Raw genomic sequence first — 57,671 nt, 5'->3', positions numbered from 1 at the left:
CTCAACGCCCTAAAACTGAACGTCCAGTTAAGCCAGCACCTAAAGCTGCGCCAGTGATTAATTATGTTCAGGCTCAATTGACTGATTTAACGAAAAAACAACGCGTCAATGTTAAATTAGGTATGACTCCCGTAGCCGGCGTCATTACTGATATTAACAAGGAAGATATTCATGTTCAGCTTGATAGTGGCCTAACGATCAAAGTTAGAGCAGAACATATCCTGCTGTAATCATTTATTAAAACGGAGTAACTTGTTGATGCGAAACCTCACTTTGGCTACCTCTATCGCCACAGTTTTTGTCGGATTTTCGGCTTGGGCCGTACCACCTACTATTCAAATCAGCGAGTTACCCACTCTCAAGCAGGAAGCGCAACATAAGGTTGCTAGCAAACGGGTAACGGATTTATATACTCGCTCGCATTATCACCGATTTAACCTTGATGATGCCTTTTCTACGCAAATTTTCGATCGTTATCTGCAGCAATTGGATTATCGTCGCAATGTATTAACGCAAGCTGATGTCGATAGTTTTAAGCCTTACGCGACTCAATTTGATGACATGCTCAGTTCTGGTGAACTTGAACCAGCCTATAAAATGTTTGATATTGTTCAAAAGCGTCGTTACGAAGGCTTTGTTTACGCTTTATCGTTATTGGATAAACCGATCGATTTCTCCGTCCCCGGTGATGTCTATGAGTACGACCGTGACGAAGCGGCATGGCCAAAAGATCAAACAGAAATTAATGAGTTATGGCGCCAACGAGTTAAATACGATGCGTTAAATCTAAAACTCACAGGTAAAGAATGGCCTGAAATTGCAGAAGTTTTGCAAAAGCGTTACAACAATGCCATTAAACGTTTGACTCAGACTAACAGTGAAGACGTATTCCAAGGCGTAATGAACGCTTTTTCACGTAGCATTGAGCCGCATACTAGTTATCTTTCGCCTCGCAATGCTGAACGTTTCCAAATGGAAATGAATTTAAGCCTAGAGGGTATTGGTGCACAGCTGCAACTGGAAGATGATTACACGGTTATTAAAAGCTTAATTGCTGGCGGCCCAGCGGCTGGCAGTGAAAAACTGTCACCGGAAGACAAGATTGTCGGCGTTGGTCAAGAAGGTGCAGAGATAGTTGATGTTATCGGCTGGCGTTTAGATGACGTTGTCGAACTGATCAAGGGTCCAAAGGGCAGTAAAGTTGTGCTGCAAATTTTACCTAAGAAAGGTGGCTCGAATGCTAAGCCATTCAATGTCACCTTAGTTCGCGATAAAATTCGTCTGGAAGACCGAGCGGCAACCTCTAAAGTGATTGAACCTAAAGACGGTGAGTACGCTAATCGCAAAGTCGGCGTGATCCATATTCCTGGTTTCTACATGAATTTGTCACAGGACGTTGAAAAAGAACTGGTGAAGTTAAATGAAGCCAAAGTTGAAGGTATCGTAATTGATTTACGCGGTAATGGCGGTGGTGCATTAACCGAAGCCGTATTGCTGACGGGTCTCTTTATCGATATGGGTCCAGTGGTACAAATTCGCGATGCAGATGGCCGAGTATCCGCGCACCGCGATAACGATGGTAAAACCAGTTATGCTGGACCATTGACGGTAATGGTTGACCGTTATAGTGCTTCTGCCTCTGAGATTTTTGCCGCCGCGCTGCAAGATTATGATCGCGCGCTGATAGTTGGTGAATCAAGCTTTGGTAAAGGCACCGTGCAGCAACATAAGAGCCTAGGCCGTATCTATGATATGTATGAAAAACCATTGGGTCATGTGCAATATACGATTCAAAAGTTCTATCGTATTAATGGTGGCAGCACTCAACTTAAGGGTGTTACGCCTAATGTAGCTTTCCCGAGTGCGTTAGAGCCTGGTGAATACGGTGAAGCGGAAGAGAAGAATGCCTTACCTTGGGATAAGGTGCCCATGGCGCAATATGGTACTCTTAATGATGTTACACCCGAGCTCGTAGCGAGTCTTGAGACTAAGCACTTAAACCGTATTAAAAATAGTGTAGAATTTGCTTATATCAATCAAGATATTGCCGACTTTAAAAAGCATCATAAAGAGAAAACGGTTTCTCTGGTTGAAAGTGAACGTATTGCTTCTCGTGAAGCAGACGAGAAAAAAGCCCTCGATAGAACTAATGAGCGCCGCGTTGCCAATGGTCTAGCTCCGGTTAAATCAATGGAAGACATTAAAGACGACGCCGAATTACCAGACGCATTTTTAGATGAAACAGCCTATATCACTCTAGATATGGCTGATGTGCAAAAACTGGCTAAAACCAGTGCTACTAAATAGGCGCTAGTCAAATCGATTTATCCAATATTAAAACGCGCTTATGGCGCGTTTTTTCTTATTTAGATCAGCGTTAAAGGGATCAAAATGACAGCTCAAGCAAAATACTTAAAAGATTATCAGGCCCCTCTTTTTACGATAGAAACCATTGATTTAGCCTTTAATTTGGCGGGTAACGAAACTCAAGTACAGGCGATAAGCCGAGTAAAGCGTACTGCTAAACATGAACAAGCGTTAGTGTTAGATGGCGATGATTTAAACATCGTATCGTTAACTGTCGATGGTGAGGTTGTGCCTTATCATGTGAGTGCGGGCCAGTTAGTCTTAGAGACGACGCTTGATGAGTTTGAGCTTAACATCATTACTAAGCTCGATCCTGAGGCTAATTCGAGCCTGGAAGGGTTGTATATGTCTGATGGCGCCTATTGCACACAATGCGAGGCCGAAGGCTTTAGACGTATCACTTATTTTCTCGACCGTCCCGATGTATTAGCTAAATATACAGTGCGTATTGAAGCTGATAATGCTGCGTTTCCATTTTTACTGAGTAACGGTAATTTAATCGATCAAGGTGAATTAGAAGGAGGACGCCATTATGTTTGCTGGCAAGATCCGTTTCCAAAACCAGCCTATTTGTTTGCCTTGGTCGCTGGCGATTTTGACTTATTACAAGATGAGTTTGTTACCCGCAGCCGCCGTAAAGTAATTTTGCAAGTGTTTGTCGATAGAGGGAATTTACATAAAGCCCACCATGCAATGGCGTCACTGAAAAAGTCAATGGCATGGGATGAAAGCCGTTTTGATCTCGAATACGATTTAGATATTTATATGATAGTCGCGGTCGATTTTTTCAATATGGGCGCGATGGAAAACAAAGGCTTAAATATCTTTAACACAAAATATGTGCTGGCAGATACCTTAACCGCTACTGATGATGATTATCACGGTATTGAGTCTGTCGTTGGCCATGAGTATTTTCATAATTGGACCGGTAACCGCGTAACGTGCCGTGATTGGTTCCAGTTAAGTCTAAAAGAAGGGCTAACGGTATTTCGTGACCAAGAATTTAGTTCCGATGTGGGTTCACGCGCAGTGAATCGAATTCATGCAATTAAAGTCATAAAAAATCAGCAGTTTGCCGAAGATTCAGGCCCTATGTCTCATTCGATTCGTCCAGAATCGGTGATAGAGATGAATAATTTTTATACTGTGACTGTGTATAACAAAGGTGCTGAAGTGATCCGTATGATGCACACTTTGCTTGGCGAAGAAAAGTTTCAGGCGGGGATGAAGCTGTATTTTAAACGCCACGATGGCCAAGCCGTTACCTGCGATGATTTCGTGGCAGCAATGGAAGATGCCAGCGGCGTAGATTTAACCCAATTCCGTTTATGGTATAGCCAAGCAGGTACACCAATTGTGACTGCAATGGATAATTTCGATGCACAAACAGGCACATATCAATTAACCCTGAAACAAAGTCTCGCAAATAGCCCATCACCCTTACATATTCCGTTCAGTATTGAACTTTTAGATGCCAATGGACAGTCTTTAGTGACTGAAGTGCTTAACTTTACTCAAGCTGAGCAAGTGTTTAGTTTTGAGGGATTAACCCACAAACCGGTAGCTTCATTACTACAAGACTTCTCAGCGCCTGTTAAATTACATTATGACTTTGATGTTGAACAACTGGTTCATTTAATGCGTTTTGCCAGCAGTGAAGTCGCGCGCTGGGAAGCCTCTGTCACTTTAGTGAGCCAAGCTATTTGGCAAAATGTGGCGAGCTTACAACAGCAACAAGCCATGACACTCGACCTTCGAGTGCGCGATAGCTTTAAAGGCGTATTATTAGATACCAAACTCGACCTTGCGTTAATCGCTGAAATATTAGCGATACCGACAGCATCTGCTCTGATTGAGCAAACAGAGTGTGTTGATTTAGATGCCTTAGCCTTAGCCCGTGAATTTGTGTTAACAGAGTTAGCCTCATATTGTGAAGATGAGTTAGTTACCTTATATCGTTCATTGATTGGAGAGGATACAAATCAGGCAAGAGCGTTAAAAAATCAATGTCTTATTTGGCTAGCAAAGGTATCGAATGAGGCTAATAATTTAGTGATAGCTCAGTTTGAGAACGCGAGTAATATGACAGACTCACTCGGCGCACTGACGGCGGCGAATATGGGCGATTTACCTTGCCGTGATGAGCTAATGTCGACATTTGAATTGCGTTGGCAAGATACACCTTTAGTCATGGATAAATGGTTTATGCTGCAGGCTAACCGTGATTCAGATGAGGTCATTGAATGTCTTCGTCAATTACAGCAACACAAGAGTTTTAGTATGAACAATCCTAACCGAGTGCGGGCATTAATTGGGAGTTTTGCGGCGGGCAATATTTATCAGTTCCACCGTAAAGATGGTAAAGGTTATACGTTTTTAACCGAATGTTTAATTACCCTTAATCACTTAAATCCACAGATTGCCGCTCGATTGGTGACGCCATTAATTCAGTTCCATAAGTTTGATTTAGGTCGTCAAACCTTGATTAAAACGTGTTTAGAACAACTTTTAGCCTTGCCTGATTTATCCAAGGATATGTATGAGAAAGTGTCGAAGACGTTAGCAAGCTAACCGTTTGTGGGAGGAGGGTGGCAGTGAATGCCGCCCTAATATTATGGAATTACATTTCAAACTTTCTATAAGCTATAGAGATTTTTTACCTTATTATCAAGGTGTTGCTGATAAAATAGAGGTCCATGAAACTCAAGGAAGAATTCTGTGGATTAATGGTCGGCATTTTAGACGTTTCTTGACTGAAAATGGTATTCAGGGCTATTTCAAATTAGTTTTAGATAACAAGGGTCAGTTTGTTTCATTAAATCGTATTTAACGATAATTTGTTTATTTTAACTTAGAGCAATTACTTTAAACGGACGATTGATTATTATACACCTTCTTGAATACTCAGCTTAAAATTATGCACATGAATTTAAAGTGTTTTTTAAGCTTTTAATGCTTTAATTTATATCCTTCTTTTCCCTAATTTAAATCACTTCTGATAAATCTACAGCACAAATGTACCTACATGCTTAATTCTTTAGAAAATTATCTCTAACAGTGTCTTGCTCAAGGAGAATATTTGCTGTAACAATATTGTTGCCTGTGAGATAACAAGATGTTGAGCGTAATTCCTAAAACAAAAATCCAGCAGGGTACGGAGAGCTAAAATGAAAATTGTTAAAAATAGTTTTAACAAGTCGGCACTTGCTTTGGGGGTGGCGTCGGCATTGAGTTTATTAATGATCCCAAGTGTTAATGCTATATCATTTGATTGGGGAGAAGTTGAGGGTACATTTGACTCAACTTGGACTGCTGGTGCGAGCTGGCGTGTAGGGGAACGTGATTGGGAAGGTCAAATTGGTAAGGTGAATCAACCTCAATTCGATTGGTCTAATTACAGTGCATTTAACAATAATAAATATACTTCAGCTGAAATTTGGGCTCAACCAGGTTCCTATTCAAGCAACAACGATTTAAGTAACTTACTCTATTCTCAAGGTGACACTACCTCTGAAATCGTCAAAGGGTTACATGAGTTATCATTGAAATACGAAAACTTCGGTTTATTCGCCCGTGGTATGTATTTTTACGATCGCAAATTGAACGATGGCAACTATGACTACAGCGATCCAATAACGGGTAAAGAGTTTGACCCGTGTGAAGATAGCCGCGCCTCAGAAGTACAATGTAAAGATATTCGTTTATTAGATGCATTTGTGTATGGCAACTTTGATTTAAATAATGGTGCTAACCCACTTTCAATCCGTGTTGGTAATCAAGTGGTGTCGTGGGGTGAAAGTACGTTAATTGCCCACGGGATCAGTGAAATCAACGCGGTTGATTTGAACATACTTAACGCGCCAGGTGCTGAACTAAAAGAAGCATTCAGACCTCAAGGTATGGTGTGGGCATCTCTTGGTTTGACAGATTCGTTAACCGTTGAGGCTTTCTATCAGTATGACTGGGAACCTATTTGGGTGCCTACAGCGGGTTCTATCTTCGCAACGAATGATTTTGTTGGCTATGGCGGTTACGCACAAAATGCCCAGCTTGGATTTAATTCTAACCCTGATATCAATTTAGATTTTATGACGCAGGAATATGAACTTCTAGCGGGCATGATAGCCAGCGGTCAATCAATTCCAACACAGCAGTTAGTGGCTATGGCTTTAGCATATCCAACTAAATTAACACTGGTACAGGATGAGCAAAAACCCAGTGATGATGGTCAATACGGTATCAAGTTAGGTTATTACGCGCCACAACTTGGTGAAACCGAATTTGGGTTCTATTTTATGAATTACCATAGCCGTCGCCCACTTATTAGTGGTACAGCTGCTGATTTTAGTACGGGTGCGCTGTTATCTGATATGGCAGTACTTGGTCAAAGCGCGGGGGATATTAACCGCGAACTATTATTGAGTTTGAAGAGCTTCTCTAAAGCGCAAGTCGTCTATCCAGAAGATATTAAACTTTATGGTTTTAGCTTTAACACGCTTGTTGGTGATACCTCTGTCGCGGGCGAAATTGCTCATCGTCAAGATGAACCACTGCAAATTGATGACGTTGAATTGTTGTTTGCAGGTATGCCACAGCAGTTAGCCAATGCGGGAATTCGTCCCGATCTTGATGGTATTTCACAGATTAAAGATGTTCAACCGGGTGAAACCGTCGATGGCTTTATTCGCCTTGACACCACACAGGCACAGGTGACATTGACCCATTTATTTGGCCCAACTTTGGGACTCGATAATTTGACAATGCTGGCCGAAGTCGGTGGTGTATGGATCCACGATATGCCTGGTTTTGATGAATTACGTCTTAATGGTCCAGGTACATCTCGTTCTGGTGGCAATCCAGATATGCCGGGGATTATTCAAGCTCTGCATAACGGCCCCGAAACTAATCCATTCCCTACTGATTTTGCCTGGGGTTACCGCGTAGTGGCTAAAGCCGATTTCAATAATATATTCGCTGGGGTCAACATGTCACCACGAATGATTTTCTCCCATGACGTTGACGGTATTACGCCCGATCCTATGTTCCTGTTCACGGAAGGACGTAAGTCTGTCGCGTTAGGTGTTAACTTCGACTATCAAAACCGTTGGGGTGCAGATATCTCCTATAATAATTTCTTTGGTGGTGTCGGGACGACAAATGCGATGGCAGATCGTGATTATGTTTCATTCAATATCAAGTATTCGATCTAAAAGGACTCAAACAATGAAGAAACTGACGATATTGGCGAGCGCGGTAATGATGGCGCTTGTGGTGCCAGTGGCTACGGCGAAAATTTCTGAAGCCGATGCCGCTAAACTTGGCAATGAGTTAACGCCTTTAGGGGCTGAAAAAGCTGGTAATGCTGACGGTTCTATTCCTGCGTGGGATGGGGGCATTACTAAACCTGTAGCGGGTTATACCAAGGGGATGCATCATCCCGATCCTTTTCCTGAAGATAAGATTGAATTTACCATCACCAATGCTAATAAAGAGCAATATAAAGACTTTTTAACGCCGGGTCAGATAAAGTTATTCGAGCTTTATCCTGAAACCTACAAAATGAATGTGTATCAAACTCGCCGTAGCGCCTCTGTGCCGCAATATGTCTATGATGCGACTAAGGTGAATGCTACCCGTGCAGAATTGATTGCCCAAGGTAATGGGATTTCAGGTGCCACCATCGGTATTCCATTCCCGATCCCTGCAAATGGTTTAGAAGCGATTTGGAACCATATTTTACGTTTTCGCGGTGTTGAAATTTCGACTTCACGTAGCCAAGCTGCCCCGACAGCCAATGGGAGTTACAGCTTAGTCGAAACAGCCGAAGAAATTCGATTTGAATATTCTCGCCCTGAAATCACCTTAGAACAACTGAAAGCTAACAATACCTTATTTTACTTTAAACAAGTGGTAACCCAGCCTGCGCGTCTCGCTGGAACCGCGTTGTTAGTCAAAGAAACCATGGATCAGGAGGCATTGCCTCGTCAAGCTTGGACCTATAACACCGGACAACGCCGTGTACGCAAAGCGCCAAACGTAGCATTTGATACACCTGGTACAGTGTCCGATGGTCTACGTACTACAGATGACTTAGACATGTTTAATGGCTCACCATCGCGTTACAACTGGGAGCTTGTGGGTAAGAAAGAAATTTATATTCCGTATAACGACTATAAATTGCATTCAGACAAGCTGAAATATGACCAAATATTAAAACCGGGTCATGTGAATCCTGAATATGTGCGCTGGGAAAAACACCGTGTATGGCAGGTGAGGGCAACGCTGAAAGAAGGTATGCGCCACATTTATAAAGTACGCGACATGTATCTTGATGAAGATTCTTGGCAAGTATCGATTGCCGATCTTTATGATAACCGAGATCAGATGTATCGTGTGGCCGTTGCACATGGCTTGAACTACTACGAAGTTCCGACTCAATGGGACACCTTAGAAGTATTCCATGATTTGCAATCTCGTCGCTATCTCGCTATGGGCTTAGATAATCAAAGTGGTATGTATAACTTCGATGCCAAATTGCCTGAAGCTAACTTTACCCCCGATGCATTACGTCGTGAAGGTATTCGTTAATAAGCCATGTATAAAGGGGCGCTTTGCGCCCCTCATCCGTTTTAAGGAAGTTTGTATGCCGTTTCGCATCCTTCAGTGTGTTGCTGTATTTTGTTTGGGTAGTACTTTTTTTCCTTCTACGCTATCAGCAACTTCATCAGATCTGCTTTTTTCTCAAATTCAACCCCTTGCTGCATCGTCCTTAATTTTGGATATTGCTAACGTTGGCAATGGTTTAGTTGCTGTTGGTGAACGCGGTCATGTATTAGTGTATGACGGTAGTTGGCAGCAAGTAGCGACGCCCGTTAGCTCGCAGTTAACGAAAGTATTTTTTATTAATCAGAAATTGGGTTGGGCTGTTGGCCATGATGCAACCATTTTGCATACTCAAGATGGCGGCCAAACTTGGCAATTACAGATGCATTCGCCCGAGATAGAAAAACCCTTCCTCGATGTGATGTTTTTAAGTGAAAACAATGGTATTGCTGTTGGCGCTTATGGTTTGTTTTATCGCACTAGCGATGGTGGCGCTCATTGGAACGATGAGTTCCATGAAGAACTTTTAGCTGAAGAAGACGTATCTTATTTAGCAGAGTTAAAGGATAGCGACCCCTCTGCTTATTTAAGTGCGCGCACGTCTTTATTGCCACATTTTAATCGCGTTTTAACGTTAACCGATGGACGTTTATTGCTGGTTGGTGAGTTGGGCTTAGTGGCTGTTTCTAGCGACCAAGGCAAAACATTTGCACGTACCAGTTTTGCTTACGATGGTTCGATGTTTAATGCCATAGAAACTCAAGATACTGTGTATGTGATGGGGCTTCGCGGGCATGTATTTAAGGCCGACGTGAGTTTAAACCAGTGGACTGAAATCACCTTACCAGTGCAATCCTCAATCAATGGCGTCATGTCTGCCGCTGACGATACACTATATTTAGTTGGCAATGCGGGGATCGTTATAAAACTGAATAAGGACGATAGCAGCAGTATTGTCACTCGTCGCCAAGGGGAAAACTTAGTCTCAATTGCGAAGGATAAGCAAGGTGATATTTGGTTATCTGGTAGTCAAGGATTGTTTATTCTTAAGCCATAAAATTTTAAAACAACAATAACAGGGCCGAGAAGATGTTAGAGAAACTGGTCAACGGATTTGAATCATTTTTATTTCGCAACCGCGCGTGGGTTGTTGGTATTTTTATATTTTTGACGTTGTTTCTAGGCTATCAAGCCAGTCAACTCAAAATGGATGCTGCTTTTATTAAAAATATTCCACTGCATCACAGTTATATGCAGACCTATCTTAAACACCAAAAAGATTTTGGCGGGGCTAACAGCATTATGGTGGCGGTAGAAGATACTAGCGGCAATATTTTTAATGCTAATTATTTTGATACCTTAAAAAATGTGCACGATCAGCTATTTTTTATTCCAGGTGTTGATCGTGCGCAGGTGAAATCCGTTTTTTCGCCATCGACTCGCTTTACCGAGGTTGTTGAAGACGGCTTTGCTGGCGGGCCGGTTATCCCCGCTGATTTTTCAACTTCGGTAGAGGGCTTAGAAACCGTTCGCGATAATATCGAAAAAGCCGGCATTGTCGGCCGATTAATTGCCAACGATTATAGTGCGGCTATGGTATCGGCACAGTTAATGGATTTTGATCCACAAACGGGAAAACCGCTCGATACTATTGCCTTTGCGGCGCAACTTGAAAAAGAACTTCGGGGCAAGTTCGAAACAGATAAAGTTAAAATTCATATCATCGGTTTTGCTAAAATGGCCGGTGATGTGGCCGATGGCGCTAAGGGTGTATTGCTGTTTTTTGTGATCGCCATTTTGATTACAGCCGTTATGGTTTACCTGTTTTCTAAATCACTGATCCTGACTATTTTACCCCTCGTCTGTAGCTTAACGGCTGTAGTATGGCAACTCGGTTTGTTGACTGTGATAGGGTTTGGCCTTGATCCTATGTCAATTTTGGTACCGTTTTTGGTGTTTGCCATTGGGGTGAGCCATGGAGTGCAGATCATCAATGCGGTAAGGCATCGCGTTATCGATGGGCAAACTACAAGAGCGGCAGCTGCCTCGGCATTTCGCAGTTTATTAGTCCCTGGCGGCGTAGCATTGCTGTCTGACACTGTTGGCTTTATTACTCTTTTATCTATTGATATTGGTATCATTCGTGAGTTGGCAATTTCGGCATCACTGGGCGTGGGCGTGATTATTTTCACTAACCTTATTCTATTACCGTTAGTCATTTCCTTTACTGAAATCAAAGTCAACAAACATGCTGTGCCGACGACTGAAGAAGTTCGCAGTGATGCCATTTGGCGTTTCTTAGCACGGTTTGCAACACCTAAATATGCAGTGGTAGTCATTATTGCCACCGTGGTGCTGTATTTTATTGGCCTACAACAAGCTAATAAAATGAAGATTGGTGACTTACAAGGTGGGGCGCCAGCGTTACATCAGGATTCACGCTATAACTTAGACACCTTCTTTATTACCGATCATTTCTCGATTACCACAGATGTTATGACTGTGATTGTTGAGGCGGCGCCTGAGGCTTGTACTTACCATGATGTACTGACACAAATTGATGAGTTTGAATGGTTAGTGCGTAATACTCCCGGAGTTGAATCAACAGTGAGTTTGGCCTCTGTGGCTAAAAAAGTGAATGCCGGCTTTAACGAAGGTAATCCAAGATGGGAAGTGTTGCCGCGCACAACAGCAAGCTTAGTACAGGCCATTGGTCAGATTCCTACCACTTCGGGTTTATTAAATAGTGATTGTTCTGTGATGCCCGTATATCTATTTATGAAAGATCACAAAGCTGAAACCATTGAAACTGTGGTCGCGAAAGTCAAAACGGTTGCGGCTAAAATGGATAACGATAAGTTACAGTTTAAATTGGCATCTGGACCCGTGGGCGTTATGGCTGCAACCAATGAAGCGGTTGCGCAGGCGCAGTTACCTATGATGTTGTACGTCTATGGTGCTGTGTTTGTTCTGTGCTTAATCAGTTTTAAATCTTTTAAAGCGACGGTGGCGGTGATTATTCCACTTTATGTGGTGTCGACATTGGCACAAGCCTTGATGACTCAGCTTGATATTGGCTTAGCTGTCAGCACCTTACCCGTTATTGCGCTTGGCGTAGGCATAGGTGTGGACTATGGTATTTATATCCTTTCGACCATGTCGCCTAAATTGTCAGAAGGGATGCCAGTACAGCAGGCTTATTATGAGGCATTGGTTGAGCGGGGTAGTGCGGTGATCTTTACTGGCCTCACATTAGCAATTGGTGTGAGCACTTGGTTCTTCTCCGCACTTAAATTCCAAATGGACATGGGTATATTGTTAACATTTATGTTTGTGGTAAATATGCTCGGTGCAATCATTATATTGCCGGCATTGTCCGCTGTTTTCTGGCGCCAACCTAAGTAGATACTATCAATGGGGAGCATGAGCTCCCCATTTGCTTTTGAATACTTAGTCTGCTTTATCGATTATTTGGTCATATCTTATTATGGGTTTACGTCAATACTGACTTTAGACAGGATGTACCACTAAAATTTTGCTCGAATTACAGTGAGTTTAGTAATAGACTTTGCCCGATGATCCAGATCACACTAAATTAATCTGAGATTATTAAGCCGAAGCATCCAAATAATGAAAAAAAGCGCTGCCATAGACGCTTAAGGAAACAGCAACATGGCCTTGAAAGATGCAATGCCTTCAGTACTACTTGAAAAGGTAGTCAGTTTAATTCACGCTAAAGTCCCTAATTCACACGTCAAGCAAGTTGAACAGTTTGCCACCTGCCTTTATGCCCACATGTCGAAAGATGATCTCAATGCGCGTAATGACAGTGATTTATATGGTGCGGTTCTGAGTTTATGGAACGCCCTAAATAAAACGCCCAAAGGTAACACTCATCTACGAGTGTTCAACCCTAGCCAGGCCAAACACGGCTGGCAATCTACTCACTCGATCATTGAAATAATCCAACCTGACATGCCATTCTTGGTAGATTCAGTTGGTATGGCATTGAATCGTATGGGTATTACGGCACACATGATGTTGCATACACCTCTGGCCATTGAGCGCTCAGAAAGCAGTGTGAGCAATGTGGCTTATCTTAATCAGAGCCCTGAAAGCACTGAGCATGTTGCCGTTTTTCTGATTGAAATTGACCGTCAAAGCAGTACCGTTGACATTAAAGCATTAGAGCGCGAAATTCAGTCAGTACTGGCCGACGTTGCTGCTTCAGTCAACAATTGGGAAGCTATGTCGGCTAAGTTGAGTGAGACCATCAAGGACTTGCCAACCCGCCCGTTCCCAGGTGATCAGCAAGAGTTAGAAGAAACGATTAACTTCTTAACCTACTTGAATAATCATCACTTCACCCTGCTAGGTTACCGTCAATACGATTTAAAGCGTATCGAGGGTGACGTTGAGTTAGTGCCAAATATCGCCTCTAGTTTAGGTTTGATGAACAAGCACACTAAAGCTCAACCAGAACAAGGTTTATTGCTATCTAGCTTCTCTGATAGCGCTCGTAAAGAAGCGTTAGATCACAGTTTGCTAATCCTTACGAAGAGTAGTGCCAAGAGCCGTGTTCATCGTCCAGCCTATGTTGATTATATCGGCATCAAGCGTTTTGATAAGCAAGGTAATGTGGTTGGTGAAGATAGATTCATCGGCTTATATGCATCAAATCTTTATAACCGCAGCCCACGAGAAATCCCACTGCTGAATGAGAAAGTGCAGCGTGTATTAGATCGTTCTGGCTTAACTCCACGTTCGCACGACTATAAAGCCCTGCTAAACATCTTGGAGAATCTACCTCGTGACGAGCTAATTCAAGCCAATATGGATGATTTAGCGCACATGGCGTATGGCGTGTTAGAAATGCAAGACAGAGATAAATTGAAACTCTTTGTGCGCAAAGATGGTTTTGGTCGTTTCTTATCTTGCTTAGTGTATGTTGCCAAAGATCGTTACAACACTAAACTTCGTCAAGATACTCAACGTATTTTGGCTCAACATTTTAACAGCAAAGAAGATGTAGAGTTTACGACTTATTTTTCTGAGTCAACGCTTGCTCGTACTCACTACATTGTCAAAGTTGATAACAATAATATGGATGTAGATGTGGCTGCCATAGAAAACAATTTAATCGAAGCGGCGCGTTCATGGGAAGATAAGTTAAGCACAGCGCTTAATAGTGCACTGGGCGAAGAAGCCGGCACACATCTGACTAAACGCTATTTCAATGCGTTTGAGCAAAGTTATAAAGAAGACGTATTGCCAAGCTCAGCTGTTGTTGACATGCAACAGCTTGAAGCGCTGGATGACGAACACAAACTGGGCATGTTGTTCTATCAACCGCAGGAAGCTGCGTTAAATGACAACAAAGTACGCTTGAAACTATTTCACAAAGATGAGCCTATTCATCTGTCTGACGTGCTGCCAATGCTCGAAAACTTTGGTCTGCGTGTGATTAACGAGCGTCCATATGAAGTGAAAACCTCTGATGGTTCTACTTTCTGGATTTTAGACTTCTTGATGACAGTTAAAGTCGTCAACACAGACAACATCGCCGATAGCCAAGATAGATTCCAAACTGCCTTGTCACAAGTGTGGCAAAAGAAATTAGAAGATGACGGTTTCAACCGTATTATTCTGGCGTCAGGTTTGACGGGTCGTGAAGTGTCAGTATTACGTGCTTATGCTAAATACATGCGCCAAATTGATGCAACATTTAGCCAAGCCTATATCGAAGAAACCTTCGGACGTTACCCACAAATCGCTGATTTGCTAGTTAAAATGTTCGTCCGTAAGTTTAATCCTAAACTAAAAACCCGCACTCTGGGCAAGTTTATGGAACAAATTAATCTACGTTTAGACGAAGTATCTAGCTTAGATGATGACCGTATTATTCGCCGTTATTTAGACCTGATTAATGCCACTGTACGTACTAACTTCTATCAACAGGATGCAAAAGGCGAAGCGAAGAGTTATATCTCGTTCAAATTCATGCCTTCAATGATCCCTGAAATGCCACGTCCATTGCCGAAATTCGAAATATTCGTTTATTCGCCACGGGTTGAAGGTGTGCATTTACGTTACGGCAAAGTGGCTCGTGGTGGTTTGCGCTGGTCAGATCGTCGTGAAGACTTCCGTACCGAAGTATTAGGTTTGGTTAAAGCTCAACAAGTGAAAAACACCGTTATTGTACCCGTGGGGGCAAAAGGTGGTTTCGTTTGTAAACAGTTGCCTACTGAAGGCGGTCGTGAAGCCTTTTTCACCGAAGGTCAAGATTGCTACCGCTTGTTCATCCGTGCATTACTGGATATTACCGACAACATCGTTAATGGTGAAATCGTCCATCCGCTTGATGTTATCCGTCACGATGAAGATGACCCATATTTAGTGGTGGCAGCCGATAAAGGCACCGCGACCTTCTCTGATATCGCTAACTCAATCGCCATTGAATACGGTTTTTGGTTAGGTGATGCATTTGCATCGGGTGGCAGTAACGGTTACGACCATAAGAAAATGGGTATTACCGCTAGAGGTGGATGGGAGTCGGTTAAGCGCCACTTCCGCGAAGTGGGCATTGATTGTCAAACCACAGACTTTACCTGTATTGGTATTGGTGACATGGCGGGCGACGTATTCGGTAACGGTATGTTGTTGTCTGAGCACACTAAGTTAGTGGCTGCATTTAACCACATGCATATCTTTATTGATCCTAATCCAGATGCAGCGCTAAGCCACGCTGAACGAGCGCGTTTATTTGTACTACCCCGTTCAAGCTGGGAAGACTACAACAGTAAGTTGATTTCAAAAGGTGGCGGTATTTTCCTACGTTCATCTAAATCAATTCCATTATCGGCAGAAATACAGCAGATGTTGGCCACAGAGAAAACCTCTATGACCCCCACTGAGCTGATGAAAGAACTGCTGAAAATGCCCGTTGATCTTATTTGGAACGGCGGCATTGGTACTTATATTAAATCGTCTCGCGAAACACATGCTGAAGTGGGCGATCGTGCTAACGATGCTCTGCGTGTTAACGGCGGAGAACTGCGCGCTAAGATAGTCGGTGAGGGCGGTAACTTAGGTTGTACTCAATTAGGCCGTATCGAATACGCGATGAACGGTGGCCGTATTAACACCGATTTTGTGGATAACGTCGGTGGCGTTGACTGTTCAGATAATGAAGTTAACATCAAAATCCTATTAAATGCGTTAGTGCATGATGGCGAAATGACGCTGAAACAGCGTAACCGTTTGCTGGAAGAAATGACGGAAGAAGTTCGTCAAATCGTGTTACAGGATTGTCAGGATCAAACTCGCACACTTTCTGTTACCCAAGTACGCGGTGCTGAGCAGTTAAAAGAACAAATACGCTTTATTCAATACCTTGAAAAAGAAGGTAAGTTAGATAGAGCATTAGAGTTCTTACCATCTGATGACGAGCTTGCTGAACGTTTAGCCAATGGTCGTTCATTAACGCGCCCTGAGCTAGCGGTACTAGGTGCTTATTCTAAGATGGTGTTGAAAGAGCAATTAGTCACTCCTGAAATCACTGAAGATAGCTTGTTAAGTCAATTATTAATTGCTTACTTCCCTAAAAAACTTCAGGAAAAGTATAGCGATAGAATGGCTACACACCCATTACGCGGTGAAATTATTGCAACTTCATTAGCCAATGAAATTGTTAATGATATGGGGCTTAACTTTGTTCAGCGTATGCAAGATGAGACGGGTGCCTCAGTTGCTGATGCGGCGATTTGTTACACTATGGCTCGCGAAGTGTTTGGTTTAGCTGAGTTAACTGAATCGATTAGCCAATTAAATGGTATTGTTCCAGCCGTTGTTCAAGGCGAGATGTTGCACCAGTTACGTCGAAATATGCGTCGTGCATGTCGCTGGTTCTTACGTCATCGTAATCGCGCATCGAGCATTGAACAAACTGTTGCTTTCTTCAAGCCGGTATTTGAACAACTAAAAGCTAATGTGCATTTATATCTAGCAGAAGATGAAGCTGCGGGTATTCAAACTGAGATCAATGCGTTGGTCAAAGAGAATGTACCGCAAGATCTTGCTACGGTTGTTGCTAACATGAGCACCTTGTTCTCCGCACTTGATATTGCACAAATTGCGCAAGCTGAAGACCGCAGTGTTGCTCTTGTTGCTGAAACTTACTTTAAATTGGGTGCGCGTATTGAGCTACATTGGTTCCTAGAACAAATTAGCGCGCAACCAGTCGCTAACCATTGGCAAGCACTTGCCCGTGCAGCCTTTAGAGAAGAGTTAGATTGGCAGCAACGCGCACTAAGTTCAGTGGTATTAAGAACCTGTAGTGAAAGCTGTGATGCGCAAACTGTGATTTCACAGTGGGTTGAAACCAACCAAACGCTGCTTGAAAGATGGTTGCATATGCTGGCTGATTTCAAAACATCGCAAAACCATGAGTTTGCTAAGTTCTCCGTCGCCCTACGTGAACTTAATCTGATGATCCTTCAGTGTGAAGGTCAAAAGTAAACTTTTATTATTATAAAAAGCCCTGGCGATAGCCGGGGCTTTTTTTAGGCTGAGGAAAATCTATGTTCTATAAAATCGCACAGAAAATCATGTTTCAGATGGATCCTGAGCGAGCGCATAATCTCGCCATTGGTGGTTTGCACATGACCAGCAATAGCCCACTAACTTGTTTTTATGGCCAACATATTACACCAGCACCAGTTACCTTTATGGGATTAACGTTTCCTAATCCAGTAGGACTTGCTGCGGGTATGGACAAAGATGGTGAATCGATTGATGCTTTTCATGCGATGGGCTTTGGTCATATTGAAGTGGGCACCGTGACACCAAGAGCACAACCGGGCAATGATTTGCCGCGTTTATTTAGATTAAAACTTGCCAAAGGTATTATTAATCGCATGGGCTTTAATAATAAAGGTGTCGATAATCTAGTCAAAAATTTGCTCGCTAAAAAGACTGATATTATGGTTGGCGTTAATATTGGCAAAAACAAAGACACGCCTGTTGAACAAGGTAAAGATGATTATTTGATCTGTATGGACAAAGTATACTTGCATGCCGCCTATATTGCGGTGAATATTTCATCTCCCAATACTCCAGGGTTGCGATCGCTACAGTATGGCGATCTATTAGATGAACTGTTAAGTGCGATTAAAACTAAGCAACTTGAGCTTGCTGAAAAACATAAAAAATACGTGCCTATTGCGCTTAAAATTGCACCTGATTTAACCAGCGAAGAAATAGAAAATATTGCACAAGCTTTAATTAATAATAAATTTGATGGTGCCATTGCGACCAATACGACGTTAACACGTGATGGTGTTAGCGGCCTTGCTAATGCGAATGAAAGTGGTGGCTTAAGTGGTAAACCGTTGACAGAGCTATCGACTAAAGTGATCAAACAATTAGCAAGCTGTTTAAAAGGACAGATCCCGATCATTGGTGTTGGAGGAATTAATAGCGCAGAAGATGCGCTGGCAAAATTTGATGCGGGTGCCACTATGGTACAAATTTATTCTGGTTTTATTTATCAAGGTCCAAAACTAATTAAAGAAATCGTTGACGCTTATCGCCTGAAATAATCATCTTATGATCAATATAACTTATCTCAATAAGATCTTTTTAATAATAGCGATCTAAAAAGATCCTTAGATCGCTGTTAGGATCCTGCAACATTTAAACTAAGTGTTTGTTAAATAATTTGTATTTTATTATATTTATTTTGATATTGGATAAAATATCTACTAATATGTCACAGTGTTCAAATATTGGGTCAATGTTATGTTATTAATGCCTCAAAAGGATTGGCAATGGAAATATAACGATTCCTATGGTTTATTAGGCGTATCGTTAGGTTCCGAGATAGAGTTTCTGACGGCTTATAAAGCGAGATCACTCATACCCGATGCATTATCTGGTATGGAGTTTAGTATTGAGCACGCCAAATTTTATATGAGCTTGATTGATAAGCTACCTAAAGCCTTATCTTTGACTGATGCTGCAATTGTCCAAATTGCGCTTAATGCAACTGCTGCGCATTTTATGTTAACGCCACAAATGCCTAAATCTTGGTTTTTTGATAACAGTGATGTGTGTGTTTATAGCGATGTCGGTAAAGTATTTGAGCTTAAATGCCAAAAGCAACGAGTGCTCGCCTTAGTCATTGAAAATACCCTACAGTCGGCGCTCGTGATGTTATTGTCACCTGAATGTGTCTTGTCGAGCGCGAAAATCATGCAACAGTTTGAAACCATCAAAGTGATGCATAATCGTTTACACCCGCTGCGTGCACAGCGTCATGTGGTTGCGGCATAGTTATAGTTATTGCGCATAACGATAATGTTTAACTTATGCTCTTACCCCGTGCTCTTAATCTAGTACTCTTAAATATTAATGCTTAGAGTTACAGCGCTTTTTAATAACGCATTTTATGCATAACCTCAAACCTATTACCTCAAATAGGCATATGTAAATTATTTGTGCGTTCCGCGTTTTTTTATTGTTTATTAGTGTGGCTTTTCTAGGTTATTTAGTATGGTAAGAATGAAATATCTATTGATATGATGGATGCTTTATATAGCATCTCCTTTTATCATCTGATCTAATATTAAATGATTTACCCCCCTCGAATTAAAAATTACCATCCTAAATCCTAAATCCTAAATCCTAAATCCTTTTTGATTATTAAATTTTGCCTTGGTTATTACCAAATCTGGCAGGAAGTTGCTTGGCCTCTCTGCGTTGGTCTGTCTAACCATAACTGGCTATGGCGTACGACAGAGCGCCTTGATATGTGCAAAAATCTGCGCATTCAGTTAGAAAATAGATTTTTCGTTTCAAAATAATTATTTATAGCATTGATTTAGTTTGTTAAATTTAGATTTTTCGACACTCGTTATCCCGAGTTCAAGTTTATTAGCAATTGAGATGATAAAAATCGTGGGTAAAGCGATTAGTGAAGGGATATTACTGCTGGCTTAACCCTTATTAGGTCATAAATCTGGCCTAATAAGGGCTATATTCTTAATAAGGGTAACATTATCGCGCGATAAATTATCTAACAGACCTTAGAGGTTAATCGTTACCTTTTCAATCACAATAGGCTCGCGAGGTACGTCTTCGTGACCAGCCACTGTGGTGGTTTTGACTTTCTCAATCTGCTGGATAATGTCCATTCCCGCCGTGACCTTACCAAATACCGCATAGCCCCAACCATTATTGGTGGTGGCGGTGTGATCTAAAAAGTCGTTATTAGCAGTATTAATAAAAAATTGAGCGGTAGCAGAGTGAGGTGCATCAGTACGTGCCATGGCGATAGTGCCCAAGGTATTACTTAAGCCTTTATTGGCTTCGTTGACGATGGGCTCATGGGTCGGCTTTTCTTTCATTTTTGCAGTAAAGCCGCCACCTTGGATCATAAAATCCTTGATCACTCGATGAAATATCGTGTGTTCAAAAAAACCTTCTTCGCAATAACGCACAAAGTTTTTTGAACTAACTGGCGCATGCTCAAAATCGAGTTCTATACTGATGTCGCCTAAATTGGTGCTGAATGTAATCATACGAATATCTTCTGTCTTAGTGAGTTATCACGTTTTATAAGTTAAGACTTTTTATAGAGTCATTACTTTGTTTTAGGGCCATTAGTCCAAGGATTAAATGGTGCACTGCGACCCGTTTCACCATCACTTATTGGCACCGATGCTGCGCGACTGAGTGTGGCTTTGGCTTCAGGCTTGGCTTTAGCACTACGATGTTTTTTCGCATGAGCAGTTTCAAAGGAGCCTTCTTTAGCTGGACGCTGCGGTTTAGCTTCAGGTGCACGTGGCTTAAAGGTTTTTGGTGTGATATTTTTCGGCACGAAATCGAGGATTGAAATTGGCACCTCTTTACTAGGTACAAAACCTTCTATTTCTTTGCGTACGATAATGTGGCCTAAACGGCGCTCAATAGCACACAGGTTTCTAAAATCATCTTTAGAGACAAAAGAGATAGCTTCACCACAGGCACCAGCACGACCGGTTCGGCCAATACGGTGAATATAATCGTCGGCTTCATCGGGCAAGTCGTAGTTAACTACGCGAGTAAGGGCGTCAATATCGATGCCGCGTGAGGCAACGCCAGTGGCAACTAAAAAGCGTAATTTTCCGGATTTAAAATCGACTAATAGCTGTTCGCGCACTGCTTGGCTACGACCACTGTGAATCGCTTCGGCGGCAATGCCGCGTTTTTCGAGTTGGCTGACGAGTTTGGCAGCGCCTTGTTTGGTCTGGATAAAAATTAGAGCCTGTTCCCACGCTTGCTCTGTAATGAGCTTACTCAGCAATGCTGATTTTTTGTCTTTATCAACGGTGATCAACCATTGATCAATCTGCGGCGCGTTGGCGCTATCGCGGGCAATTTCAATTTCGACGGGGTTTTCAACGGCAGTTTTCGCTAAAAAGCGTACTTGCTTAGATAAGGTTGCCGAAAACAATAGATTTTGTCGCTCAGCAGGCAGGCGCTCGATGATCTTATTGATATCTTCGATGAAGCCCATATCGAGCATTCTATCGGCTTCGTCTAACACTAAGACCGATATTTCATCAAAATGAATCGCTCTTTGGGTATACATGTCGAGCAATCGGCCCGGCGTCGCCACTAAAATGTCCACGCCTTCGATGAGGCGCTGTTTTTGAGGTGCTGCATCAACACCGCCATACATAGCCATCGATGTTAAGGGTAGATATTTAGCATATTTAGCAATATTGTCTTCTACCTGAACGGCCAATTCACGGGTCGGCGTCAGGATTAGTGCACGCACTCGTTTAGCGCGGATTTTTGGCTCATCGGCGAACATTTGCAGTAGCGGCAATACAAAGCTCGCTGTTTTACCTGTACCGGTTTGCGCGCCGGCGAGCAGGTTTTTACCTTTCAAGATCACTGGAATGGCTTTTTCTTGAATAGGAGTCGGTGTTGTATAGCCGAGCTCTGTGATGGCTCTTAAAATCGGATCGCTTAATCCAAGTTTGGAAAATGGCATTGAATGTCTCAGGTAAAGGGTCAGGTCAATCATTGTTAAACAAACTGAACGCTAAAGCGTTAACAGCGGAGCAGGGCAATATTATAGCAGGAGGTGCAACAAAATAGGCGATTATCATTATCGTCAAATTCTGTTTTGAGTTTATTAGGATATTTGTCCATATTGATGCGTAATACCTAGAGGATAGATATTGCGTACATTAATATCTCACAAATTTGTAACTGCGCGTGTATTAACAAGTAACACTGCTGCAATTGTTGGAACAATATGCTTAACTTAGGTAGTTTTTGTGCGCCTACTTAATATAAAAAGGATTAATAATAATGAAGAAAACTGCTGTTTCCCTTGCGATAATATTATCGCTAGCCGGCCTTGCTGGTTGTCAATCACCAACTGTTCAAACAACGCCAGTGGTCGCAGCTGAGGTCAAAGCGGCTTCATTTTCGCAATTTTCAGCGAATTTTATTGATTCTTTGTGGGAATTATCACCCACTTGGGCTTTATACAGCGGCAAGCATGTCAATGACGGTTATCTTGAAATTCCTGATGCTGCAGGTCGTATAAAAACCCTCGATTTTGTTAAAGCACAGCAAGCGCAACTGACGCAGTTCGAGCAGAAGTCGCTAACACCGAATGAACTGATTGATTATCATCTTATTGATAACTTGCTTGGTAGTATGGTGTGGGAAATTAATAGCTTTAAGTCTTGGCAGTGGGATCCTTCAAGCTATAACGTTTCAGGTGGTTTTGCCCAAATCATTAATGAAAATTTTGCACCCTTGGATGATAGATTACGTTCTGTATTAGCTAGATTAGAAAATGTCCCCGCTTATTATATTGCAGCACAGGCAAACATTAATAACCCAACGTTAGAACATACCGAATTAGCTGTTCTACAAAACCAAGGCGCATTTTCAGTATTTTCTGACGAGTTATTAAAACAGTTGGCAGATTCTGGCCTAACTGATGCTGAAAAATCATTATTTAACACTCGTTTTAACGCAGCAACTGCAGCCATTAAGGGCCATATCGCGTGGTTAGATAAGTTAGTGGTTCAATTAAAACAAGATGGCGCCCGTAGCTTTAGAATTGGTGAGGAGTTATACGAGCAAAAATTTGCTTTTGATATTCAAGCAGGCATGACAGCAAAACAGCTTTATCAAAAAGCCGTTACTGATAAAGAACGTGTTCAAGCTGAAATGGCAAAGATTACCGACGCCTTATGGCCTAAGTATTTTAATACTCCGCAGCCTAAAGATAGTAAGATTGCAATTCGTCAATTAATTGATAAATTATCGACTAAGCATGTACAACGTGATGAGTTTGTAAATGAAGTACGTAAACAAATCCCTGAATTAATTGAGTTTGTGAATAAAAAAGATTTAGTCACATTAGATCCCAAAAAACCGTTGATTGTGCGGGAAACACCAGAATATATGCGAGGTTATGCAGGCGCCTCAATTAGCGCTCCTGGTCCCTATGAGAAGTCAGGTAATACTTATTATAACGTTACGCCGCTGGATGGTATGAGTGATGCTTCTGCCGAAAGTTACTTACGTGAGTATAACCACTGGATCTTACAAATCCTCAATATCCATGAGGCTATTCCTGGGCATTACACTCAATTAGTTTATTCAAACCAATCTCCTAGTTTAATTAAAAGCTTATTTGGCAATGGCGCTATGGTAGAGGGATGGGCGGTTTATACCGAACGTATGATGTTAGAAGAAGGCTATGCTGATTTTGAACCTGAAATGTGGTTAATGTATTACAAATGGAATTTGCGCGTTATCAGTAACACTATTTTAGATTACAGTATTCATGTTAAAGGCATGACTGAAGAGCAAGCCATCGCCCTTATGATGAATGAGGCTTTTCAGCAGCAAGCAGAGGCTGAAGGCAAGTGGCGCCGCGCAACGCTTAGCCAAGTGCAGTTGACTAGCTATTATTCAGGATATCGAGAAATTTATGATTTCCGTGAAGAGTACAAAAAGGCCCAAGCTGAAGCGTTTGATCTTAAAACCTTCCACGAGCAATTCTTAAGTTACGGTAGTGCACCGGTTAAATATATACGTCAGTTAATGCAAGCTAAATAATTTTATTATTAATCCAGAGGCAGGGCTTAGGCTCTGCTTTTTTATGGTTCATAATTATCACTTGAATATCAATACTAAGTTAAACAACAAATTTGTTAACGTTTTATAGCGAATAGTCGGTTCACTCATTATGTTGATAACCGCTTTGTTATATGCACATGTCAACCCTATTAATATTGGAGTTGATTATGCGATAAAGTTAATCATCGTGATAATGTTAGCTTTTTGATTTAGAAGATGTCATCAGTCCTAATACTTCATCATAGGAGATGTTAAACTCTCTCGATAGGTTAATCACTTTTGTTTTGTAAGTTTGAATGTTTTCTTGCATTGCTAATTGATGTTTCTTTTCTTCAACTAAATCGTTAACCGTTTCTTGTAATATTAATAGTCGACGTAAACTATAATCGAGAGATTGAATATATTTGGCCATTTGTTGCTGATTACGTGCTTGTTCAAGATCCGTGGAAACTTTTTTATCGTATCCATATTCATCAAGAGCTGCGAGCGCATTTTTTAAATCAAGATCTGTATTCATTTGGTGTTCGCTATATAACAAAAAAGGAGAGAGAAAAAATTATGAGACTACAAAGGTATCACAGGACGTTAACTGGAGCAGATTATAATGCCAACACCAATATACACCAAATTTTTAGTGCTTCAAATGCAATAAAATTGAAATTGGTTTTCGCTTTGAACTTGTCGAGGTCGATAATTATGCGTAGTCTAAAGTTTTAAGCACTAACGGAGAAACAAATGCTTGATCTATTGCCTGATTTGTTTGACCACTATCCCTCTAAACTTCAATTGTTGCCGTTGGCTTTTAAGGCATTTGGTGGAAAACCACTTTTTTGGGGTGAGATAGTGACAGTGAAATGCTTTGAGGATAATTCCAAAGTAAAAGAAGTTCTGGCGCAAAATGGACAAGGTAAAGTGCTTGTCGTCGATGGTGGCGGTTCCTATAGGCAAGCATTACTCGGGGATTTAATTGCTCAAAGTGCCTTAGATAATGGCTGGCAAGGCGTGGTAATTAACGGTTTTGTACGTGATGTTATGCGAATAAAGACATTTAATTTAGGTGTTTATGCTTTAGGTGCTGTCCCAATTAAAACTGAAAAGCGAGATCAAGGGCAAATTAATGTCCCAGTAGATATGGGCGGCGTAATGGTTAAACCTGGCATGCAACTGTATGCCGATGAAAATGGTATTGCAGTGAGTGATGAGCTGTTGGACTTTGCATTTTTAAGCTAACTCATTGTAATAAAAACCTGTTTTTAATAAGGATATTTATATGAAATTCATTAAGTGGCTCTTGGCCCTAGTGGTAACACTGTTTCTTTTGGTTGCTGTTTATCTCAGCGTATTTTTCGATCCTAATGACTTTAAACCTGAAATTGTCGATGCTGTAAAAAAGCAAACTGGCCGTGAATTTGCTATCAGCGATGATTTGTCTTGGACCTTTTTTCCGGTGATTGGCATTAACTTAGGTGGCGTTTCCCTATCGAATCCTGATGGTTTTAGCCCTAAAGCGATGTTAGATGTTCATAAAGCAGTGGCAGAAGTGGCATTAATGCCATTATTTAGTCACAAAATTGAAATTGCAGAATTGAGCCTTGATGGCGCAACAATTAATTTAGTTACCCGTAAAAATGGGAGTTCGAGCCTTGACGGTTTAGTGGGTGAAGAGAGTGGGCAAAAAGCGCCAGTATCTGCTGAACCTTCAACTAAGCGCCAACTTTCAGATATTAATATTGGCGGGGTCTCTATTACTAACACCCAAATTAACATGATTGATGAAGCTAAAAAGCAAACTCAAACTTTTACGCTAGATAGCTTTACCTTGGGTGAGTTTACCTTAGATAAATTTGCTCCAATTGCTTTTGAATTTAGTGCCACAATGCCGGATATGACACTGAGCAGTAGAGGTAAAGGTGAGTTAAAACTTAGCCGCGATGTTAAGCAACTCGTTATCAATGATCTCAACATTGACACTGTGATGGAAGGGGAGAGTATTCCGAATAAGAAACTCGAAACATCGATTACCTTAGCGACTCAAATCGCACTCGATAAACAGCAATTGTCGGTTGATATTACCCAGTTAACTGCTGCGAATATTAGCGCAGTGGGGAAACTTGGCGTCAATTATGGTACCAAAATCCCCAAGATTAATGCTGACTTTCAAATTGGCGACCTCGATTTAGATGCCTTGTTGCCCAAAACTGAAGCCGTTGAGACGACACAACAGACACCGGCAGCGAGTCATCAGGTTGCTGATGAACCTGATTTTTCTGCACTGAAAGGGCTTGATGCAAAACTTAAATTGACGGTTAAGTCGATAAAAGTTGCTAATTTAGCGACGCAGAATTGGTTAATGGATATGAGTATCCAAAATGGTGTCATAGACTTAACTAAGCTGAACGCTGATCTGTATCAAGGTCAATTACTTCTCAGTGCACAGGTTGATGCGCGTCAAGCCGTGGCCAGCTACCAATTTGATAACAGTGTAACAGGTGTACAAATACGTCCTTTATTAAAAGATGCTGCAGACGTCGATTTATTAGCGGGAACGGCTAACTTTAGCGTAAAAGGTAAAGGGAAAAGCCTTATTCCTTTGCAGCTAAAGCAAAATCTATTAGCGAATGGGCATTTTGATATAAATGATGGTGCTTTGTATGGCGTTAATATTCCACAGATGATCCGTAGCGCACAGGCTAAGTTAAAGGGCGACTTATCTTCACTGAATAAGGAAGAGCATAAAACTGATTTTTCCAGTTTAACTGGCAGTTTTACCCTTGATAATGGCGTTGCTAATAATCCTGATCTGGCGATGTCGTCACCACTACTGCGCCTTGCAGGTAAAGGTAGTGCAAACTTATTAACCGAAGCGCTAGATTATAGGCTGACGGCAAGTTTAGTGAATAGTTTGAAAGGTCAGGGTGGTGATAAAGAAGCCCTCGCGGGGATTGATATTCCGCTTGCGATTACAGGGACTTTCCAAAAGCCCGAATATGCTTTGGATACTAAAGCCTTACTGAATAATCAGTTCAAGGAAGAAACCGAAAAAGCGAAGGAAAAATTAAAAGATTCCTTGTTGAAAAAACTAGGAGGTTTTTAATGGTAAGTTTGAAGCGTTACGCTTTGCTTGTGTCGGTTAGTGTGGTTGTGAGTGGACAACTTGTTGGCTGCATAGCGCCTAAAACGCCCGCTAACAGTAAACCGACTGAAACCAAAGCCGCTACAGCAGTTAAACCTGAAATTATACGTGCGGCGGATTTAGCGCTTGATGTTTCTAGTCATAAAAACATTCCAACATTAAAGGTTGAGCCTGTAACTACTGGCGCAGCGCAAGGGCTACTGCGTGGAGAATTAATCTTAGCGCCTTTTGTTGATTTTGAGCATGCAGTAAAAGCAACCTTAAGCGTGACTAATCCACAAACCTATGCCGTCGATTTACGCTATAACACAGGAATGATGGCGGATTTATGGTTAGTGACTCAAGAGGGAAAACGCCTATGGGCTTGGTCGGAAGATATGATGTCCACGCAAGCGTTACGTAATAGCCAATTAGGCGCAGGCAAAGTAATCAGTACATCCTTTAGTATCCCACCTAAAGCGTTTGCAGGCATCCCTGCAGATGGTGCTCGTTTAGAAGCGCATTTTGTAGCTAAAGCGGTAGCGTCAAATGCAACATTAATGGCACCAGTGGTTTTACTATTAACCATGGAGTAAGTAACCATGGAATAAGGAAATTACACAGTAAAAAGGCAGCGTTCCCATCGGTTCGCTGCCTTTTTTATGCTTTAGAGCTGAATTAAACTTACGTTTAACGGTAATGCATTATCGAGTATTAATGGTTTTTTAAATGCTTATGCACTTAATTTACTCTCATCAACAACTAGCTTAATTACTTGCCCAGGTTGTAAATATTGTGATTGCGCGAGGCTATTCCATTCGAGTAATTCGGCGACACTGACATTGAATTTGTTAGCAATACGAACAAGGGAATCCCCTGTTTTTACCTTGTAGCTCACAGTACGAATTTGTGCTGTTTGTTGGCTATCTGTCGGTGTGAAAATCACTAATTTTTGACCATCTTTTAACTTGTTTTTTTGAGCTAATTTGTTCCAAGCACTCAGTTGTTTCACTGTCACCTTGTGAGCTTCTGCTATTTCACTCAGCGTATCACCCGATTTCACTTGATAAGCTATTTGGTTGGATGTTGTTGCTGTGTGCAATTTTTTTGGTAATTGCTGTTGAGTCGATAGTGCATAGAGCTGCTTATCTTGAGCATCAACAGGAATAATCAAATGCTTACCAGTCACGATAGTATTGCTTTTCATGCCGTTAGCAGCGCGAATTGCAGCAATTGTGGTGTGGTGCTGTTTAGCAATATTGCTAATGCTGTCACCGGATTTTATCGTATAGCGTAGCCAGCTAATTCTATCTTCGCTCTCGGTTTCGGCGAGTGCCTTTTTAAATTCTTCCGATTTATCAATCGGCAGCACTAGCGTGTGTGGTCCTACTGGCGATGTAGCCCAGCGGTTATAACCAGGATTGAGTTTTTGTAGCTCGAGTGTCGTCATATTGGCGAACCCTGCTGCCATTGCTAAATCAATTTGGCTATCGATATCAACCACTTCAATAGAAGGATTATTACCAATTGGCGCTAAGTTAATTCCGTATTCATCGGCATGCTTAATGACTTCGGCTAATGCCAGTAATCGTGGCACGTATTGTTCCGTTTCTCGGGGTAAATCTAATGACCAAAAGTCAGTTTTAAGTCCTTTTTTCTCATTATCTTTAATCGCATTCAGTACCCGTGATTCGCCCGAGTTATAGGCTGCAATAGCATAAAGCCAATTATTATTGGTTTTACTATAAAGATATTCGAGCATGTCCAATGCCGCAGTTGTTGAAGCGGGGACATCGCGACGGCCGTCGTACCACCAGTTCATCTCTAAACCAAAATGACTGGCCATGGGCGTCGTAAATTGCCATAAGCCTGAGGCGGTTGAACCTGTAGAAGAGGCCGAAGGATCAAAGGCGCTTTCTATGATAGGTAAAAGAGCTATCTCAATAGGAAGATGACGTTTTTCAAGTTCTTCTACAATCAGGTACATATAAGGCACCGCACGCTCGGAGATGATCGCCAGATGCTGCGGATTTTTGATATACCAATCGCGATATTGGTTGACCAACTTTTGATCAGGAACCGGTAATTGCATTCCTTGACGAATGCGTTCCCACACATCGGTAATTTGCGCCGATGGAGCCTCTGTAGCGAGGTAATATTCTGGGACTATGGTTTGGGCGTTGACGGTTTCAACTTTTGTCTGGTTAGTGTCATTGTTGTTTAGGGTTTGACAGCCTGTGAGTAGGGCAAATCCCCCTGCAACAATATAAAGTGATACTCTCATTGAAAACGGTAGTCCTCTGTTAGTGCATTACTCTCTTTACAGTAACGATATGTTTTTTATAAAGATAAAGACAACGCAGCGCGCAAAGTATTCACGCAAAACGAGCCATTCTATGGGATCTTTGCGATCTTGTCCCTTAATTATCGTACATAATGTAAGGCTATTTTTGACTTACATCATCAAAAGTGGAAAAAACAGTTTAAATTTCAATCAATAATATTGCTTTTGTGATCAAAAAATATCTTTCCACTGTCTGAGTAAAGTAAAACAGCTCAGTTCATCCAATTTTGTCGGTTTTATTGCGTTAAAATGCTGCTTGATGCTGGCTACAATGTCAGGATCGGCTGCGCGTAAAAATGGGTTAATAGCACGTTCTAATGCAATGGTAGAGGGGATCGTGGGCTCATCTTGGCTTCGTAATTTTTTAGCTTGTTCGTTGTAGGCTTGTAACTCGATATTGTTCGGATTGACCGCGAGAGCGAATTTGAGATTGGATAGGGTATATTCATGGGCACAATAAACTCGTGTATTTTCCGGTAATTGGCTGAGTTGTTTGAGCGATGCAAGCATTTGCGCTGGCGTGCCTTCAAATAAACGGCCACATCCGCCGCTAAATAAGGTATCACCACAAAATAAGGCATCTTCAATAACGTAGGCGATATGCCCTGCGGTATGCCCAGGCACATCGAGCACTTGCAGTGGTGCGTTTAGATAGTCAAGCGTGAGCATAGGCTGTGTTTTGGCATCAAGTGGATGAGTCATGTCTGCAATGGCTTCATTATTTGGGCCATAAACCGTGAGTTGATTGCCACTATAGGCTTGAAGTTCTGCGACTCCTCCTGTGTGGTCTCTATGGTGATGCGTCAATAAAATTCCAGCTAACGTGAGCTGATTCGCGTTAAGGTAGTTAATCACCACCTTAGCATCACCTGGGTCGACAACATAAACGTGTGCCTGAGCCTGTTGTAACACCCAGATATAATTGTCATTAAAGGCTTTGACTGCTGTTATAGTGAGCATAGCAATACCTATGTCTGTGTTTGAGTTTAAAGATAAGGGCATTATCCATGAGTGTATGACCCTTGGCGATGTTTACGGCCAAGCGGTGTGGCAGTATTTAAGTCGCAGTATGTTAGCATCTGTAGTATTGGATAATGGCCCCAAGCTAACGGAGGAACTCTGTGTCGCATTTCAGTTTTGATCTCAAGCCAAAGCAGTGGGATGACTTACCCAATGGCGCAGCGCTGCAACAAGCGGTAGCCGCACATCTTGAAAACTGGTGGCCAAGAGTATTTGGTTATCATCTATTAAAGTTAGGCCCTTTGAGCGCAGCATTATCGAGCATGGCATCACCGGTAGCGCATCATTTTTCGCTATCATCCCAAGACGCATCAATCATAGGTGATTTCTGTCATTTACCGCTGCAAAATGGGGTTATTGATGCTGTCGTAATGAGTTTGTTACTTGAGTTTGAACCCGATCCTTACCGTATCCTACGTGAAACTGATCGAGTGCTCATAGCTGGAGGCTATCTTTTTATTGTTGGGTTTAATCCTTTAAGTCCACTATTTTTGGGTAAATTGTGGCCTAAATACCAGGATTGTCTTCCTTGGAATGGTCGTTTTTTTATGCCATCACGCGTGCGAGATTGGTTAGGGTTATTAGGTTATCAAGTTGTCGCAGATGAACGTTTGGTTTATCACCCGTTAATCGGTGAATTTACCCAAGGGCGATTTTTTCAACAAAGCTTAGCCTCGTGGTTACCCAGTGCGGGTAGTTTATATGTGATTGTGGCACGTAAACTGGAATCGCCACTTACACCTATCCGTGATAAACGCAAGATGCGACAAACCAATTGGAGTACAGCGCCAACGGCTGGATGTGCAGAGCATTTATCTGATAATTTATCAAAGCCATTATCTGAACATACTGAATAACGGGCAGGCTATTTCTATTTTTAACGTGCAGGTTTTTATATGCGTATCACCCTAAGACAATTGGCAGTATTTGAGGCAGTGGCGCGTAGCGGTCAAGTCGCAAAGGCCGCAGAGCAAGTGAACCTATCGCCACCAGCAACATCTATGGCCTTAGCTGAGCTAGAAAAACAGCTTAATGCGCGTTTATTTGAGCGGATTGGTAATCGATTGCAATTAAACTCACAGGGTAATTTGCTGTTACCGCTGGCAACGGATTTATTGCATCGAGTCGAGCAAATTGAGCAAGCGTTTACCTACCATGGTGGCGATCTCGTTGGGCGTTTAAGTGTTAGCGCTAGTTCAACGATTGGTAATTATTTGTTGGCGAAAGCGGCGGTGGCATTTTGCCAGCAACACACCCAAACCCATGTGGATGTTGCGATAACTAATACTCAAGATGTTATCCAAGCGGTTGCGCAATTTAGATCTGAAATGGGCTTTATCGAGGGTTATTGTACCGATAACCGTTTACATGTTGAAGCGTGGCACAAGGATAGACTACTGGTGTTTTGTCATCCAGCGCACCCGCTGGCAGGCAAAGTGGTTACCCCCGCAGCTGTTAAAGGACAATCTTGGGTGTTGCGTGAAGAGGGTTCTGGTACTCGAGAGTATTTTGTGAATGCTGCCAATGAGTTGGATATGCGACCCGAAGCTAAGTTCTGTTTTACTACACCAGATGCGATTAAATTGGCGGTGAAACAAGGTGCCGGGCTTGGAGTATTGTCTGAACTTGCATTGGATAAAGACATCAGTCGTAAAGAGTTGGCATTAGTGACAATCGAGGGATTAGTGCTGGAGCGGCAGTTTTATCGAATTACCCATAAAAGCCGTCAAGCAACTTCTCTTGGCCAAGCATTTGTGGCGTTTTGTGAGAACTTTTTCAATATTACTGCTGAAACTGAATAACCGCTTTGAAATGTTATCTTGATCATAATCACCTATACGCCCAAGTTGTTAACTTGGGCGTGACTCTTATATATCTGACTTGAGCCACTCTCATTTTTGCTGACACAATCTATCGTTGTTACAATCATCTAATGCAGCGACAATCAAACGCAGTCAGTTTGAGTTGGATAACATTGGCGTTAAGGTTGGTAGCCTAAGTCCGGTTGAGTTGGCTTAGATTCTGCGGCAGTACGAGCTAACACATCGCAGCGTTCGTTTTCGGCGTGACCTGCGTGGCCTTTCACCCATTGCCAATCTATTGTGTGCATTTGGGCCGCTTTATCTAAACGTTTCCATAGGTCAACGTTTTTAACTGGAGTACGGTTTGAGGTCATCCAGCCTTTTTTCTTCCAGCCATGGATCCAGGTCATTATACCTTGGCGCATATACTGACTGTCACTGGTGAGCACAACCTGGCAAGGCTCTTTTAAGCTTTCTAACGCTATGATTGGCGCTAATAATTCCATGCGATTATTAGTAGTGAGTGCAAAACCGTCGGACATCTCCTTTGTATGGTCCTTATAATTCATTACAATACCATAGCCGCCAGGACCGGGATTGCCTAAGCAAGAGCCGTCGGTGAAGATGTGGATCAGTTTTAGTTCAGTCATTAAATTGTTACCATCGCCGGGAATTTCGGCCGAGTATAACCAAAAATTGTCATAAGAAGCGCATAAAAAATGAATATTATCTCTAACGCGAGCCGTCAGGTTATTTTAGATACCGAAACCACAGGTATGAACCAAGGCAGCGGCGCCATTTATTTAGGCCATAGGATTATCGAAATTGGTTGTGTAGAAGTGGTGAACCGTCGTTTGACGGGGCGTTATTATCACCAATATATCAACCCAGGTCAGGCGATTGACCCTGAAGCCATTGCTGTTCACGGTATTACCGATGAGCGGGTGGCTAATGAACCTCGTTTTCAACAAATTTCTCAAGCATTTATTGATTTTATCGACGGTGCTGAAATTGTCGCCCATAACGCGAGCTTTGATGTGAACTTCATGGATCATGAGTTTTCGCTATTACAGCCACGCGGGCCGAAAACTGCCGATATTTGTAGTATTCTCGATACCTTAGTTATCGCTAAATACCTGCACCCTGGGCAAAAAAATAACCTCGATGCTTTGTGTAAGCGTTATGGCGTAGATACTTCTCGGCGCGAATATCACGGCGCTTTACTCGATGCCGAGATCCTCGCTGATGTTTATCTGATCATGACAGGCGGGCAAACAAAGTTTAATTTGTCCAACGAAGAAGCGGGCCAGGAAGGGGGCGGGATCCAACGTTTTGATCCGCAATCACTTAATCTTAAAGTGATTGCGGCATCTGCCGATGAACTGACTATGCATGAGCAACGCCTTGATCTCGTCGCAAAATCAGGTAAATGCCTCTGGAGAGGATAGAATAATCACTATGCCGATATCGCGTAATACTCTGTTAACTGTTTACCTGCTTACCACAACCTCGCTGCTTAGCGTCACTGCCGTGTTTGCCATTGGGTCTGATACAGCTCAAACAAGTGCCCAGCCGCCCAAAGCTGCGCCGATTGTTGCGCCGATTGTTGCGCCGATTGTTGCGCCGATTGTTGCGGTGGATACGGCATCTGAGCTCAAAAACCGTTTTCGTATTGATCATATGGTCGATAACATGACGCTATTTGTGGAGCGAGATTACGATTCTGGGCCCGTTATCGTTGTATTGCCTGATGGCAGTAAAATGTACTCGGATCGTCATCCTAAAACAGTCAAATGGGCCGCTGGTATTACCGGCGACATTATTTACATTGAGTCACCCATGCCGGGGCCTTGGCAGCTAATAGGCAAAGTGGTGCCGACTTCGACGATTAAGAAAGTGTCTAAGTTAGAAATTGAAGTTCAGCCATTGCCACAACCTCTTTTTCAAGGTGAGCAAATTAAGCTAGTGGCCCAATTAATGGGTGATGCTCAGCGTATGCGCTTGCCAGGGTTAGATTATCTTGTTGAATGGAATGCTCATTTTGTCAGTAGGCATAAAGCGGGTGATGAAAACTTTGCCGCGGGCGACATCATAGTTGGCTCTTATAAAGACAATGGCGAAGATTATGATGAAAGACCCGACGACGGAATATTTACCAGTAATATTGATATCAGGCAGCCTTGGGGGGATTATCGCTTTGTGGTTCAGGCGCGCAACAATGTCTTTGACAGACAAGTTTCATCTCTATTTAGGTTATCACCCCGACCAATAAATGTTGAGGTTATTACGCCTGAAGACTCATCAATGGCTGAATGGAAAGTGATGTTGCATGTCGATAATAGCGCGCTGCAATTAGCTGAAACACATTTTTCATTTGAATTAACGGGTCCTGCTGGCATGCAAGTTCCCTTGATTGTCGATGGTCTAACACAAGCGGATAGTGAGTTAGTATTACCCACTCTCATTGAGTTTGGCCGTTATAAACTTAAGGGAACTGTCGCCACAACGACAGTGGCCGGCCGTGAAGTTATACTCGATTTACCTGAACAGTTCTTCAGTTTAACTCCACCCCCACCGCCATTACCTACTGCGAAGGAGCTGGCTGCTGTTGCCGCCATCGCTGCGCAAAAAGCGGCCGATGAGGAAGCACTTGCGAAAAAAGACGCTATATTCTGGATTGTGACCATTAATGTCATTTTACTGATACTGGGTGTTTTAGGTTTAGTTGTATGGCGCAAACGTCAAAGCCTAGCGCAGGCTTTAGCGGCTGCTGAATTACGTGTACAACAGCAAAAACCAGTGAAGCAAGCACCAGCACCCTCGCTGGATGATATCGATCTCACGCTGCCTGATGAGACAGATAACAATAATTAGCTAAGTAACTGAGTAACTGAGTTAATTAACCATGTTACTAAAAAATAAGTCCGTCAGATATATATACATTGGTTTTCGGATGTGGGCAAATTTGGATATGTCGTATAGTTAATAGGTCATTTTTTGATATTTAGGCTGTCACATTAAAGCGAGGCGGCCGAATATTGCCTACTCCGCCATAAATAAAAAGGTCTTACTGTTATGTAAGACCTTTTTATTTATCACTTTTTATTTATCACTTTTTATTAATTAAATTTTACTAATTAATCACAGTCCGCTCTCTGTTATAGTGTGCTCGACAGGGTTATGGTGGCTTACTTTTAGTTCTACTAAATGCCATAGCATTTAGATATTTACTGCTATTGTTAAGCTAAATAGGTATTTTTTAACCATTATCATGCTCGTATCATTTATTTTATTAAGATACTTTGAGCCAATCGTTTTTCTCACCTCTAGGATTTTTTATGGTTGAACAAATCACTGGCATGTTGGCATTGATTGGAGTGTTATCACTTTTTTGTCAGTGGCTAGGCTGGAAATTACGCTTACCGGCAATTTTGCCGTTACTACTGTGTGGCTTAACCTTAGGGCCCGGACTTGGGTTCCTTAATCCTGATGCTATTTTTGGTAATTTGCTGTTTCCGATCATTTCCCTCGGGGTTGCGGTGATTTTATTTGAGGGCGCTTTGACCCTTAATTTTAAAGAAATCAAAGATCATGGTCGAATGGTGACGCATCTGGTGACGATTGGGACTGCAATCACCTGGGCTTGCATCACGACAGCGACCTTTTATTTACTGGATTTTAGTTGGGAAATAGCGTTGCTTTTTGGGGCATTGGTGGTTGTTACTGGGCCGACGGTTATTGTCCCTATGCTCAGAAGTGTGCGGCCTAAATCTCAGCTTGCGAGTATTTTACGTTGGGAAGGGATTGTTATCGACCCGATAGGTGCGCTACTAGCAGTGCTCGTTTTTGAATACATCACCGTTTCTGGCGATCCGACTACTCATGTGCTGTATGCCCTTGGCTCTATGCTCTCTTTAGGGCTTGGGCTGGGCGCTATTGCTGGTTATTTCACTGGGCAAATATTAAGGCGTAATCTGCTACCGCACTATTTACGTAATACCGCGGTACTAACACTTATGTTAGGCATATTCGTTGGCTCGAATCTATTACAAGAGGAATCTGGATTATTAACTGTCACGGTTATGGGAATTTGGTTAGCCAATATGCGTGGTGTTGATATCGCCGAAATCCTTGAATTTAAAGAAACCCTAACGGTATTACTTATTTCAGCATTGTTTATTTTACTGGCTGCGCGACTCGATTCGACCGCCATGCTCGATTTAGGCTGGGGTGGCGTGGGTGTGTTGGCGGTGACGATGTTAGTCGCGCGGCCACTGAGTATTTGGGTGTCTGGTGTGGGGACATCATTGTCACGGGCCGATAAGTGGTTTTTATGTTGGATTGCGCCGCGGGGCATTGTTGCTGCAGCAGTATCGTCTCTATTTGCGATTAAGTTGGAGGCTAATAATGTGCAGGGCGCCGATGCGATTGTGCCTTTAGTATTTTTAATTATTATTGGCACTGTGGTGATCCAAAGTCTAACCGCAGGACGCTGGGCACGTTTTCTTGGCGTTAAAGCCGATTCCGCCCAAGGTTTATTGATTTTTGGCGCTTCTAAATTTTCTCGAGAATTAGCTAAAATCTTAAAGTCGAAAGATATCAAAGTGCTATTAGCTGACAACAACTGGGATAACATTCGCCTCGCTCGGATGGATAATATTCCGGTGTATTTTGGTAATCCCGCATCTGAACATGCTGAAACATATATGGATTTAACCGGTATTGGCCGAGTGCTAATCATCTCACCTTATCGTCAACTCAACCCACTTGTCAGTTTCTATTTTCAAGACTTTTTTGGCGAGAAAAAAGTCTTTGAACTCAATAATAGCGAGACAGGCAGTGCTCGACATCAGTTATCTGAGTCCTATAAACAGCGTTTATGTTTATTTGGTGATTCGGTATCCTACGCCAAAATTGCCAGTTTGATGGCAAAGGGCGCTGTACTTAAGGTGACCAATATTACCGAAAACTTCAGTTTCGAGCATTTTTGTAAGCGTTACGGTGAAACTGCAATGCCATTGGTTTATCTCACTAAGGACGGTAAAGTTATGGTTGTTTCAGGCAACGATACCGTATTTCCGAATAGTATTGAGCTGATTAGTTTATTACCTATTGAAGCCTTAGAAGAAGCCAAAATACAGCAAGCTATTGCAGAGGAGGAAGCGCAAGCAGTCCAAGATAAAGCAGTAGAAGAAGCCATGCCGGCGAAATCCTAACTTAGTGAACGCTTTTTAGTAAGAATTATGGCAATAAAAAAGGAGGCTAATTAGCCTCCTTTTAGTGGGTTTACACCTTATGGAGTCGATTACGCAGCACGTTCCTGTGCAGTGCTAGAAACCATTTCTGGGCGCAGTTCTGCGGGATCAAAATCATCAACGTTGATTGATTTCATCCGACCAATCTCAGCTTTTTCCAGTAATTGCACTTCTGCATCAGTTAACACGCCTAATGCTTTACCTTCAGCGGCAACTTTATCTAACCACATAAATGGCAAGCGTTTACCACTGGCTTTACAGACTTTGTCATGCAAAGGCTCTGACGCGATGATATCAAGCAGGGTTTGTTCTTGGATACCGACAGCATTATGCTCAGAGTTAGTCCAGAACTGACCTTTACCTAAACGGTTACGGCTTTCACATGGTGTTTGCATGATCTTGGCCACTTTATGATCTAACACATCACTTGGACGTTTCAGTGGTCGACCGAATGGGAACATTACCACGCGTAATACGCCGCCAAGACCCGCAGGGAAGTTATCCAGTAAATCGTCTAAAGAAGCCTGTAGTTTATACAGTGCATCTTCAACTGCCCATTGCACTAATGGTAAGTCGTCGGTTTGGCGACCTTCATCCTCATAACGTTTCAGCGTAGCAGAGGCCAGATACAGCTGACTTAGTAAGTCACCTAAACGGGCAGAGATACGTTCTTTACGTTTAAGATTGCCACCCAAGGTTGCCATGGCTAAGTCAGACAGCAGAGCAAGGTTGGCACTGAAACGGTTCATTTGTTGATAATAACGTTTAGTTTTATCAGAGTAAGGCGCGTTAGAGAAACGGCTTGATGTCAGACCTAGCCAGAAGCTGCGAACAAAGTTGCTGGTTGCAAAACCAATATGACCAAAGATAGCCGCATCGAAGTTAGCTAAACCTTGACCAGATTGGGTATCAAACGCAGATTCCATTTCTGCCAGCACGTACGGATGGCAGCGAATCGCGCCTTGGCCGTAGATGATCATAGAACGGGTCAGGATGTTTGCACCTTCAACGGTAATTGCGATAGGAGCGGCTTGGTAGCCACGACCTAAATAGTTATTTGGGCCAAGACATACGCCTTTACCGCCGTGAATATCCATGGCATCAATAACGCATCGTTGCATTCTGTCTGTTAAGTGATATTTCACAATCGCAGAGATTACAGAGGGTTTTTCACCCAAATCAATCCCCGTGGTGGTCAACGTTGTTACTGCATCCATAAGATAAGCGTTGCCGCCGATGCGTGCCATTGGCTCTTCAATACCTTCAAGTTTGCCAATAGGCAATTTGAATTGGCGACGAATACGCGCATAAGCTCCAGTTGCTAGTGCCGCAGTTTTCACGCCACCCGCTGAGTTTGATGGCAAGGTGATACCACGGCCAACAGACAAACATTCCACCAGCATACGCCAGCCTTGACCAGCCATTTTCGGGCCGCCAATGATGAAGCTTAATGGTACAAATACTTCGTTGCCGTGAGTTGGACCATTTTGGAACATACAGTTTAGCGGGAAGTGACGACGACCGGTTTCAACACCTTCCATATCGGTTGGGATCAAAGCACAGGTAATGCCAAGTTCTTCTTTATCGCCAAGCAGATGATCTGGATCGCGCAGTTTAAAGGCTAAGCCTAATACGGTCGCAACAGGGGCTAAGGTGATGTAACGCTTATTCCAGGTCAGTTTCATCCCGAGAATTTCTTCACCTTCCCATTGGCCTTTACACACAATACCAAAGTCAGGAATCGAGCCTGCATCGCTACCCGCTTCTGGGCTTGTGAGTGCAAAACAAGGTACTTCTAACCCTTTGGCTAAACGCGGTAAATAATGGTTTTGTTGCTCTGGCGTGCCGTAATGTTGCAGCAATTCTCCAGGGCCTAAAGAGTTAGGCACACCAACAGTTGAGGCTAATTCGCTGCTTAAGCCTGCTAGCTTTTGTAATACGCGAGATTGGGCATAGGCTGAATATTCTAAGCCGCCAAATTTTTTCTTAATGATCATCGCAAAAAAGCCGTGATCTTTTAAGTATTGCCATACATCGGCAGGTAAGTCTGCCAACTGGTGTGATACTTGGTGTTGATTCACCATGCGGCACACTTCTTCAACAGGACCATCGAGGAAGGCTTGTTCATCGGCACTTAAACGAGCAACAGGGTAATTATGCAGTTTTTTCCAGTTAGGATTACCCGCAAATAAGTCTGCTTCCCACCATGTGGTGCCGGCTTCAATGGCTTCTTTTTCTGTTGTCGACATTTCTGGCATGATGCCGCGATAAACTTTCATCAGTGGACGGCTAATCACATTTTGTCTAAATGCACTGATATTAAACGGCAGCGCGATCACCAGGAATACGATCCAAGAGATAGGGCCAACAATATCGAGTGCCCAGCCTGCCGTCATGACAACAGCGGCTGCAATAGTGGTAGTGAGCAAAGATACCCGAAGGTAAGCTAGCGTTCCTAGCACTAAGATCATGGCGATGATCCAAAGTAGGGTAGTCACTGTAATTCTCCTTAAATATGACCGAGTGCCAACCACAGGTCATAGGGTGTTTTATTGATTGTGATCACAATTATAGTTTGTGGTCAGACCTGTGTCGCATAAAAGTTAAACCTTAGTACATTTTAATACAAGCATTTTTCAAACAATTGTTTAAATTATTTGTCTACTTTGATCGTTCCACAAATGTCATCAACTAGTTACAATGCCAGCCAGTGGATGTTTGCTTGATGATAGGCGAGAAATATGTGTGAATTACTGGCGATGAGCGCCAACGTGCCAACAGACATTGTGTTTAGTTTTACCGGATTAGCACAACGTGGTGGGGTAACAGGTCCGCACGTTGACGGCTGGGGGATTACTTTTTATGAGGGTAAAGGTAGCCGGACATTTAAAGATGCAAGTCCAAGTAGTGAATCGCATATTGCAAAATTGATCCAATCTTACCCAATTAAAAGTGAGGTGGTGATAAGCCATATCCGCCAAGCGAATCGCGGTTGTGTGTCATTAGAAAATACTCACCCGTTTACCCGAGAGTTATGGGGACGCTATTGGACCTATGCCCATAATGGCCAACTGACAGATTATCATGCCAAATTTACCGTTTCTCGTTATCAACCCGTAGGTGATACCGACAGTGAATTGGCTTTTTGCTGGATTCTAGAACAAATCGCCCAACATTTTGGGAATACTAAACCTGAAGATATGCTCGCCGTTTTTAAATTTGTCGCGTCTTTAGCGGATGACATTCGTGCCTTAGGTGTATTCAACATGATATTGAGCGATGGCGAACACCTGATGAGCTACTGCAGCAATAACTTATGCTATATCACTCGCCGCGCACCGTTTGGTAAAGCAAAATTGATTGATACCGATGTGGTAATTGATTTTAATAAAGAAACCACAGCCCATGATGTGGTGACTGTGATTGCTACTCGTCCGTTAACGGATAATGAGCAGTGGCATATTATGCAGCCTGGTAACTGGACATTATTTAAACAAGGTGAGGTATTAATCGATATGTGATGTTACCTATAAAAGCGTTTGAGCGGGTTTACAGTGTATTTAACCACTCCCTTAACTAAATTTAAGCTTACTGCTGCAGTGTAATAAACCATCAGCGATACCTACTTAAGCCATGTCTAGCTCCACTCGGTATCGCTGTAGTTAAACGCGATTATGATATGAATTATAGTAGGGATGGCTTTGTAGGTTAATTTTCCGCCGTACCCAGAAGCTTAGGCACTTGCGGCTTTTCGACTATATTGGCCGGTAACACTTCTTGGTTAGCAGTTTCATCAAAGTGATATTTCAATAGCTTAATATCAAGCTGTTTACTGCCTTTTTCAAAGTGAGTTAAGCGTACTGGCAGATACGCTAACTCTGGCGCCATCCAAAAGAAGGTTTGTCGTTTTTTGTTATTTTCACGCACGACTTCAATTTTGACCGTGTTATAACTGCCACTTTCAATCGTCATACGTTCTTTACCGACAACGCGGAATTTATATTCATCCAGTTCATTGTCTTTGACCATTTTATAGTCAAGTTCTTCTTTGCCGGCGCTGATATCTAACCTAAATTGCAGTTGCACCATTAACGGGTCGAAGATGGCCCCGTCATAGGGAAACTGACCTTTTTTATCTTTATAACGGGTATGGATTAAACCCTGATCTTTAGCAAATGCGGTTTGTTCAGTGAAATTAGCCCCAACACCCTTGCGTTGTTGTGAATAACGTAAAGGGTTTAGTTGAGTCTCATTTTGCGTAAACTCACTTAAAAGATGACGTACGTCGGTTAACAACAACAAACTAAGACTGCTATCAAAGCGATACTTAAATATGCCTCCTTCGGCATTAGGTAGGGTGTAGTTGGCTTTACCTAATTCGATATCACCGTAGTTGACTTGATATTCGGCGGTATGCGGCGTTAATGGCGTAGGTGCTGCCATGGCTGACATACTTTGGGTGAGCGCAGTTAGACTAAGCAATAATAGGGGAAGGGTACGCAAAGAATGCTCCTTGGTTCGCAGGTTTTCACCTTGTATCACTACCAACAATCATAAGTAGTGGTTGATAAAAAAGTGTCCAGTAGCATGCTGACTTACACTGTTAAGGTTGCTCGATAATGGCATCGACAGACAGCAGGTTATAGCCGAGACTGACGTTCCTGTAAATAGTTATCTAAATCAATATTAAAAGCAGAATATTAAGCTAAAATGGCATTGCCATAACTAACGTCACCAGATCGGGACGCCATTCATATTCAGACAAGCTAATTTTGCCACAGTTCACTATTACCCCATCCATTCTTAACAATTCCATTTGTTGCTGAAAAGCATGTGAGTTTTTTTCAAAGGAAATTTTACCTTGGCTATTAAGCACTCTATGCCACGGAAGTGATAAATGCTCTGGAGCCGATTTTAACGCCTTAGACACATAACGTGCTCGCCCTGGTAAACCCGCATAATCGGCGATTTTACCATAACTGCTCACGTTACCCTGTGGGATCATCGCCACGATATGCCATATTTTCGCCATGGGTGACAGAGTTACTGTTTTAACCTGTTCACTCGCCATATCTTTTTCATCTTGCTGAAGATATGCATACAGTGGTGATTTGTCTTTTGGAAACGATGCCATTAAATTGCAGCCTCAAGTTAAATAATATGTGGCACTCACTGAATTTTACTCCAGAGAGGTGGCAGTAGTTTACCGGTAATAAGGAAATATTAGGTAAAGTAACGGATTCATCAGTCTGTTAATGGTACTCAACGCTTAAGTTTTTATCGTTAATTTCGATTACCAAAGAGATATTTAACCTATTTTTGGCTTAAATATTGTGTAAATGGTCAAATAGTCCATAATAGCGCCAATTTTTTTGACTCGATGAGAGAAGATAACTGGCATGGCTGTACTCGATATTCTAACAATCCCCGATGAACGCCTTAAACGTAAAGCGCAACCTGTAAAAGATATTGAATCTGTTCAGGGGTTTATCGATGACTTAATCGAAACCATGTATCACACCGAAGATGGTATCGGTTTAGCCGCAACACAAGTTGGTAGCACTGATGCGATAATCGTCATAGATTTATCTGATGAGCGTGACCAACCTCAAGTGCTAATTAATCCGGAAATCGTCGAAAAATCTGGTGAGTTTATCGGTGAAGAAGGTTGTTTATCTATCCCCGGTTATCGCGCCAAGGTGACTCGTTTTGAAAAAATCAAAGTGACCGCGTTAGACAGAACGGGCAAGGCTATTGAAATCGACACCGATGAGTTTTTAGCCATTGTATTACAACATGAAATTGATCATTTGCATGGCAAAGTGTTTATTGAACATTTATCTATGCTAAAGCAACAAATAGCACTTAAAAAAGTCCGTAAATACGCCTAAGTTTATTGCATCAAAAAGGGCGTAAACGCTTTGTATTAGAATGTATTACACCTCATGACTCGCCACATTTTACGATGTGGCTTTTTTGTATCTGAAATCTGCTTAATTGGCACCCTGTGCCAATCAGTTTATCTGTCTGGAGTGTTGTCGATTCTTTTTAGCTTTAGCCCGCTTTTAAAATGCAATTACAATTTTAAAAAATACGGCAGCAAGATGAGGGCGATACCTATACAGACGAGTAATGCTAAGTTGCTGACAAAATAAGGATATATCATCAGGGTTAAGCCCACTCCGAGTGGGATTAATGCGCCTTGGCGTTTGCCATAGGTGAAAAAACCTAAGCCAAAGATACCAAAAAGCAGGCTCCAAATCAGTATCGCCGGGTTATCTACTGCAATAGCATCTACCAAGTTGTGCTCCTTATCATCTTCTATTTTTATCTATTTAACCTGACTCGGGATAGTGGCTGTGGTAACTAATTAATCTTATTACCTTACTTCGCAAAGTTAACTCTACAGAGGTCATTTTTCCGTTATCAAAGCAAGTTTGCGTACCTAATAGTGGGCTATCAGTAGCAAAGTCAGTAGCAAAGTTAACGCAGATAAAGGGAAAAATAACCTGTAAAGACGCACAGAGCTCAGGTTATTTAGTGCTTAAGCCAGAATTCAGTTTAATCCCAAAGCACGCTGCCGACGATGAAGCTTTATTCATGTTTTTACCTGATTTACTACTTATGTTTTAGCTCACTTTTGCTTTAGAAGCATAGCTCGATTAAAGGTAAACCTGTTCACTGTAGGTTGAGTTTAAAAGAGGACGTTCTACTCCTGAATATTTGCAGCAGCTTTAGCTATGAATCTAAACATCAACCTAAATAACCTGCATTCGGAATAGGTTTTGTGTATCTACAGGGGTGTTTCTCTGATCTTTTTTCCACTTTAACCTTCGCTCGGCGCCAGTGTGCTTGCGTATTGAAGCCTGACCTCCTATGATCCTCCGGTTTTATAATCCATGGTGACCTTTTAAATGTTGAATTCTCCGCTTTCTGCCAGTTCGAACGAATTAGTGATCAGTATCTTAACTATGGTGCTGAGCCAAGGAAAACCCTTAGATCGGGCCTATTCTCAGCATTTTTCTGGGTTGCAATTGGTGCCCGCCGAGCAGGCGCGTATCGCATTAACGACGGGTGATATCCTACGTCGTTTAAATTTATATTGTTATCTGGCGGAAATCAGTCCAGATGAGATGGAACGTTTTGGTTCTAAATTGCTTAATGCGTGGCATTTATTCCATGAGCTTGAACTGCCTAAAATGCAATATTCGCTGCAAGTCGATGAGGCACGTTTAGCCGATCGTGTCGAGCAAGCGAAAACTAAGCCGGTATTATGGGATGGTTGTCCAGAATGGCTTGATACTATGGGTCATGAGCAGTTAGGCGATGCTTGGGAAAAAGAGCGTGCAGCCTTAAGCACAGCACCGAAGCGTTTTTTACGCGCCAATGGTCTTAAAGTGACGCGTGATGAATTGGCTGCAAAACTTGCCGCTGAGTTTGTTAGTACGCTTAAGGTTGATGGGGTGGATTCAGCCCTTGAAGTGACCTCAGATTCTGCTTTGTTTCGTACTCAAAGCTTTAAAGACGGTTTGTTTGAGCAGCAAGATGCAGGCTCGCAGCGCGTAGCGGCGGCGCTCGATGCCAAACCTGGTATGAAAGTGATTGATGCTTGCGCGGGTGCGGGTGGTAAAACCTTACATATTGCGGCGCAAATGCAGGGTAAAGGTCGCCTGTTGGCGATGGATGTGGAGCAGTGGAAACTCGATAAACTCAAAGAGCGTGCTCGACGTAATGGCGCACATAATGTTGAAACCCGCGTTATCACCAGTAGTAAAACCATTAAACGCTTAAAACTCAGTGCCGATCGTGTATTACTCGATGTGCCGTGTTCGGGTTTAGGTGTATTAAAGCGTAACCCCGATGCAAAATGGCGCGATACCGTTGAACGTTTACCAGTATTAATGGAGCTACAACAACATATTTTAAGCAGTTACAGCCGCATGGTTAAAGTTGGCGGTATTGTTGTGTATGCTACCTGTTCTATCTTCCCCTGCGAGAATCGTGGTCAAGTGGATACCTTTTTAGCTCAAAACCCTAATTTCCGTTTAATTGAAGATGAAAGCATTAGCCCAGCCGATAGCGGCTTTGATGGATTTTACATTGCAAAATTGGAACGCATTCAAGAATAAAGCGTTACCGTTAAGGTCAGTCGCTTGAGTAAATGTAAGTGCCTAGCGAGTGATTAGCACTTCGAAAATTAGTTGTAAAAACAATTAGAGCGCCTAGGGCGCTCTAATTGTTTTAGCAGTTATTGAATTGGTATTAAGCGTTAGCTTTTAACTGGCCGTTAATCACTAGGCTCAAATATTCAGTAAAGTCATGCCCGTGATTCTGTAGCATTTTGGGGAACATCGAAATCGGCGTAGAACCTGGGAAGGTATTGATTTCATTTAGCAGGATCTCGTTATCCTCGGTTAAGAAAAAGTCGATACGCGACAGGTGACGCAGTTTCATGCCCTTAAATGCTTTGATCGCATAGGCACGAATTTGCTCGCTGATCTCAGCTGAAACATTTTGTGCCACAACATCGGTACGTGCTTTGCTGTTTTTGGCGTACTTTTCATCGAAGGTATAAAAGTTATTGGTATCACAAATGATTTCACCTGGTACGGTTGCCACCACTTCACCGTTGTACTCGTATACCGCCACTTCTAATTCGCGGGCTTTAATCGTTTTTTCAACTATCACATAGGGTGCATAGCCAAACGCATCTTTAAGTACGGCTGCAACATTATCGCGATCATCGACTTTGTAACAACCAACCGAGGAACCCTGTGATGCCGCTTTAACGAAGATGGATCCCCATTGCGCTAATGCCGCTTGAGTTTGCTCAATCGCCGCATCATCAAACTGATTCAAGAAAATATACGGTGTATTGGGAATGCCTAAGGCAGAGAACCACATTTTAGCGGTGATCTTGTTGAAGCAATTGCTACTAGCTTCGGATTCGCAGCCAAAATAGGGCAGTTGGATCAGATTAAAATAAGATTGAATGTCGCCGGTTTCGCCAGGGTAACCATGAATGCAAGGAATGACGTAATCGACTGGCCAAGGTGCTTTACTTTGATCACGGAAGCGAATTTCACGGCTATTGGTTAGTTCACAGTCATCACCTGCGACGGTGCGGTATTGACCTAATTTATCCAGCTCGACGCGCAATACGCAAAATTTCTCGGACTTTGCCAATGAGGTTTCAAAATAATTGGCCGACATTAATGAAATATCGTGTTCGGCACTTCCGCCACCGCACAGCAGAAGTAGATTGATCTTAGACATTATGATTCCTCAAGTGAGCAAAGTCGGATGATATCGGCCAGTGGCTATATGTATATCATCCAATAGTACAGCCGCTGACATCTTAGTTTTCTTGCCCCTATGAGTGCAAGGCTTTGGTGCCTTGGCGCTATTAAGTGGCGAATTTTAGCGCATTCCTCGTTGGGTTTAACTCGCAAGTGAGCTGGTTTGTGAATTGTTTGACCAGAGTCTATCAGCAAGGCCCGATGCCCGTTGAGTCACTTGGCTGCTTGCGCGTTCGAACACTTGTTGGGTACCTAAGCAGGTAAAGTGGGTTTTAGCGCGGGTGATGGCGGTGTAGACCAACTCTTTAGTCAGCAGTTGCCACTGGGCTAAACTTGGATTTGGCGGTAGCACTAAAGCAACGCGGCTGAACTCACTACCTTGGCTTTTGTGTACTGTCATGGCGTAACAGGTTTCATGGCTAGGTAAACGAGCGGGTAAGACTTTTAGCAGGCTGCCATCGGCTTTAATAAAATGCGCCATTAACCGCTCGGGTTTATCTTCATCCTGCAAAATTAGCCCGATATCACCATTAAACAGGCCTAAGTTATAGTCATTGCTTTGGATGATAATAGGCCTGCCTAGGTAAAACTCCTGCAGCGGTTTAATCAGCTTGGCATTGGCAAGTGCCTGAGTCACATATTGATTGATACCTTCGACCCCATAATCACCTGAGCGCATGGCGCACAATATACGGTACTGGTTGAAGCGTTCTATGATGTCAGCGGTACTTGGACGAGTGCCTAAATCATTGTTATCTACAGCGTGGTTCAATGCGCGAAGATAGTCGCCATATTGGTTGCAGGCTTGTTCGAGCAATAAATTAAGCCCAGTGTTATTGGCAGGTTCGTTCACTTTCGCTTGGGTTTGGCTTACGAGCATGCTGTGTTCTAGCCAGCTTAATTCCGCTGGGCCTTGTTGCCATACCTGCATAATGCCTTGAAGATCCGCGCGATTGACGGCATTAGCAAGCAGTCCAATACCTGCATCGCCTTTAAATCTGTGACTGTGCATCAACATACACAAGCTATCGCCAAGTTTAGGGACATCACTGATATAAGGCGTTAATTCAAAACCCGTTAAGGCGCACAGGCGCTCAGCTTGCTCTTTGGAATAGCGCATTTGCCACTGAGGACTCTTATTTAACTCATTGTTGTTTAGAAAATTATTGTTTGGAATAGGGTGATTGGGATCTGCTGGTATTTTAAGACCTGCACAAATATCCGCGAGTACAGCACCGGCTTCTACCGAGGCGAGTTGGTCTTGATCGCCAAGTAAAATCAAACTGGCGTGCTTGGGCAATGCGCTCAGTAGTTTATACATCATGGGCAAATCGACCATGGAAGCTTCATCGACGATTAACAAGTCGAGCCGCAGCGGATTGCCTTGATGGTGACGAAAGTGCGCTGAATTTGGGATCACCCCGAGCAGTCTGTGCAGGGTTGAGGCTTCTTCTGGAATACGCCCTAACGCCGTTAGAAAGTCTTGGTTATTGGCACCAATATCAGCATGGGCGTTGAGCTCCTTTGCTAGACGGGCTTTTGAGGCTTTAATCGATTCGCTTAAGCGGGCTGCGGCTTTTCCTGTGGGCGCCACTAAGCGTATTTCCTGCATAGACTCCATTTGCAGCAACAATAAAAGCTTAGTCACAGTGGTGGTTTTACCTGTACCCGGGCCGCCAGTGATCACCGATAGCTTTTTGCCTAGTGCTGTGGCAGTAGCCACTTTTTGCCAGTCGATAATCGCGGCGTTTTCATTGTTAATAAGTTCATGATCAGCGAGTGCATTGGCAGGGAATAATTGATCTAAACGTGACCTCAACTTAGTATCTTTAATTTGATCTTGAGCGTGAGTATCTACTGATACGTGCTCTAATACGTGCTCTGATACGGCGCCAGATAAACGGATTAATGAGGCGGCCACTGAGGTTTCAAATTGATGGTAACGCTGCAAATATAGCCTGCCATTGTCAAAAATAAGCGGTTTATTGCTACCCGCTATTCCAACTGCATCAAAGGTTTGCAAGCTCTGTGTTAACGCCTCTAGACTTAAGCTGATTTTACAATGGCTAGTTTGCTCGGCCATGGGATTAAGCGGCATGATATGGGCGAGCACGAGGCAGCTGTGCTGTGAAGATAATTGCTGGCTTAATAGCGCACACAGCAATATAAACAGGGGTTGCTGGCCATCACTGGGATGCAACTGACTCATCTGGAGCGCGAAATGTCTATCAAGTGGCGTGAGCAGTCGTTCCTGCTCCCACAGCTTCAATAGTTCTGGCAACGCTGCACTAAGCTGGATTGCACCATGGTCTATCCATTTCGCCGCGGTGAGTGAATGTGCATTTAGCCGTTGAGTTGAGCGCATTATGCTATGACTCCTGCATCAGTTTTACGGGGTGATTTGCTGTGAAATAAATTGTCATTAAAAAGTGAATCCAGCGCGAGAATAAGTGCCTTCGGCGGCTTGTCGTAATAAATACCATAGCCGGGATATTGCGCCGACATGCCCCGTAAAAACAAATAATAACAACCGCCGATATGGCTGTCGTAGTCGTAACTTGGCAGGCGCAAACTTAAATATCGGTGCAGCGCCAATGAGTAAAGAATGTATTGTAAATCGTACCTATGGTCGGTAATTGCACTTTGCAGCGCGCTCTGATGATAGGCATTGATATTGTCGCCCAAATGATTCGATTTATAATCGGCGATGTAATATTGACCTTGATATTCAAAGGTTAAGTCGATAAAACCCTTGAGCATGCCCTTAAGTTCATCAAATTTAAGTGTCGACTCATAGCCAAACTGCTGCAGTAGTGCATTGAGTTCAGTATCTTTAAGCTCGCTTAGGGGTAAATAAAATTCCATTTCGACTAAGGTATCTTGCGGTGATAACTTGGCTAAACACAGATTTGGATGTTCAGGTTTGGCCGTCTTGAAATCATTTATAAACACCGATGTTGGTGGCTCTGTTGTTGGCATTAGCCCAAGTGGGGCATGTAGTAAATCTAAATACCAAGTATGTAATACCGTTTGCCACTCGGGGGCGATACCATATTGCAGCATGGCTTTGGGTAATTGCAGCGGTAAGTCGATATCTGCTTTGGTAAAATCAATCTCTTCTAACACTAAGTGCATAAAGCTACCGGCATTGGCGCCGCGCTCAAAGTTAAAGCGATTGAGCATACCATCCTGCGGGGGGCTATCTGTGGTTGAAATTTGGACTGTGTCTAGCACACTCAATGCTTCATCATCCGCGCCAGGCGCAGCTTTACCATGGCTGGTATTTTTAACTAGACCTGAATAACTGCCAACTCGCCACGGCGTATTGTATTGGCGAGTTAAGGTTTTCGCGCATAACACTTGTGCGCTATCTTGACTTGAGGGCAATGGGCGCTCATCTATGCTATCGGGTACCTTATCAAGGCTAATGGCATCTACACCTTGGGCGAGCTGCTGCGCTGCATTGCAGATACGGGCAAAATCACATTCTGAGTCGCCTATATTTAATAGATAGCCGATAGCGGTTTCATGTAGCTGGCTTTTAAGGCCATTTTTAAGCTGACGACTGTGGTTAGCAACATACAAGTAACATAAATATACAGGGCGAGTGAGCGCAACATACAAGAGGCGCAAGTCTTCGGCCAAGGTTTCCTGTTTTGCTTGCTCCCAACCCTCATCCGTACCTTCGATATCCCACACTAACTCTTGCTCACCAGCATCGTTGATTCTGTGATACAGCATAGGTGTTGGGCGGCGGCGATTGTCACGGGCTAGGCTGACAAAGGGCACAAAACATACGGGATACTCAAGGCCCTTACTCTTATGAATAGTAACGATTTGTACTAGATTCTGCTCGCTTTCGAGGCGCAGCTGCTGTTCATCGGTGCCAGTATTATTAATCAGTTGTTGCTCATACCAATTGAGTAGGGCGCTAATGCCATCAAGCTCGGTGGCTTTTTGCTGTAATAGCTCGGCAAGGTGGCGAAAATCCGTCAAACGACGTTCGCCGTTAGTGGCGTCTTGTTCTTGAATATCAGTACTTGTGGTGTGCAGTAAACGGTCAATCAGCTTAGTACTATTGGCAAGGCTGAGTAGCGCGGGCATGATTCCGCGTTTTTGCCACACTTGGTTTAAGTTAAAAAACTGTTCTAACAGCAGTTGTCGCTGCTCTTCATCTTGGTTAAAGGCATGAATTTGCTCGGCGCTATAACCTAATAATGCCGTGGCTAGTGCGCTACGCAGCGCCCGTTCATCCTTCGGATCTGCTAATGATCGCAAAATTAACGCCATTTCCCGCGCTTCTAGGGTATCAAACACACTGTCGCGACTTAAAAATACCGCGCCTATGTGACGTTTACTCAATGCCGTTTTCATCACCGCGGCTTCGTTACGATCACGCACTAGGATGGCGATATCTTTAGCAATCAAAGGCCCTTTCGGGCTGTGGCACTCGCCATTGGCTGCATCTGTTAGTAAGCGAGTGATTTCTGCCGCCGCATCTTCGGCCAATATGTGTCTGGCAGTGGTCTTGTTGAGGCCGTTATCTTCACTTTCACTCAAGAGTCTTACTCTTAAGGCGGCCGGATTAGCGGTTTTTTCAGTGAGAGTCTTATCTTTAGCACTGCTGGGCGTTTTCACGCTATCAAAGGGGATCGACTGGCTGATAAAAGGATCGGGATACTGGCTAAATAGATGGTTAACCCCTGCCACCATGTTAGCGCTGGAGCGGTAGTTGGTATCCAGATGATAGTGTGCCTGCGTATGATTACGCGCCTCAATATAGGTATGAATATCGGCGCCGCGAAAGGCATAAATGGCTTGTTTAGGATCGCCAATCATCAATAGACTGAGTTTGTTTTCAGTATCGTCTTTATCTTGCTGCTCAAATGGGTAACGGCCTTGGTAAATACCAGAGAAAATAGCAAATTGCAGCGGATCGGTATCTTGGAACTCATCAATAAGCGCAACCGGGAAACGCGCCGCCACGGCTTTGGGCAAGGTTTCATTATTGGCATTTAGCGCGCTTGCTAAGGTCGTGAGTAAATCATCGGGTGTTAGCACGTTCTTTTGCTGTTTTTGCTCGCTAAAGCGCTCGCTGATCCTGAGTTTGGCGCTAAATAAAAATGCCGGTTTAATGGCGGCAATTAATGTAGCTAGCTGCTCCATATGATCCATCAGCGGCGCTTCACTTACGCTTGGGATCACGCCGCCCTTGTTGAGTTTTAACTCAGACAAGGACAAGGCGGCTAACTCTTTCAGTGGCGGCAGCCCATAACCGAAGGCGAGCCAGTTATCCAGCTCATCGAACATGGCGGCGAGTTTGGGGTACTTGTCGCTCGCCTTACCAAAACGGGTGCCATTTAGCGGTAAACTGTGCAGTAATTCTAATAAGTCATCGCGACCCCGCGGCCAGACTAATTTAAAGCGCTCGACACTCTGGCGCAGTGACAGGGCTAAGACATCAAACTTAAGCGCAGCTTTAAGCGGCTTTGCTTGACTGGCACCAAGGAGTGGCCGCAACTGTTTGACTAAACCATCGGGCTCGCCAAATTCCTTGGCAATGATTTGCGCTAAGTAATCGGGCAACGGATAACAGGCCTCACGCCAAAAATCCCGCACCGCATGGTGCAAAAATTCGCTATCGTCTAAGGTAAAGTCCGATTCGAACAGCAAAGATGACTCAAAGGCGAGATCCGATAAAATACGCTGACAAAAACCGTGGATGGTGAAAATCGCCGCTTCATCGAGGGACTTAAGGGCGAGATCAAAACGCCGCAGAGCAATGGCGCGATCACGCTCAGGGGTGTTGTCATATAATGCCTGCACAAAGGGATCGGCAATCGGTAAACCTAAAAAGCATTTAAAGGCAACTTGAATACGACGACGAATACGATCCCGTAACTCTTCGGTGGCGGCATTAGTGAAGGTTACTACAAGAATTTGTTCGCAGGTCAGCGGCGCTGCTATGCCATCGCCCAGTAATAAGCGTAAATAAAGACCTGAAATGGTGTAGGTTTTACCTGTGCCAGCACTGGCCTCAATCAGACGGCTACCGCCAAAGGGCAACGTGAGTGGGTTAAGTGCCTGTGCGCCTGCACTTAATTCTTGTGCGTTCAATGGAATAGGTTCGCTCATGCGGGTTCTCCCTGCACGTTATTGCGGTTTAAATGTGCGGCACTTGCTTGGCCTTGGCTCATACCATCGTTAAGGGCAAATTCCTCAAGCTGAGCCAGTGCGCCTTTGAGATATAAACTCACCATAGGGCGATAGATGCGCTCGGCTAATGCGCCAAAGCTATCCTCAGAGAAATCCCGCGGAAAACTGAATACTCGCTGGTAATGAGGTTCATTCCCTTCTCCAAAAGCAGCTTCACCTAATTGACTCTGCTCATCCAGCCATTCAGGTAACGCTTGCTGTAAGCGTTCATCGTGCTCGCCCTCACTGCTGACATAGGCCAAAGAGGTGCGCGGCATAAAACACAGCGGGTATTGCTGACCTTGGTAAAACAGTACCAATAAATCAGCGAGTAACGTATGGGCGCGCTCAGCGGTGATTGGCGCTAGGGCGTGGAAATGCCCCATGTCGAGTAGATAGCTTGCATGTGTGTGTCCCATCGCCATTAAGCACAGGTGGCGAAGGTACAACCTCAGTACATCGCGGCCATGGGCGCTACCGGGACGATAATTCACTAATCCCTTAGGGCTGATATCATCGATACGACCTTGCAGTAGCACTTTGTAAGATTTATCCGGCGTGATGGGTAAGTCAAAGGCGAGGTTAATATCGGCATGGCTGCTTGCCTGTTCACCTTTGAGGAACAAGGTTCTGCCAATCAATGGTTTAATATCGTGCTGATATTGGCGCAGCAGCAAATCATCGAAGGGCTGCATCGGCAAACAGCCGCTGGCTTTGAGGCGTTTAATCAGTTCAATATCGGGCTCAGTTGCCCCTTTACCTATGGCATCGTCGAGTAACTGAGCTTGCAACATATAGCGCTCTAAGGCATTTAAGCTAAAGGGCTCGTCATTATCATCGGCCTGAATATTAAGGCTAAGGTCGACTTTTAAGGTTCGGTTGAAAAAATACTGCGCCGGATTTCGAAAGAAACGGATTAAGGCAGATACGTCCACTTGTTTGCTTTGCTGCTGTTCGTGCTGTGAAGCGGCCTGTGCATTTGTCTCTAATACTGAATCTTGCTCATCCGCTTCGAGTATGATGCGGGTGTGCGCGTCGATAAAGCGGCTCGCATGTACGCCCGCTTTATCGGCATTAGGTGGACACCATTGCTGGCTGTAACTTTGGCCTATGCCTGATTTATTGCCTGAGCCATCTTTGTCATCACTTTTTACTACGGACTGATACAACTTAGGATCGAAGGGTTGCAGTGGCTGGTGGCTAACAATCGCTTTATAAAGCGCTTTTTCGGCATCCTCTGGATCTATGGGGCTTGAAGCATTTTGCGATTCAGCCAATAGCGTTTCAGGCAGATAACACAGCTGGCAATATTCTATTAGTTCAGAGACCAGCATAGAGGCGATACGCTCAGAGTTATCCCGTTCGCTACGACCGATATAGCTGATATACAGTTGCTCACGCGCCGATAGTAACGCCTCTAAAAACAAATATCTGTCATCGAGGCGGCGGGAGCGATCGCCCCTCCGGGCACCAAAGTGCGCCATTAGATCAAAACCGACAGGATGCTGAACCCTAGGATACACTCCATCGTTCATGCCAAGTAAACACACTATCTTAAAGGGGATAGAGCGCATTGGCATTAAGGTACAAAAGTTCACGCTACCGGCAAGATAACGCTGGCCGACCCGAGATTCGGTTAAGCGTTGATTAAACCACTGCTGCAGCACTTCGATACTGAGGCTCAGTCCGCTTATGCTCTGTTGGGCTAGCTTCTCGAACATACTTGTATCTAACGAGTTTGAATCCAAGGGTTTGCCCGCCGAGAGCAGCTCTTGCTCTAGGGCGGCAATGGCATCGCGGATTTCTTGTAACTGCTCGCGCTCGTCTTCATCTGTGTCGTAAAAAGCATCTAGCAGTTCAGTTAATTCACTTAAACGCAGTACGCCAATTTGCGGCAGTGCGAGTATTTGCGCCGTTTCATCGAGCACTTCAATAAAGTTAAGTAATTTACCCAGCGCTTGCGCTGATTGGCCTTCGATACCGGTTACCACTAATTGGTCGTGATACAGCGGCGCATCATCACTTAAGGCATAGCCTAAAATCAGTCTTTTAATACCAAACGCCCAGGAGTTTTGCTCAAATGCCGGCACGCCTTGTTTAAGTCGGCTTTGTTCATCACGGCCCCAGCGTACACCAGCCTCATCTAACCAACGGCGGATCAGTTGCAACTCATCGTCATCGAGTTGGAAACGGCGCAAAATGGCGGGCACTTCGAGTATGCTCAAAATGTCGGTTAGGCCAAAACGGCTCTGATTAATACCCAGTAAATTTAAAAAACTGTTGATGAGCGGAGATTCCTGCGCTGCGCCGCGGTCGGCAATGGCGTAGGGAATGTAATGCAGTCCTTGCTTTGCTGAAAAGACGGCATCGATGTAGGGCGCATAAGCAGCGACATCGGGCATCATCACCACGATATCTTTGGGAGTTAGGTCTGCATGGTTGCTGAGTAATTCAAGCAAGTGATCGTGCAGGGTTTCGACTTCACGTAGTGGGCTGTGACAACTCTTAACGCGAATCGACTCATCGTCGCGCTTAAGTAAACGTCTGTTCTCAACATTCTGATAAAGCTCGGCATCTGGCCCTAGCACTCGGTCTAAGGTTTGCATCTCTAAAATATCGTATTGCACCCCGTGGAGCATGCTGGCCTGACTCGTGGGATCGTTAGGATCGTCACAGGGCTCACAATAAACATCATCACCAAAATCGCAGTGTTCGGTGGGGAGCTCAAGCAGCATATCGAGTAATTCACGGCCCATTTTACCGTTATTAGCCAGTAGCGGATTGCCCACTTCGAGTTTATCCTCCCATAATTCAGCTAATTGGCGTTTACCCGCATATTGCACCGCCATACGGGCACGATTACGGGGGTCGATAATGTCGCCCCAATAATGCTGGCACGGACTTAAACCCAGCACGATCACATCGATACGGCTTGCCAGATGATAAAGCACCTCGAGGGTTTGCGGCGCCATAGATGAAATGCCAAACACAAATAAACGTTGCGGCAATTTGGCGAGTGACGTGTCGAGATTATTCAGCGCGGCAATCAAGTCACTGTGCAGATTGGCCCTGTGGTAATGGCTTTGATGAAGCTCATCGCGGTTAAAGGCAATGAGCGCGCGCCATAAAATGGGTTGCCAGCGTTGGTCTTCATTCAGCGGCTTGGTGAGTGATTCGGGATGCTCGTTTTGCTCCCACGCTAAAATCCAATCGGGGCGATAGACTAAGTATTGGTCGAAAATATCGGCGATGCGGCCACAGAGTTGGTATAGCTTAATGTCGTCAGCCATCATGGTGCTAGTGTTGAGGCGCTCACTCGTATCAGCGGTATTTTCGTTAGAAACATTATTGCCTAGCGTATTACCTAGGTAGTGTCTTAATGGCCCAAAGGCATCATCTTGCAACATGCGCGGCAAGAGTTGCATTAGCTTCCACGTCATTGCCGCCTTAGTGAAGGCGTTATCCTTAGGCACATTGGGCAATAAGTCGTGGCACAACTGCCAAGTAAAGCTCGATGGTAGTGGAAACGCTAATGCGGCGGCAATACCATTTTGTTTGGCGATTTCGAGGCGCAGCCAAGTCGACATGCCGGGACTCTGCACCAGAATATGCTCGTTACTCAGTAGACGTGCAAAAGCAAGGGGTTGGGTCAGGTAAGCGGCTAAATGGGCGCAGAGCACTTCCATCTGATTGGACTGGATTAACTTAAGCATGTGCAACTCGGCATGGTGACAGTAAAACAATTCTATGTGTTTGATTTATAAGATTCAACACTATTGCTGCATCTGTGGGATTTACCCGTAATTTTAGGTATTTACTGGGAGCATTGGTTAGCTTAAACCTCTAAATACTCGCGAGTGTTAGGCTAGATTGAGCTTAGCTCGCACCTTCGCGTTAAATAAGTACCTATTAAGTTGTTTTACCGCCATTTTAAATTCGCTTAAATGCCGTTGATAGTCCTCAGCGGGTAACGCTTGGTATTTAAGTGCCACATAACTTTGCGTCATGGTTTGAACCAGCGCGCAGAGTGTTGGTGCACTGTGCTGGTATTGCTCGATTATCTGCTGGGAAAATTGATTGGGACCATCACTGTCATTGCGTTTAATGCCATGGCGGGCAAGACGATTACAGACGAGTTGATAGCGGTTACTGATGGGGTCGCCCTGAGTATTAACGTGTAATAGCCCTGCACTGTAGGCGATATAAAGCACGATAAGGCCGATACACAGCCCCATAAATAGTGCAATTTTAGTGTTAGTCACCTTGCCTAAAATCCCGCTGAGCACTTGCTTTTGTTTATCTTGGTTGAAACCGAGCACCCACACACTCCAGTAGTAATCTATGCTGGCAAAACGCTGTCTTAACTCGTTAAGCCAAGGCATAGATTTAAACCGTAGACTACTAAAAGGGCTTGCTTGCAGGTAACTTTGCTCTGGGTCAAACTGAGCGTCAAACCCTTGTTCGATGCGTTCGGGCGCCACCATCGCGGTCGGATCAAAACGCACCCAACCTTCACCT

At 43.5% G+C, this 57,671-nt stretch carries 39 protein-coding genes (2 of these 39 cut by a window edge); 24 read left to right on the top strand and 15 right to left on the bottom strand.

Annotation, left to right across the window (positions count from 1 at the left end):
* The 11 genes from proQ to C9I43_RS07795 form a co-directional block, all read left to right on the top strand.
* Positions 1-230, top strand: the 3' end of a protein-coding gene (proQ, locus tag C9I43_RS07845) for an RNA chaperone ProQ (RefSeq protein ID WP_107883083.1). 397 nt of this gene lie to the left of the window's left edge; 230 of the gene's 627 nt are visible here — the last part of the coding sequence; its start codon lies beyond the left edge, outside the window; its stop codon occupies positions 228-230.
* 28 nt (positions 231-258) lie between these two features.
* Positions 259-2,307: a carboxy terminal-processing peptidase gene (prc, locus tag C9I43_RS07840; protein ID WP_181317863.1), complete on the top strand. Its 2,049-nt coding sequence runs from the start codon at positions 259-261 to the stop codon at positions 2,305-2,307.
* An 84-nt stretch (positions 2,308-2,391) separates the two neighbouring features.
* On the top strand, positions 2,392-4,938 hold the full coding sequence (gene pepN, locus C9I43_RS07835) for an aminopeptidase N (RefSeq protein WP_107883079.1): 2,547 nt from the start codon (positions 2,392-2,394) through the stop codon (positions 4,936-4,938).
* 43 nt (positions 4,939-4,981) lie between these two features.
* Positions 4,982-5,197: a DUF2835 domain-containing protein gene (locus C9I43_RS07830; RefSeq protein ID WP_076499742.1), complete on the top strand. Its 216-nt coding sequence runs from the start codon at positions 4,982-4,984 to the stop codon at positions 5,195-5,197.
* 337 nt (positions 5,198-5,534) lie between these two features.
* Positions 5,535-7,577: a DUF1302 domain-containing protein gene (locus C9I43_RS07825; RefSeq protein WP_107883077.1), complete on the top strand. Its 2,043-nt coding sequence runs from the start codon at positions 5,535-5,537 to the stop codon at positions 7,575-7,577.
* Between the two features lie 13 nt (positions 7,578-7,590).
* The gene (locus tag C9I43_RS07820) at positions 7,591-8,955 is read left to right on the top strand and encodes a DUF1329 domain-containing protein (protein WP_076499746.1); all 1,365 of its coding nucleotides are present in this window, start codon (positions 7,591-7,593) and stop codon (positions 8,953-8,955) included.
* A 55-nt stretch (positions 8,956-9,010) separates the two neighbouring features.
* Positions 9,011-10,027, top strand: coding sequence for a WD40/YVTN/BNR-like repeat-containing protein (locus tag C9I43_RS07815; protein WP_107883075.1), 1,017 nt, complete (start codon positions 9,011-9,013; stop codon positions 10,025-10,027).
* 32 nt (positions 10,028-10,059) lie between these two features.
* Positions 10,060-12,375: an efflux RND transporter permease subunit gene (locus tag C9I43_RS07810; protein ID WP_107883073.1), complete on the top strand. Its 2,316-nt coding sequence runs from the start codon at positions 10,060-10,062 to the stop codon at positions 12,373-12,375.
* 267 nt (positions 12,376-12,642) lie between these two features.
* Entirely contained in the window at positions 12,643-17,487 is a 4,845-nt protein-coding gene (locus tag C9I43_RS07805) for an NAD-glutamate dehydrogenase (protein ID WP_076499751.1), read from the top strand.
* Between the two features lie 62 nt (positions 17,488-17,549).
* Positions 17,550-18,569 (top strand): quinone-dependent dihydroorotate dehydrogenase, encoded by a 1,020-nt coding sequence (pyrD, locus tag C9I43_RS07800; protein ID WP_107883071.1) that lies wholly within the window; start codon positions 17,550-17,552, stop codon positions 18,567-18,569.
* 199 nt (positions 18,570-18,768) lie between these two features.
* Entirely contained in the window at positions 18,769-19,302 is a 534-nt protein-coding gene (locus C9I43_RS07795; RefSeq protein WP_107883069.1) for a cell division protein ZapC, read from the top strand.
* A 752-nt stretch (positions 19,303-20,054) separates the two neighbouring features.
* Here C9I43_RS07795 and C9I43_RS07790 read toward each other — a convergent pair.
* Positions 20,055-20,549, bottom strand: coding sequence for a peptidylprolyl isomerase (locus tag C9I43_RS07790; protein WP_107883067.1), 495 nt, complete (start codon positions 20,547-20,549; stop codon positions 20,055-20,057).
* A gap of 62 nt (positions 20,550-20,611) precedes the next feature.
* Entirely contained in the window at positions 20,612-22,009 is a 1,398-nt protein-coding gene (locus C9I43_RS07785; protein WP_076499759.1) for a DEAD/DEAH box helicase, read from the bottom strand.
* Positions 22,010-22,332: 323 nt separating this feature from the next.
* On the opposite strand from C9I43_RS07785, the gene C9I43_RS07780 reads away from it, so the two are divergent.
* On the top strand, positions 22,333-24,105 hold the full coding sequence (locus C9I43_RS07780) for a DUF885 domain-containing protein (RefSeq protein ID WP_107883065.1): 1,773 nt from the start codon (positions 22,333-22,335) through the stop codon (positions 24,103-24,105).
* A 217-nt stretch (positions 24,106-24,322) separates the two neighbouring features.
* Here C9I43_RS07780 and C9I43_RS07775 read toward each other — a convergent pair whose 3' ends face one another.
* A complete protein-coding gene (locus C9I43_RS07775; protein ID WP_076500662.1) occupies positions 24,323-24,643 on the bottom strand; it encodes a hypothetical protein in 321 nt (106 codons plus the stop codon).
* A gap of 218 nt (positions 24,644-24,861) precedes the next feature.
* On the opposite strand from C9I43_RS07775, the gene C9I43_RS07770 reads away from it, so the two are divergent.
* The 3 genes from C9I43_RS07770 to C9I43_RS07760 are packed head-to-tail and all read left to right on the top strand — an operon-like array spanning position 24,862 to position 27,834.
* A complete protein-coding gene (locus C9I43_RS07770; protein WP_107883063.1) occupies positions 24,862-25,356 on the top strand; it encodes a putative 4-hydroxy-4-methyl-2-oxoglutarate aldolase in 495 nt (164 codons plus the stop codon).
* Positions 25,357-25,396: 40 nt separating this feature from the next.
* Complete coding sequence (locus C9I43_RS07765; RefSeq protein WP_107883061.1) at positions 25,397-27,220, top strand: AsmA family protein; 1,824 nt, start codon at positions 25,397-25,399, stop codon at positions 27,218-27,220.
* Positions 27,220-27,834, top strand: coding sequence for a BsuPI-related putative proteinase inhibitor (locus C9I43_RS07760; protein ID WP_107883059.1), 615 nt, complete (start codon positions 27,220-27,222; stop codon positions 27,832-27,834). Before C9I43_RS07765 ends, C9I43_RS07760 begins: the two co-directional genes overlap by 1 nt.
* 137 nt (positions 27,835-27,971) lie before the next feature.
* On the opposite strand, the gene C9I43_RS07755 is transcribed toward C9I43_RS07760, so the two are convergent.
* Together C9I43_RS07755 and gloB are read right to left on the bottom strand one after the other, a co-directional pair.
* On the bottom strand, positions 27,972-29,522 hold the full coding sequence (locus tag C9I43_RS07755) for a LysM peptidoglycan-binding domain-containing protein (RefSeq protein ID WP_076500654.1): 1,551 nt from the start codon (positions 29,520-29,522) through the stop codon (positions 27,972-27,974).
* Positions 29,523-29,753: 231 nt separating this feature from the next.
* Positions 29,754-30,542: a hydroxyacylglutathione hydrolase gene (gloB, locus tag C9I43_RS07750; protein ID WP_076500652.1), complete on the bottom strand. Its 789-nt coding sequence runs from the start codon at positions 30,540-30,542 to the stop codon at positions 29,754-29,756.
* Between the two features lie 10 nt (positions 30,543-30,552).
* Between gloB and C9I43_RS18890 the strand changes: the two genes are divergently transcribed.
* The 3 genes from C9I43_RS18890 to C9I43_RS07740 are packed head-to-tail and all read left to right on the top strand — an operon-like array spanning position 30,553 to position 32,404.
* A complete protein-coding gene (locus tag C9I43_RS18890; protein ID WP_181317862.1) occupies positions 30,553-30,723 on the top strand; it encodes a hypothetical protein in 171 nt (56 codons plus the stop codon).
* Positions 30,704-31,459: a class I SAM-dependent methyltransferase gene (locus C9I43_RS07745; protein WP_076500650.1), complete on the top strand. Its 756-nt coding sequence runs from the start codon at positions 30,704-30,706 to the stop codon at positions 31,457-31,459. Before C9I43_RS18890 ends, C9I43_RS07745 begins: the two co-directional genes overlap by 20 nt.
* A 39-nt stretch (positions 31,460-31,498) precedes the next feature.
* Positions 31,499-32,404, top strand: a complete 906-nt coding sequence (locus C9I43_RS07740; RefSeq protein WP_076500648.1) for a LysR substrate-binding domain-containing protein — start codon at positions 31,499-31,501, stop codon at positions 32,402-32,404.
* Between the two features lie 179 nt (positions 32,405-32,583).
* Here the strand turns inward: C9I43_RS07740 and rnhA are convergent, their stop codons facing one another.
* Positions 32,584-33,054: a ribonuclease HI gene (gene rnhA, locus C9I43_RS07735; RefSeq protein WP_076500646.1), complete on the bottom strand. Its 471-nt coding sequence runs from the start codon at positions 33,052-33,054 to the stop codon at positions 32,584-32,586.
* A 69-nt stretch (positions 33,055-33,123) separates the two neighbouring features.
* Here rnhA and dnaQ point away from each other — a divergent pair, with 69 nt between their 5' ends.
* The 3 genes from dnaQ (at position 33,124) to C9I43_RS07720 (ending at position 37,620) form a co-directional block, all read left to right on the top strand.
* Entirely contained in the window at positions 33,124-33,852 is a 729-nt protein-coding gene (gene dnaQ / locus C9I43_RS07730; protein WP_076500644.1) for a DNA polymerase III subunit epsilon, read from the top strand.
* A 10-nt stretch (positions 33,853-33,862) separates the two neighbouring features.
* The gene (locus C9I43_RS07725) at positions 33,863-35,278 is read left to right on the top strand and encodes a TIGR03503 family protein (protein ID WP_107883057.1); all 1,416 of its coding nucleotides are present in this window, start codon (positions 33,863-33,865) and stop codon (positions 35,276-35,278) included.
* 464 nt (positions 35,279-35,742) lie between these two features.
* Positions 35,743-37,620, top strand: coding sequence for a cation:proton antiporter (locus tag C9I43_RS07720; protein WP_107883055.1), 1,878 nt, complete (start codon positions 35,743-35,745; stop codon positions 37,618-37,620).
* Between the two features lie 89 nt (positions 37,621-37,709).
* On the opposite strand, the gene fadE is transcribed toward C9I43_RS07720, so the two are convergent.
* Positions 37,710-40,157, bottom strand: a complete 2,448-nt coding sequence (gene fadE / locus C9I43_RS07715; RefSeq protein ID WP_107883053.1) for an acyl-CoA dehydrogenase FadE — start codon at positions 40,155-40,157, stop codon at positions 37,710-37,712.
* Positions 40,158-40,400: 243 nt separating this feature from the next.
* Here fadE and C9I43_RS07710 point away from each other — a divergent pair, with 243 nt between their 5' ends.
* Positions 40,401-41,180, top strand: a complete 780-nt coding sequence (locus C9I43_RS07710; protein ID WP_076500638.1) for a class II glutamine amidotransferase — start codon at positions 40,401-40,403, stop codon at positions 41,178-41,180.
* A gap of 187 nt (positions 41,181-41,367) precedes the next feature.
* On the opposite strand, the gene C9I43_RS07705 is transcribed toward C9I43_RS07710, so the two are convergent.
* A complete protein-coding gene (locus C9I43_RS07705; protein WP_107883051.1) occupies positions 41,368-42,162 on the bottom strand; it encodes a DUF3108 domain-containing protein in 795 nt (264 codons plus the stop codon).
* Positions 42,163-42,364: 202 nt separating this feature from the next.
* Positions 42,365-42,793, bottom strand: a complete 429-nt coding sequence (locus tag C9I43_RS07700; RefSeq protein WP_107883049.1) for an MGMT family protein — start codon at positions 42,791-42,793, stop codon at positions 42,365-42,367.
* A gap of 265 nt (positions 42,794-43,058) precedes the next feature.
* Between C9I43_RS07700 and def the strand changes: the two genes are divergently transcribed.
* Positions 43,059-43,550, top strand: coding sequence for a peptide deformylase (gene def / locus C9I43_RS07695; protein ID WP_107883047.1), 492 nt, complete (start codon positions 43,059-43,061; stop codon positions 43,548-43,550).
* A gap of 185 nt (positions 43,551-43,735) precedes the next feature.
* On the opposite strand, the gene C9I43_RS07690 is transcribed toward def, so the two are convergent.
* Positions 43,736-43,960, bottom strand: coding sequence for a hypothetical protein (locus C9I43_RS07690; protein WP_244153259.1), 225 nt, complete (start codon positions 43,958-43,960; stop codon positions 43,736-43,738).
* Between the two features lie 613 nt (positions 43,961-44,573).
* Between C9I43_RS07690 and C9I43_RS07685 the strand changes: the two genes are divergently transcribed.
* The gene (locus tag C9I43_RS07685; RefSeq protein ID WP_107883045.1) at positions 44,574-45,788 is read left to right on the top strand and encodes an RsmB/NOP family class I SAM-dependent RNA methyltransferase; all 1,215 of its coding nucleotides are present in this window, start codon (positions 44,574-44,576) and stop codon (positions 45,786-45,788) included.
* Between the two features lie 133 nt (positions 45,789-45,921).
* Here C9I43_RS07685 and C9I43_RS07680 read toward each other — a convergent pair whose 3' ends face one another.
* The 5 genes from C9I43_RS07680 to C9I43_RS07660 all read right to left on the bottom strand — a co-directional run.
* The gene (locus C9I43_RS07680; protein ID WP_107883043.1) at positions 45,922-46,935 is read right to left on the bottom strand and encodes a D-alanine--D-alanine ligase; all 1,014 of its coding nucleotides are present in this window, start codon (positions 46,933-46,935) and stop codon (positions 45,922-45,924) included.
* Positions 46,936-47,100: 165 nt separating this feature from the next.
* On the bottom strand, positions 47,101-49,326 hold the full coding sequence (gene recD, locus C9I43_RS07675) for an exodeoxyribonuclease V subunit alpha (RefSeq protein WP_107883041.1): 2,226 nt from the start codon (positions 49,324-49,326) through the stop codon (positions 47,101-47,103).
* Entirely contained in the window at positions 49,323-53,093 is a 3,771-nt protein-coding gene (gene recB, locus C9I43_RS07670) for an exodeoxyribonuclease V subunit beta (protein ID WP_107883039.1), read from the bottom strand. Before recB ends, recD begins: the two co-directional genes overlap by 4 nt.
* Positions 53,090-56,866 (bottom strand): exodeoxyribonuclease V subunit gamma, encoded by a 3,777-nt coding sequence (recC, locus tag C9I43_RS07665; protein WP_107883037.1) that lies wholly within the window; start codon positions 56,864-56,866, stop codon positions 53,090-53,092. Before recC ends, recB begins: the two co-directional genes overlap by 4 nt.
* A 147-nt stretch (positions 56,867-57,013) precedes the next feature.
* Positions 57,014-57,671, bottom strand: partial view of a transglutaminase TgpA family protein gene (locus C9I43_RS07660; protein ID WP_107883035.1) — the final stretch only. The gene runs 1,475 nt beyond the window's last position; the window shows 658 of its 2,133 coding nt (coding positions 1,476-2,133); the start codon falls outside the window, past its right edge — the gene reads right to left on this strand; the stop codon is at positions 57,014-57,016.

Source organism: Shewanella morhuae, from assembly GCF_003028295.1.
Classification (GTDB): domain Bacteria; phylum Pseudomonadota; class Gammaproteobacteria; order Enterobacterales; family Shewanellaceae; genus Shewanella; species Shewanella morhuae.
Note: the sequence above shows the minus strand (reverse complement) of the source record. Positions and strands in the feature narration are given on the sequence as shown.

What these genes read in the sequence shown, in the direction of transcription:
- C9I43_RS07680 (WP_107883043.1), bottom strand. Translation starts at nt 46,935, where the DNA reads ATGTCTAAGATCAATCTACTTCTGCTGTGCGGTGGCGGAAGTGCCGAA.
- C9I43_RS07820 (WP_076499746.1), top strand. Translation starts at nt 7,591, where the DNA reads ATGAAGAAACTGACGATATTGGCGAGCGCGGTAATGATGGCGCTTGTG.
- C9I43_RS07790 (WP_107883067.1), bottom strand. Translation starts at nt 20,549, where the DNA reads ATGATTACATTCAGCACCAATTTAGGCGACATCAGTATAGAACTCGAT.
- C9I43_RS07775 (WP_076500662.1), bottom strand. Translation starts at nt 24,643, where the DNA reads ATGAATACAGATCTTGATTTAAAAAATGCGCTCGCAGCTCTTGATGAA.
- C9I43_RS18890 (WP_181317862.1), top strand. Translation starts at nt 30,553, where the DNA reads ATGTCTGTGTTTGAGTTTAAAGATAAGGGCATTATCCATGAGTGTATG.
- dnaQ (WP_076500644.1), top strand. Translation starts at nt 33,124, where the DNA reads ATGAATATTATCTCTAACGCGAGCCGTCAGGTTATTTTAGATACCGAA.
- pepN (WP_107883079.1), top strand. Translation starts at nt 2,392, where the DNA reads ATGACAGCTCAAGCAAAATACTTAAAAGATTATCAGGCCCCTCTTTTT.
- C9I43_RS07805 (WP_076499751.1), top strand. Translation starts at nt 12,643, where the DNA reads ATGGCCTTGAAAGATGCAATGCCTTCAGTACTACTTGAAAAGGTAGTC.
- C9I43_RS07780 (WP_107883065.1), top strand. Translation starts at nt 22,333, where the DNA reads ATGAAGAAAACTGCTGTTTCCCTTGCGATAATATTATCGCTAGCCGGC.
- prc (WP_181317863.1), top strand. Translation starts at nt 259, where the DNA reads ATGCGAAACCTCACTTTGGCTACCTCTATCGCCACAGTTTTTGTCGGA.
- recC (WP_107883037.1), bottom strand. Translation starts at nt 56,866, where the DNA reads ATGCTTAAGTTAATCCAGTCCAATCAGATGGAAGTGCTCTGCGCCCAT.
- C9I43_RS07725 (WP_107883057.1), top strand. Translation starts at nt 33,863, where the DNA reads ATGCCGATATCGCGTAATACTCTGTTAACTGTTTACCTGCTTACCACA.
- C9I43_RS07830 (WP_076499742.1), top strand. Translation starts at nt 4,982, where the DNA reads ATGGAATTACATTTCAAACTTTCTATAAGCTATAGAGATTTTTTACCT.
- C9I43_RS07815 (WP_107883075.1), top strand. Translation starts at nt 9,011, where the DNA reads ATGCCGTTTCGCATCCTTCAGTGTGTTGCTGTATTTTGTTTGGGTAGT.
- gloB (WP_076500652.1), bottom strand. Translation starts at nt 30,542, where the DNA reads ATGCTCACTATAACAGCAGTCAAAGCCTTTAATGACAATTATATCTGG.
- C9I43_RS07700 (WP_107883049.1), bottom strand. Translation starts at nt 42,793, where the DNA reads ATGGCATCGTTTCCAAAAGACAAATCACCACTGTATGCATATCTTCAG.
- C9I43_RS07760 (WP_107883059.1), top strand. Translation starts at nt 27,220, where the DNA reads ATGGTAAGTTTGAAGCGTTACGCTTTGCTTGTGTCGGTTAGTGTGGTT.
- C9I43_RS07710 (WP_076500638.1), top strand. Translation starts at nt 40,401, where the DNA reads ATGTGTGAATTACTGGCGATGAGCGCCAACGTGCCAACAGACATTGTG.
- C9I43_RS07810 (WP_107883073.1), top strand. Translation starts at nt 10,060, where the DNA reads ATGTTAGAGAAACTGGTCAACGGATTTGAATCATTTTTATTTCGCAAC.
- C9I43_RS07765 (WP_107883061.1), top strand. Translation starts at nt 25,397, where the DNA reads ATGAAATTCATTAAGTGGCTCTTGGCCCTAGTGGTAACACTGTTTCTT.
- C9I43_RS07685 (WP_107883045.1), top strand. Translation starts at nt 44,574, where the DNA reads ATGTTGAATTCTCCGCTTTCTGCCAGTTCGAACGAATTAGTGATCAGT.
- C9I43_RS07825 (WP_107883077.1), top strand. Translation starts at nt 5,535, where the DNA reads ATGAAAATTGTTAAAAATAGTTTTAACAAGTCGGCACTTGCTTTGGGG.
- C9I43_RS07770 (WP_107883063.1), top strand. Translation starts at nt 24,862, where the DNA reads ATGCTTGATCTATTGCCTGATTTGTTTGACCACTATCCCTCTAAACTT.
- pyrD (WP_107883071.1), top strand. Translation starts at nt 17,550, where the DNA reads ATGTTCTATAAAATCGCACAGAAAATCATGTTTCAGATGGATCCTGAG.
- recB (WP_107883039.1), bottom strand. Translation starts at nt 53,093, where the DNA reads ATGAGCGAACCTATTCCATTGAACGCACAAGAATTAAGTGCAGGCGCA.
- C9I43_RS07755 (WP_076500654.1), bottom strand. Translation starts at nt 29,522, where the DNA reads ATGAGAGTATCACTTTATATTGTTGCAGGGGGATTTGCCCTACTCACA.
- rnhA (WP_076500646.1), bottom strand. Translation starts at nt 33,054, where the DNA reads ATGACTGAACTAAAACTGATCCACATCTTCACCGACGGCTCTTGCTTA.
- def (WP_107883047.1), top strand. Translation starts at nt 43,059, where the DNA reads ATGGCTGTACTCGATATTCTAACAATCCCCGATGAACGCCTTAAACGT.
- C9I43_RS07740 (WP_076500648.1), top strand. Translation starts at nt 31,499, where the DNA reads ATGCGTATCACCCTAAGACAATTGGCAGTATTTGAGGCAGTGGCGCGT.
- C9I43_RS07720 (WP_107883055.1), top strand. Translation starts at nt 35,743, where the DNA reads ATGGTTGAACAAATCACTGGCATGTTGGCATTGATTGGAGTGTTATCA.
- C9I43_RS07795 (WP_107883069.1), top strand. Translation starts at nt 18,769, where the DNA reads ATGTTATTAATGCCTCAAAAGGATTGGCAATGGAAATATAACGATTCC.
- C9I43_RS07785 (WP_076499759.1), bottom strand. Translation starts at nt 22,009, where the DNA reads ATGCCATTTTCCAAACTTGGATTAAGCGATCCGATTTTAAGAGCCATC.